This is a genomic window from Mesorhizobium sp. M0983, assembly GCF_040318975.1.
Classification (GTDB): domain Bacteria; phylum Pseudomonadota; class Alphaproteobacteria; order Rhizobiales; family Rhizobiaceae; genus Mesorhizobium.
The window spans coordinates 1-54,407 of the sequence record NZ_JAMYNH010000005.1 but is presented as its reverse complement, the minus strand read 5'-3'; the positions used below and the strand labels follow the sequence as shown (position 1 = coordinate 54,407).

The following is a 54,407-nucleotide window of genomic DNA, read 5'->3' as shown; positions in this document are numbered from 1 at the left end:
TGGCCAACGTCAATGGAAACGTCACCGATGAAAAGGTCGCGGCAATCCCGAGCCAGCCGAGCCATGGCTTCACCGGAAGCCCGATGATCATTCGCGGCGGTATCGTCGGCGATGCCTTTGCAACGCCCGCGCCCAGAGCCGCGCCGGCCACCGCCGCCGCGCCCGCCGCGAACAGCAAGGCCGATCCAAAGGTCGCCAGCAAAACCCCTGAGCCGGCAGCGCCGCAGCCTGCGCCGCTAGCAGCTCCCGACCAGCCCAAATAGCGCCACAAGCGATGATTTTTTCCCAGACGTCAGCCGGCTATCTTGGAGAAATCCGCGACCCGGTCGGTCGCCGCGCGGATGCGGGCGAGCAATGCCAGGCGATTGGCGCGCACCGCCTGGTCCTCGTCGTTTACCAGGACTTTCTCAAAGAATGAATCAACCGGCTCGCGCAACACGCTAAGCGCCAGCATGGCGGCGGAAAAGTCTTCGTTTTGAATTCCTTCGCCGGCTTGCCTCTCGGCCTGATTCACCGCCGCGAACAGGGTTTTTTCGGCGCCCTCCCGGAACAGAGCCGGCTCAACGCTGCTTGCGATCGCTGTCGCCTTCTTCTCTTCGGCAGCCACGATGTTGGCCGCGCGCTTGGTGCCGGCAAGCAGGTTCTTGCCGTCCTCGGTGTCGAGGAACGAGCCAAGGGCTTCGACCCGGCGGACGATTTGCAGAAGGTCGTCGTTTTGCGAAGCCCCCTCATCCGGCCGCTTCGCGGCCACCTTCTCCCCGAGGGGAGAAGAGGTCGCCAACGCCGGTGCCAGCCTCTTCTCCCCAGCGGGGAGAAGGTGGCCCGAAGGGCCGGATGAGGGGGCAGCGCCACTCGCCAGCACCGCGTCGATCAGGTCGTGCCGCGCACCCTGATCGCGGAGATAGACTTTGAGGCGATCGTGGAAGAAGGAGAGGAGATTGTTGATCTCTTGCTGCTGCCTTTCTCCGGAACGCTCAAAGGTGTTGTTTGAGATTGCGGAATCGCGTTCGATGACGAGATCGGTAAGCGAATCTCCTCCGAGTTGCTGCTCTAGCTCCGCAGCAATTTCGAACTGTCGGTCGAGTTTGGGATCGCGTATGTGACCTGCAATATCTTCGGACGCGATATTGGCCACAGATTTCAGGGACAACCTAATCCCGTTCTCAATCAGTATCCTCGTTACCCCCAGCGCCGCTCTCCGCAGCGCATAGGGGTCCTTCGATCCGGTCGGTTTTTCGTCGATCGCCCAGAACCCGACCAGCGTATCGAGCTTGTCGGCGAGCGCCACGGCGATCGATACCGGATCAGTCGGCACGCGATCTGACGGCCCCTGCGGCTTGTAGTGCTCCTCGATCGCAGCGGCGACCGACGGATGCTCGCGTTGCAGCAGGGCGTATTTGCGACCCATGGCGCCCTGCAGTTCCGGGAATTCGCCAACCACCTCGGTGGTGAGATCGGCCTTGGCGAGGACGGCAGCGCGACGCGCCAGCGCGGTAATCTCCCCCCTTGAGGGGGAGATGTCGCCGAAGGCGACAGAGGGGATCGGTGCGTCCTGACGCGACTCTCTCTTGTGGACCGAGGATGCCGGCGCTTCACGCGAAGCGACCCCCTCTGGCCTGCCGGCCATCTCCCCCTCAAGGGGGGAGATTGCGCGCACCACGATTGGTGCCAGTTCTTCGGCCAAGCGCGCAATCCGCTCCACCCGCTCGCCCTGCGTGCCGAGCTTGGCATGAAACGTCACATTGAGATGGTCGAGGCGGGCCATGCGCTGGTCGAGCGGCTTGTTGAGGTCAAGCCCGAACTTTTCCGCCGATGCCTGCAACTGGTCGAGATCCGGCAGGTCGCCCTGGTCGGTCTTCCAGAAATAGAGCGCGTCGGACAGGCGGGCGCGCACCACCTTGCCGTTGCCATGGGCGATCTCCTTGCCGCCATCCTTGGCCTCGACATTGGCGGTCAGGATGAAGCGGTTGGAGAGCTCTTCGCCCGCGCCATGCGGCCGCGTCACAAAACACTTCTGGTTGGCGCGGATGGTGAGCCGGATCACCTCGGCCGGAATGGCCAGAAAATCCTGCTCGAATTCGCCCATCAGCACGACGGGCCATTCGACCAGGCCCGACACTTCCTCCAGCAGCCCCTCGTCCTCGACGAGGTCGAGCCCGCTGGCGAAGGCGAGGTTCCTGGCATCGGCAAGAATGATCTCCTTGCGTCGGTCGGCATCGAGCACGACCTTGGCCGCTTCAAGCTTGGCGACGTAATCGTCAAAGCGGCGCACCGTGATGGCGCCCGGCGCATGAAAACGGTGGCCGTAGGTGACGTTGCCTGAGCGGATACCGTCGATCTCGAAATCGACCACCACCGGCTCCTCGGTTTCCGGGCCGAAGGTGCACAGGATCGATTGCAGCGGCCGCACCCAGCGCAGCGACCCGGGCTTGGCCGACGCCGGCCCCCAGCGCATCGATTTCGGCCAGGGGAAGTTGCGGATGATGCCCGGCACCAGCTCGGCGATGATCTGCTCCGCCGACCTGCCCGGCCTGGAAATATGGGCGACATAGAAGTCGCCCTTCTTCGGATCGGAATGGACATGCGCCTCGGCAATCGAGGCAAGGCCGGCCTTGCGCAGAAAACCTTGCACCGCCTGCTCGGGCGCCTTGGTCGAGGGGCCCTTGATCTCCTCGCTGATGTCCTTCGAGCGGGCGGTCAGGCCGCGGATGTCGAGCGCCAACCGACGCGGCGTCCAATATTCGCGCGCCGCCTCATAGGTCAGCCCGGCTTCAACCAGACCGTCGGTCAAAAGCTTCCTGAGATCGCCGGCCGCCTTGCGCTGCATGCGAGCGGGGATTTCTTCGGAACGAAGTTCTAGAAGCAGGTCAGGCATTGAAAGAGCTCACGCGACAAAAAACAGCCGCCGCTTCGCGGCGTCCTCCCCCATCGAGGCGGAGGTAAGCGGGGCATAGCAACTCGGTCGGCTGCTGTCACCCTTCCCAGCAAGATCGGGCCAGCACGATCAAGGCGTCCAGCGGCGATTTCCGAAAAAATTCAGCCTCCTGTCGGACACGCGCCGGTCCGCCCGTCCTTGGATCAAAGATTTCCATGAACCGAACGCAGCGCTGAAGCGACCAACGCTCAGGCAGAGAGCTATTGGCTGAACGACCATGAAAACGGCATCGACATTCCTGCAGATCCTCGCGCTCAGCGCCTGTTTTACAGCGCAGGTGCACGGTGCCTTCTCGATGCCCGGCGTCCGGCAGGCGCTGCGGACAATAGCCGGTGCAAGCGGCCAAGGCACGTTGCCAATCAGCGCCCCTGTCGAAATCGCCTGGAGCTAAGCCGCCATTCCACCCGCCTGCGTCAGCAGAAACGCCTCGCCGCAGGCTTTGGCCAGATTGCGCACCCGCAAGATGTAGCTCTGGCGCTCGGTGACGGAAATGACGCCGCGTGCGTCGAGCAGGTTGAAGACATGGCTGGCCTTGATGCACTGGTCGTAGGCGGGGAATACCATCCTGTGCATCGCCAGATTGTCGTTCGACGCCGGCGCGCCGGCTTGTAGCAGCGCCTTGCACTCGGCCTCGGCGTCTTCGAAATGCCTGAGCAGCATCACCGTGTTGGCGAATTCGAAATTGTGGCGCGAATATTCCTGCTCGGCCTGCAGGAAGACGTCGCCATAGGTCACCTTGTCGGCGCCTTCGCGGCCGTTGAAGTTGAGGTCGTAGACATTGTCGACGCCCTGCACATACATGGCCAGCCGTTCCAGCCCGTAAGTGAGCTCACCCGCCACCGGCGCGCATTCGATGCCGCAGACCTGCTGGAAATAGGTGAACTGCGACACCTCCATGCCGTCGCACCAGCACTCCCAGCCCAGTCCCCAGGCGCCCAGTGTCGGGCTTTCCCAGTCGTCCTCGACGAAGCGGATGTCGTGCAGCAGCGGATCGATGCCGATCGCGGCCAGCGAGCCGAGGTAAAGCTCCTGCAAATTGGGCGGATTGGGCTTCAGGATCACCTGGTATTGGTAATAATGCTGCAGCCGGTTCGGATTTTCGCCATAGCGGCCGTCCTTGGGGCGGCGCGAGGGCTGGACATAGGCCGCGTTCCAGCGTTTTGGGCCGAGCGCGCGCAATGTCGTTGCCGGATGAAAGGTACCGGCGCCGACTTCCATGTCGTAAGGCTGGAGGACGACGCAGCCATAGTCCGCCCAATAATTATGCAAGGTCAGGATCAGCCCCTGGAACGAGCGGCTGGGATGCGTGTGGGCAGGGATGTCAACGGTCACGGCGGCCTCCGGCGGGATGCGGCACCTCGTAGAGTGCCGCTCCGCGACCGTCAAGGCGATGGGGTCACCCCTTCGGGGCGGGCGCCGGCTCGGGCTTTACGTTCGGGGTTTCCTGCGCCGTGTTGGATTCGATCGGCGGCAGGCCCTTCATCAGCTTTTGCTGCAAGGCGGCAAGCACGTCCGGGTCCGGCTTCAGGTCGCGGGCCTGGTTCCACTGGAAGGTGGCTTCCAGCTTGCGGCCAACGCGCCAGTAGGCGTCGCCGAGGTGATCGTTGAGCACCGGATCCTCCGGCTTCAACGAAACGGCGCGTTCCATTTCGCGCACAGCGTCGTCGAACTGGCCAAGGCGATAATAGGCCCAGCCCAGCGAATCGACGATGTAGCCGTCGCTCGGCCTCAGGTCGACGGCCTTCTGGATCATCGCGAGGCCTTCCTTGAGGTTCATGTCCTTGTCGACCCAGGAATAGCCGAGATAGTTCAAAACCTGCGGCTGGTCGGGGTAGAGCTCCAGCGCCTTGCGGAAATTCGGCTCGGCCTTCGGCCATTCCTTCAGCCGCTCATAGGCGATGCCGCGCTGGTAGAAGATGTTCCAGTTGACGGCGGTCGGCGTCTTCAGCACCTCGACCGCCTTGTCATAAAGATTGGCGGCGGAGCGGAAATCCTCCTTCGAGGAATAGACCCCGCCGAGCGCCAGATAGGCGCGCATGTCGTCGGGATGCGCATCGACGATGGCCTTGAGGTGGGTGATCGCCTCGTCGTTGCGGTCGAGATCGGCAAGGTTGAGGCCGAGCTGCAGGTCCGAAAGCTCCTTCAGCGGCGAACCGGCGGGAATGCGGCGATAGAGCGCGATGGCGCCCTCGCCGTCCTTCAACTGCTCGGCAACGGCGGCAAGCTGAACGAGCGCCGCGTCATTGTCGGGCCGCAGCGCCAGCGCATATTGCAGATAAAGCCGCACGAACGGCTCGCCGCCGCCGCGGTTGAGCGCGGTGGCGAGATCGAGCAGGATTTCCGAGGCGCCGTCCGACGGGCCGGCAGCGAAGGGTTGGATCCTTTCGCCCTTGTTGATCTTGTCGCGAAGGGCTGCAATCTCGACCTTGCCGGGCGCAAATGTCTCGGCCTGGTCGAGCACCGACAGCGCCTTGGCCTTGTCGCCCTTACGGGCGAGGAAAGAGGCGTAGGCCTGCGCGTTGCGCATCCATGTTTCGGGGGCGGCACCGCCGGCGGCCGTGTCCTGCAGGGTGGCGGTGTAGAGCGCATCCGCCCTGTCGGGCAGGCCGGAGGCGTCGGCAATCAAGGCACGGTGGAAGGACTTGAACAGGCCGAACCAGTCGGGGCCCTGCAGCTTGTCGATGGAAGCCATGGCCTCGCCGGCGTCACCCGCACCCTGCTTGGCCCAGCCGGTCATGACGCCGGAAATCAGCCGGTCGAGATCGGATTCGAGCGACAGCTTGAGCCAGTATTCGGCCTTGGAGAAATCCTTCTTGTGGAAGGAATCGATGGCCAGCGCCAGGCGCGAGAAGCGCTCGACATCGGGAACCGCCTTGAGCTTGTCGGCGTAGACCAGGGACTCATCGAAGCGCCCCTGTGCGATCAGCGACAGCATCAGGCTCTGCTGCAGTCCCGTATCGTTCGGATCGAAGGCAAGCGCCTGCTTGTAGTAGGAGACGGCGCTGTCGAGGTCGTTGTCGCCTTCGGCAATCCGGGCGGCGAGATAGGCCCCCGAGAAGGATGTGATCCTGACCGGCTCTGCGGTCTGTTTGGCATGGACCGGCAGAGCCGAGATCGCCATGCCCGTCGCGATTGCCAGCCCCGTCAGCCAGCGCGCATATCCTTGCCGCATCATATCCCTTTCAGCCAAACGCCATCTCCGCGTCAGCGGGATCGCCGTAGACTCGATCTTTACAGGTAAAGCATGGCCTTTTTGGGGTCGTGCTTCAACCCGGCCCGAATTCACAATCGGGTCAAGCAATTAATAAACCATGCCGAAAGGGCCTGAACTGCGACCCTTGACCGCGTGGCGTCCGCTTTGGCGCTGCCTGCGCGTCGCTATTTGCCCGATGCCGTAAGCGATCCATAAGCGCCATCGGTTGAAAGCTTCCGCCATGCAACTTTGCGTGGCAGGATGAGATTTCAATTCTTGCTTCGCCAGCCATGGGGGCGCCGATGCTGGAAGTGCCGCGCGACGAAGAAGCCTTCGCCATCTCGATCGTATCTACGAAGCAGCGTTCGCCGCCGCCGACGCCGGAGGTCAATCCCAGAAGGGCCGCCGAACAAGCCGGTAAGTGAGGCGTCACGGCCCGGAACTCAGGACGTTTGCGAAAGCCTTGCGTCGAGCGCCTGCATGGCGACGGTGACAAGATCGTGCAGCCGTTTTTTCGGAATGCCGTCGCGTGCCTGCACCGAAAGGCCGTGCATCAGCGTGGCATAATAATCGCCCAACGCCGCGGCGTCGGTGGCCGGCTTCAATTCGCCATCGCGCACGGCCTTTTTCAATCGCTCGACGATCGATGCGGTACGTGCCAGCCGGTGCTCCGCCAGCCATTGCAGCACGGCGTCATTTTCGACGGCGCAATTGGTCGCGGCCGTCACCACCATGCAGCCCTGCGGCCGCCCCGGCCGCGTATAGATTTCGACGGCGTCGCGAAGCATGCGCTCGATGACGCGCCGGACGTTTGGTTCTTCCTGCAGCGCGCGCGTGGCGAAGCCGCCCTCATTGGCTTCGTAAAGCGCCACCGCTTCGCGAAACAGGTCCTCCTTCGAGCCGAAGGCGGCATAGATGCGCGCCGATGCGAGGCCAAGCGCCGATACGAGATCGGCCATCGAGGTGCCCTCGTAGCCGCGTCTCCAAAAGGCGTCGCGGGCTTTCTCAAGCGCCTGGTCGCGGTCGAATTCCCTTGGCCTGCCTGCCATGGCGGTCTCCAATTTTTGTCGATCAACAAATAATCCGCTTGACTTCGGATTGCAAATCTCAATTCTTTGTCGATCATTAAATAATTGTCGACAAGGAGACCGGCATGAGTTCACTCGATCAAGGCGCGCCGCTCGGGGCGATGGCAGCGCAAGGAACAACCAGCGCGAAGCGCGGCGCAACGCTGGCGCTGCTCGCCTTCGCGCAGCTCATCATCGCGCTCGACCTCAACATCGTCTTCGTGGCGTTGCCGGAGATCGGCGCCGGCCTCGGATTTTCAGGCCAGACCCTGCAATGGGTGGTCAGCGCCTATACCGTGTTCACCGGCGGCTTCCTACTGTTCGGCGGCCGGGCCGCCGACCTGATCGGCCAGCGCCGCGTCTTCATCTTCGCGCTCTGGCTCTACGCGCTCTCGTCCCTGGTCGGCGGCCTCGCATGGTCGCCGCAAATCATCATTGCGGCCCGCGCCGTGCAAGGCATCGGCGGCGCCTTCCTGTTTCCGGCGACGCTGTCGCTGATCAACCGTCTGTTCGCCGAAGGACCGGAACGCAACCGGGCGCTCGCCGTCTGGGGTGGCGCAGGCGCCAGCGGCCTGACGCTCGGTTCGCTTGCCGGCGGGTTTCTGACCAGCGCCTTCGGCTGGCCGTCGGTCTTCTACGTCAACGTGCTTTTGGCCGGGATCGCCATCATCGCGGCTTTCGCCATCATTCCGCGCGATCCGAAGCCGCACGAGCACCGCAGCTTCGATCTGCCGGGCGCGCTGACCGTCACCGCCGGCGCGACCTTGCTTGTCTTCACACTGGTTCAGGGGCCCGAATATGGCTGGGGATCGACCGCAATCATCGTCAGTGCAGCACTGGCGGCATTCTTCCTGATCGCTTTCACGATGATCGAGGCGAAGAGCGCCGATCCGCTGATGCCGCTGCGCCTGTTCCACAACCGCAGCCTCGTCGCCGGCATGACGATCACCTTCCTCTACATGGCCACTTTCGGAGCGCTGCCCTACTTCCTCACCGTGCTGTTGCAGAACGTGCACGGCTTCACCGCCTTGCAGACGGGCCTCGCCTTTCTCGTGCCGTCGGTCGCCATCGCCACCGGCACGCAAGCCGGCGAGCGTCTGGCGACGCGCTTTTCGACGCGCAGCACGCTGGTCGGCGGCATGATCGTCGGCGCGGTAGGCACAGCATTGATGGTATCAGGCGCGACCGCGGAGAGCAGCTATCTGTCCCTCGTACCCGGCCTGATCGTCTCCGGCGTCGGACAAGGCATCGTCTGGACAGCAATGTGGATTGCCGCCGCTTCCGGCGTTGCGCATGATCAGCAAGGCGTCGCCTCGGGGATGGCTTCGACGACACTCAATGTCGGCAATGCCGTCGGCATGGCCGTGCTGATTGCGATTGCGAACAGCCAAATCGGCGAATTGTCCGGCAATGCCTTGAAAATTGCCGTCGCCGACGGCATCCAGGTCGCCTTCTGGCTCGCGGCGGCGGGCATCGTCGTCAGCCTGCTCGCAGCAATGGTTCTTCCGGCAAAGGCGCGATGAGAACAGGCGCGGGCGCCGACGCCTCTCAGTTCACCCGGCTGATGCAGAAATCGATGACGTCGATCAGCGCCGATTTCTGCGGCGTCGCCTCGAGCGGCGCCAGTGCGTCGCGGGCGATCTCGCCGAAGTGGCGGGCGCGTCCGATGGTGTCGGCAATTGCGCCGTGGCGGAGCATCAGGCCGACGGCCTTCTCCAGTCCGGCATCGTCGGCGGCATTGTCCTCGATGGCGCGTTTCCAGAAGCTGCGCTCGGCCTTTGTGCCGCGCCGATAGGCGAGGATCACCGGCAGCGTCACCTTGCCCTCGCGGAAATCGTCGCCGACATTCTTGCCGAGGTCCTTGCTGGTGCCGCCGTAATCCAGCGCATCATCGATCAGTTGGAAGGCAAGGCCGAGATTCATGCCGTAGGAGCGGAGTGCTGCGCGATCATTGCGCGTCGCCTGGGCGATGACCGGGCCGACCTCGGCGGCGGCCGAAAACAGCGCCGCGGTCTTGGCCTTGATCACGGCGAAATGCTCATCCTCGGTGGTCTCGAGGTTTTTGGCGGCGGCGAGCTGCATCACCTCGCCTTCGGCGATGACCGAAGCCGCACTCGACAGGATGTCGAGCGCTTCCAGCGAGCCGACATCGACCATCATGCGAAAGGCCTGGCCGAGCAGGAAATCGCCGACCAAAACACTGGCCTGGTTACCCCAGATCATGCGCGCCGTCTTCTTGCCGCGCCGCATGCCGCTTTCGTCGACAACGTCGTCGTGGAGAAGTGTCGCGGTGTGCATGAATTCGACCGAGGTGGCGAGCTTGACGTGGCCGTCACCGGAATAGCCGAACATCTGGGCGGCGGCGAGCGTCAGCATCGGCCGCAGCCGTTTGCCGCCGGACGAGATCAAGTGGTTGGCAATCTCCGGGATCATCTCGACGTCGGAGCCGGCCTTCGACAGGATCAGTTCATTGACGCGCCCCATGTCGGCGGCGGTCAGGTCGATAAGGTCCTTGATCGAGGCGGCTTCCCGCTTCCCGTTTTCAATGTTGAGAACGACACCCACGGCAAAACTCCCAACCTCGATATGCACGACGGCAACATGGTCCCTGGACAGACTCTAGGGCGGCAGCCACCGGTGCGGCAAGAGGCGAATTGGCGCGGCGGCTCTGGTACATAATCACGTCCACGTTTACATCAACGCCGCAAACTGCGAGTTTCATTCGATGATAGAGCTCATCCGCACCAACGACGCCGTCATCATTTCCTTTGTCGAATCGCTGATGCGCGATGCCGGCATCGGCTTTTTCGTCGCCGACCAGAACATGAGCGTGCTCGACGGCTCGATCGGCATTCTGCCCCGCCGTGTCATGGTGGACGCCGACAAGGCCGATGCGGCGCGGCGCATCCTGACGGATGCCGGCATCGCCAACGAGATCCGCCAAAAATAATGTCCGCGTCGCCCGCTGCCCTTGTCCCGGACATGCCGGCTCATACGGTCGATGCCTTCCATCGCGGTCGCTTCTGGCTGGTGCAGCCGAGAAAGGCAGGCCACCGCGCCGGCATGGATGCGATGATGCTGGCGGCTGCCGTGCCGTCCTCGTTCGCCGGGCGGCTTGCAGACTTTGGCGCGGGTGCCGGTGCCGCCGGCCTGGCGGTACTGTCGCGCTGCCCCGGTGCCGAGGCAGTGCTCGTCGAGCGTTCTCCGGAAATGGCGGCCTTCGCCACAACCACGCTTGCCCATCCCGGCAACGCGCATCTCAGCGACCGCGCCTCGGTGCTCGTCGCCGATGTCGCGCTGTCGGGCCGGGCGCGAATGGCCGCCGGCCTCGAGGATAACAGCTTCGATTTCGTCATCATGAACCCGCCGTTCAATGCCGCCGAGGATCGCGCGACGCCCGATCCGCTGAGAAAGGCCGCGCATGTCGCGGAGGACGGGCTGTTCGACAGCTGGATCCGCAGCGCGGCGGCGGTGGTCAGGCCGGGCGGCGGGCTGGCCGTCATTGCCCGGCCGGAACAGCTCGGCGCCATCCTCGATGCCATTGCCGGCCGCTTCGGCGATGCCGAGATGCTGGCCGTCCATCCTCGCCCCGAAGCGGCAGCGATCCGCATCGTCGTCCGGGCAGCACTCGGCGCACGCGGCAAGCTGTCGATCCGGCCGCCGCTGATGCTGCATGCCTATTCAGGCAATGGCCCCTCGGAACGGGCAGAGCTGATCAATAACGGGTTGGCGTCGCTGTTCGGAGACTGATCCATTTTGATTGCCGGGGTGACGGCATTGCCGTTGGCCGGCGAATTCCTACATGCCTCAAGCAAATCGACCGGAGACAGCCCCCTCGTGAAACGTCTTTTCAATCGCCTGCTGCCGAAATCCTGGCGCTCGAACGTCGTCACCATTCCGGTCATCCGGCTGCACGGCACCATCATGCCCGGCGGCGGCCAGTTCCGGCCGAGCCTGTCGCTGGCGTCGACTGCCGGCCTTCTCGAAAAGCTGTTTTCCTTCGACGCGCCGGCGGTCGCCATCTCGATCAATTCGCCAGGCGGCTCGCCGGTGCAGTCGCGGCTGATTTTCAGGCGCATCCGCGACCTGGCAACGGAGAAAAACAAGAAGGTCCTGGTCTTCGTCGAGGACGTGGCGGCATCGGGCGGCTACATGATCGCGGTCGCCGGCGACGAGATCTTTGCCGACCCGTCCTCCATCGTCGGCTCGATCGGCGTGGTGTCGGCCTCGTTCGGCTTTCCGGAGCTGTTGAAGAAGATCGGCGTCGAGCGCCGCGTCCACACCGCCGGCCAGAACAAGGCGGTGCTCGACCCGTTCAAACCGGAAAAGAAGGAAGACGTCGAGCGCCTGAAGGCGCTGCAGCTCGAGGTCCACGAGACCTTCATCGATCTCGTCAAGGATAGGCGCGGCAGCAAGCTCAAGGACGATCCCGACCTGTTCACCGGCCTGTTCTGGACGGCCAAGAAGGGGCTCGAGCTCGGGCTGGTCGATGCCCTCGGCGACATGCGCAGCGTGCTGAAAAGCCGTTTCGGGCCGAAGACCCAGCTCAAGCTGATCACCGCGCCGCGCGGCCTGTTCGGCCGCTTCGGCCTGTTCGGCTCGAGTTTTTCGGCGCCCGATATTGCCGCCGCCGCGGCAAGCGGCGTCATCGATGCGGCGGAAGAGCGCGCGCTGTGGGCGCGCTTCGGGCTTTGAAAAGCCGGTGAAAGCGTCTAGCATAAATCATCAACCGACCCGACCGGCCGTCTTGCCGGCCTTGCGAGGGAGAGTTTGACATGCCGCAGATCATCTTCTTCGCCGTCGTCGGCATTGCCGCCTATTTCGGCTACCGCTCCTTCGTCAGGGAAGCCGAGCGGGTGACCGCCAAGGTGCGGCGTACCGAAAAGCAAGCCGCCAACGGTACGATGGGAACGCTGGTCAAGGATCCGAAGACCGGCGAATACCGTCTGGCCAAGGATTGACCGTCGTCTCCCTCGCGGCCGAGCCAGTGGATTCCGAGACCAGCATCCGGGCATCGCATGCGCACGCCAAGATAAATCTCGCGCTGCACGTCACCGGCCGGCGCGCCGACGGTTATCACACGATCGAAAGCCTGGCTGTGTTCACGCGCTTCGGCGACCGCATCGAGACGGAACTTGCCGACAGCGACGGGTTTTCCGTGTCCGGCAAATACGCCTCCGCGGTACCGGCCGACGACAATAATCTGGTGGCGAAAGCGCGCGACGCGCTGCGTCGCGAGGCCGGTCCCCAGCATGCGCCGGCTGTCGCCATCAGGCTCGAAAAGAACCTGCCGGTCGCGTCCGGCGTCGGCGGCGGGTCAAGCGACGCGGCGGCTGTGCTGCGTGCTCTGGTCCAGGCCTGGAGGCTCGACATCGGCGATGCCGAACTGGCGCGGATCGGCCTGTCGCTTGGCGCCGACGTGCCGATGTGCCTCGCAGCCAAGCCGCTGATAGCCCGCGGCATCGGCGACGAGCTGACGCTCGTGCGGAGTTTCCCGGCCCTGGGTCTGGTGCTCGTCAATCCAGGAACTGCCGTCTCGACGGCCGAAGTGTTCGAGGCGCTTGGCCGCCGCGACAATGCGGGGCTGCCGCCGCTGCCGCACAGCCTCGACTTCCACAGCATCCGCAACTGGCTGGAGATCACCCGCAACGATCTCGAGCCTGCGGCGCGTGCAATCCAGCCCGCCCTCGGCAAGGCGCTTTCTGTGCTCAACAAGGCTGGAGCCGGTTTTGCCAGAATGTCTGGTTCCGGCGCCACCTGTTTCGGGCTGTTCGAGACCGGCAATGTGGCCAAGCGCGCGGCCGTCGATATCCGCAGCCGCCATCCCGACTGGTTTGTCGCCGCGACGCGAAGCATGACATCGGAGGCTGAGGCGCATGGCCAGGATTGACGAGAGCCGCCCCTTCGTTCCCGTACGCATCGCGGTACTGACCGTTTCAGATACGCGCAGCCTCGCCGACGACAAATCCGGGCAGACCCTGGCCGACCGCATCACCGAGGCCGGCCACATCCTCGCCGCTCGTGACATCGTCACCGACGACCGCGACAAGATCCGCGACAAGGTTTTGGGCTGGTCGAAGGACGATGCGATCGATGTCGTCATCACCACCGGCGGCACCGGCTTCACCGGCCGCGACGTGACGCCGGAGGCGCTGGAGCCGATCTTCGAAAAGCGCATGGACGGCTTTTCCGAAGTGTTCCACCGCATCTCCTACGACAAGATCGGCACTTCGACGATCCAGAGCCGGGCAACCGGCGGCGTCGTCAACGCCACCTTCGTCTTCGTGTTGCCGGGCTCGCCCGGCGCCTGCAAGGACGCCTGGGACGGCATTTTGAAGCCGCAGCTCGACTATCGGCACATGCCCTGCAACTTCGTCGAGATCATGCCGCGCCTGGACGAGCATTTGCGGCGCGGCTGAGACGGAGCGAGGTATCAGCCGGGCGATCCCGCCTCAGCGAATGACCGGCTCGCCGTGAAACCGCCGGCGCGACGGCGGCGAGACGCCGAAGCCGACTTCCATCATCAGTCGTGGCGTGCGCGTCGGCACGGTACCCATATGGAAGCCGAACGGATCCTCGACAAAGCCGAGACCGGCCTGCCCCGTCAGCGTGACCGGGCTCTGCTCGCCATAGACGCCCAGCACCTCTTCCGCCGAATGGCCGACCAGAAGCGTCAGCTGATGCTTCAGGATGCGGCGGTTGTGGGAGCCGCGGACATAGACATGCGGCCCGGTGTCGTTGTCGACCGGCACCAGGTAGAAAAAGAACTTCAGCATGCGCCAGTCGTCGAGGTCGAAATGGTATTTGCCGAGCGAAGCCATGTTCTTGTCGGCGTCCGAGACGCCACCGGTCGGAAAGCTCCACCAGACGCGGGTGGTGATCAGCTTGGCCTGGCTGCCGAGATAGTGCGCTGCGATGTCGAGGAGTAGCGGATCGCGCTGCACGGCGACCGCAGCGTTGCAGTCGAGGACCCGCTCGAAATAGTGGCCGCTGAGCAGCGGGCGGCCGAAATGCTTTTCTGCATCGGCGTGTTTTTCGGGCAGGAATTCCAGCCGGCGGTCGAAATTGCCGAAGCATGGCGTGTGCTCGGCGAAGCGGGCGATCTCCTCATGGATGGCGGCTGGCAGCGTCAGGCCCGAATAGAGCCCCTCCGTCCGCAGCGCGCCGACGACGGCATCGCGATCGACGCCGGCGAACATCGTTTCACTGACATTGCGCGCCGGCCGAACCGGCTTCGCACCGCGCCAGTGCAGCCGCCGCGCCGGCATGGTGCGCGCCAGCATGAACATCGGCAGCCATGCCGGATTCTCGCGAAGGTCGGAAAGATAGGTCGGAATGCGGGCGGCGATGCGGCGCAGCGTACCGCCGTTGCGTGCGATCGCCTCGAGGCTTGCAGCGCCGGACTTGTCAGGGCTTGAAAGGGTCATCGGGGTCCTCAAATGTCGAGGGAACAGCATCGACGATAGTCGTCGTCGCCGCTCCGGCACACCCCAAACCCATTCGCCCGTATCGCTGGGAATGGTAACCCCCGGCCAGATTTTGTGCAATGCACAATAAACGACAACCCGCCAGAAAATTTGCTTGGGCGGCGTTTCCTAGGCCGGGATGGTAAGCCGTCACTTCCGCGGCGCCACCCAGATCTCGGCGTGGAGCCTTCTTGTCGCCAGGCCGCGGGCGATCGCTTCGGCGCTGCGGGCGCTCTTAGACAGCGCGGCGGCCTGACGCTTGCTGATCACCAAGCCTTCGGCGAGAGCGCGATTTCCGGCAAAGACCCGCGACAGGAACGGCGCGCGGCTGCCGCGTGCCCGTGAAAATCGCGCCGCCATGGTTTGCCTGGCCGTATGGGCGACGACCTCGTCGATCCAGCCCTCCCCCAGCCGCGCTCCCGGTTCCAGCAAAAGCAGCCAGTCGCCCTTGGCCTGCCTGATGCCGGCGGCGATGCCGCCGCTGACATAGTGGCAGCCGGCATGTTCGGCGACGCGGTGCGTCTGATCGGTCGAGCCGGTGTCGCAGACGAGAACGTCGCGCACCACGCCTTCGACCGCGCCGCCGATCAGCGAGGCGAGCGTGCGGGCGAGGCCCTCCTCGTCATTCAGGGTTTCGATCAGGACGCTGAGCATGTTTAGCCGAATAGCGGAAAGCGGTGGGCAGCGCCAGTTTTTGCGGCACGCCGCGAGAAAGTTCTTGCTTTGTTCCACTCGGTGCGATAGGAATACATTCATGAGCAGAGCGATTCGACAGCGGGCGGACAGTCCCTGGGAAAGGGCCAAAATGGAACAGATCGTGCGTGCCGACATTGCCGCCTTCGGCGCTGGCAGGGCCGAGATGGCGAATGCGATGATCGAGCAGAGCGGCATGCGCGTCCGCCCAGACCGCAATCGCGGCAGGTCGGCGGGCATCAATCCGTCCGGCCGTTTCGAGCCGGTCAGCCGGCATGTGTTCGACGACGGCTGGAATTCGCTGGAGGAGCTGCCGCCCTTCAAGACCGAGGTACAGGTCGAGAAGCCGCGCACCATCATCACCCGCAACGAATCGCCCGACATCTCCTTCGACCGCTCGATCAATCCCTATCGCGGCTGCGAACATGGCTGCGTCTATTGCTTCGCGCGGCCGACGCACAGCTTCATGGGCCTGTCGCCGGGGCTGGATTTCGAATCGAAGCTGTTTGCCAAGCCGGATGCGGCGCGGCTGCTCGACAAGGAATTGTCCAGGGATAATTACCAGCCGCGCACCATCGCCATCGGCACCAACACCGATCCCTACCAGCCGATCGAGAAGCAATACCGGATCATGCGCGAGATCCTCGAAGTGCTGGAGGCGCGCGGGCATCCGGTCGGCATCGTCACCAAGTCAGCGCTGGTGACACGCGACATCGACATTCTGTCACGCATGGCCGAACGCGGGCTGGCCAAGGTGGCACTGTCGGTGACGACATTGGACAGGATGCTGGCCAGAACGATGGAGCCGCGCGCGTCGACGCCGACCAAGCGGCTGGAGGCGATCAGGCAGCTTTCGGACGCCGGCATTCCGGCCTCGGTGATGGTCGCGCCGATCATCCCCGGACTGACCGACTCGGAAATGGAGCGCATTCTCGATTCGGCGCAGGCAGCGGGCGCGCGTGAAGCGGGCTATGTGCTGCTGCGCCTGCCGCTGGAGGTCGCGCCGATCTTCAAGGACTGGCTGCTGCGCCACTATCCCGACCGCTATCGCCACGTCATGTCGCTGATCCGTTCGATGCGCGACGGCAAGGACTACGATTCGGAATGGGGCAAGCGCATGAAAGGCTCCGGCCCTTATGCCTGGCAGATCGGCCGCCGTTTCGAGATCGCCGCCAAACGGCTCGGCCTCAATGCCGAGCGGCGCTCGCTGAGGACCGACCGGTTCGTCCCCGCCGCCAAGGCAACCGAGCAGCTGATGCTGCTGTGACAAAGCGTCTCGCGCCAGCCGCTTGAAGCGGCCGCAGCAGGCGAAAAATCCCGTCCGGCCTGTCCTGTCCCCGGGCTTGCAGACGGTAGCCCCTCCTGGTCCGGTGCCCCGCCCGACCCGGAGGGGACTTGCGGAGAATCGGAGCCGATGCGAACCTCGCCGCACCATGGCTCGCCCGCGTTCCGATTCTCCGCTTCTCTTCGAAATCGTCGAGAAACCCGACTTCTCGTTCGAGACGAAGGCGATGGCCGAAGGCCTGTGGCCGGTGGCGGGGATGGACGAGGCCGGCCGCGGCCCGCTCGCCGGGCCGGTGGTGGCTGCAGCGGTGGTGCTCGATCCCGCCAACATCCCCGACGGCCTCGATGATTCCAAGCGGCTGACGCATTTGCAGCGCGAGGCGCTGTTCCTGAAAATCCTCGGCTCCGCACTCGCCGTATCGATGGCCTCGGTCAGCGCCGAAGGCATCGATGCCTCCAACATCCTCAAGGCCAGCCTGGAGGCGATGCGCCGTGCAGTGGCCGGCCTGTCAATCCGGCCGAAGCTGGCGCTGGCCGACGGCCGCGACGTGCCGCCCGGCCTGCCCTGCGAGGGCAAAGCGCTGATCAAGGGCGACCAGCGCTCGCAGTCGATCGCTGCAGCCTCGATCGTCGCCAAGGTGTTGCGCGACCGCATGATGTGCGGCTGCGGCAGCCATCATGCGCGTTACGGCTTCGAGCTGCATATGGGCTACGCCACTGTGCGCCATCGCACGGCGATCGATCTGCACGGGCCAGTGGCACGGCTGCACCGCGCCTCCTTCGCGCCGTTCCGGTTCGGCGGCACCGAGGTGCTGGAGGAAGAGGGCCTTTCGGGCCTGGATTGAGCGAAAGCGGCTAGGCGTAATCTCCCCCTCGAGGGGGAGATGGCCAGGCCAGAGGGGGTCGCCTCGCGTGAAGCGCCAACCTTCTCTTTCGTCCCACATGGCGTCGCGCCAGGACGTACTGACCCCCTCTGTCGCCTTCGGCGACATCTCCCCCTCGAGGGGGGAGATTTGCGCTCAGCCGCTTTCGCTAACAAAAAAGCCGCCAGGTTTCCCAGGCGGCCTTGGATGAATTTCTCGACGACGTCGCTTAATTCAGCTTCGACTTCAAATCCTGCAGCGAGGCGTTGAAAAGGTCGGCGCCGGCCTTGGCGTCGATCTTGCCGGCCAGCAGCGCGCGCGCGGCTTCGACCGCGATGTCGACGGCGCTGGCGCGCACTTCGCCGATCGCCTCGCGCTCGGCCTGGCCGATCTTCTGCTCTGCCAAGGCGGTACGCCGGGCGACATAATCCTCGGTCTTCTTGTGCGCCTCGGCGGCGAGCATGTCGGCTTCGCGCTTGGCGGCGGCGACGATGGCCGCGGCCTCCTGCTCGGCTTCCTTGCGCTTGCGCTGATATTGGCCGAGCAACTGCTGGGCCTCTTCGCGCAACCGGCGCGCTTCCTCGAGTTCGCTGCTGATCTTGTCGGCACGGGCATCGAGCGCCTTGGCGATTATGCCCGGCACCTTGATGTAGATGGCAATGCCGAGGAAGATTATGAGGGCAACGGTTGCCCAAAGCGTCGCGAGAGATGTGGCGTCCATGATGCGCTCCTCACCCGGCCACGGATTTGACCGCGGCCGCGATCTCGGCCTTGCTGGCCTTGCCGCCGACCAGCGCCTCGACGATGGCCGAAGCGGTGTCCTCGGCGATCGTGCCGACTTCCTTCATGGCATTGGCCTTGATGGAAGATATGCGCGCCTCGGCCTCGCCAAGCTTCTGGTCAAGCGCTGCCTCGATCGTCTTGCGGGCAGCCTCGGCTTCCGCCTTGGCCGCATCGTTGGCCTGCTGGCCGATCGCATTGGCCTTGCCCTTGGCTTCCGCCAATTCCTGCTCATAGGCGGCAACGGCGGCATCGGCCTCGCCTTTCAGCCGGGCAGCATGATCGAGATCCTGCGTGATGCGGTCGTTGCGCACGTCGATGATGCCGCCGACGCGCGGCATCACTACCCGCTTCAAGAAGAGGTAGAACAGCCCGAAAGTGATTGCCAGCCACAGCAGCTGTGACGGGTACGTCGCCGGATTGAATGGCGGGAACGTGCCGTGCGCCTCGGCAGGCACGCCGGTGGCGGCGTGCGTTTCGCCTTCCGTTGCGGCGGGCGCGGACTCTTGCGCAAAGGCAGATGTCACGAACATGGACTATCCCCGAAATTCAGACCCGCCGCAGGATCGCGGCCGGCCTGTTCAATTCTTCCCAATGTTCAGCCGAACAAGTATTCAGCCGAACAGGGCGAGAAGCGCGATGAGAAGCGAGAAAATACCCAGCGCTTCGGTCACGGCGAAGCCGAAAATCAGGCGGCCGAACTGGCCGTCGGCGGCCGACGGGTTGCGCAGCGCGCCCGCCAGATAGCTGCCGAATATGTTGCCGAGGCCAATGCCCGCGCCGCCCATGCCGAGGCATGCGATGCCGGCGCCGATGTACTTTGCTGCTTCTGCGTCCATTTGTTCAACTCCTTTGGATCTAAAATTCCGTTGCAAATTCGATCCGGCGGCAATGCCGGAAACCTTGTTAGTGCCCGGGATGCAGGGCGTCGTTGAGATACATGCAAGTCAGCACGGCAAAGACGTAGGCCTGCAGGAACGCGACCAGCAGCTCCAGCGCCGTCAGCGCCACGGCCATCGCCAGCGGCAGAACCGAGCCCGCCACGCCGACCGCGCCGAGCGCGCTCAGGCTGACGACAAAGCCCGAGAACACTTTCAGCGTGATGTGACCGGCAAGCATGTTGGCGAACAGACGAACCGAGAGGCTGACCGGACGCGAGACGAAGGAAATCACCTCGATCAGCACCACCAGCGGCAGCAGGTAGACCGGCACGCCATGCGGGACGAACAGCTTCAGGAAGCCAAAGCCGTGCTTGGTGAAGCCGTAGACGACGACCGTTCCGATCACCAGCGCAGCGAGGCCGAAGGTGACGATGATGTGGCTGGTGATGGTGAAGAAATATGGGAACAGGCCAAGCAGGTTGGCGACAAGCACGAACATGAACAGCGAGAACACGAAGGGGAAGAACTTCATGCCTTGCGTGCCCGCGGCGTCCCTCAGCATATTGCCGACAAATTCATAGGCCATTTCCGAGACCGACTGAAGGCGGCCGGGAACGAGGCTGCGGCTCGACGTGCTGAGGTAGAGAAACGCCGATGCAACAGCAACCGTCGCAAGCATAAACAGAGCCGAATTGGTGAAAGACAGGTCGTAGCCGCCGATGTGAATCGGAATGATCGGCTGAATCTGGAACTGGTGGATCGGATCGACCTTGTCAGCAGCCACTTTAAATCCCCATCGAAGCCGCAGACGGCTTGAGTATCCTGTTCAATGCGCCGGCATGCGGCGCCTCAATTCATTCTTTCGGATCGCGCGGTTTGTCGCCCGTTCCGAATTCCGACACAAGCCCGGCTGAACGCAGGACATTGAGCACGCCGGCGCCAAAACCCAGCAACAGCCCGACTATCAGACCCCATGGCGATGTCCCCGCCACGCGATCGATAAACCAGCCGAGAGCCGCGCCGACCACTATCCCGGCGATGAACTCGCTGGACAGCTTGAGCGCCTGGCCGTACCCGGCCACACTGCCCGCTTTCGCGTCGTCTTTCCCCTCGAGCCGGTCCGGCCGCCTTGTCGCAAGCGATGCTTCAAGGTCGCGCCGACGGCGCTCAAGATCGTCGTCGCGGATGTCGGCTTCATGCTGCTTGCCGCGGCCGGTTTTTCCGGTTCCGTCTGGCCCATTCTTGTCGGCCACGCAACCCCCCTGCCCGGTCAGACCGTCACCGTCCGTCCGCTTCTTAAAGTCGCCGGCAACATAGTTAGAGGGTCCGCGCCCGTCAAGCCACGAGCGGACGTTCAAGCTCAAGTATTTTTTCGTTATAAATCAGCTACTTGCTTGGGTGCGACATCGTGCCCGACGCGGTCTCTGGCGGGCTGCGGCCGAATCCCCACGACGACGGGTCTTCGATCGGCCGCTCTCCCGCGAAAGATGCAAGGGCTGCCCGAGCACTCAGCTCCAGCCGCCGCCATAGGTGCGGTAGAAGATATGCAGGCCGATCCTGGTCATTTTCTTCATCGTCCTCGCCCAGCCCGGATGGACGTAGTTGGCGTAATAATGGGTCGACGAGCCGACTTCCGGAATGAATATCTTGCCGGCTGTGACGGCCATGGCGACATCCTGGGCGGTCTTGTAGGCGGCGGGATTGTCGATGCGCTTCTTCCTGCCGTCGCAGGCGAAGGAAAACTGGCAGCGGTTGAACCAGTTGTCGTTCTGGTAGACGACGCCGCAGATCGAGTTCGGATAGGCCGGGTTGCGGACGCGGTTGAGGATGACCTGGGCGACGGCGGCCTGGCCGCGCACGGATTCGCCGCGCGCCTCGAAATAGATGCCGTTGGCGAGACAGGCCTGCTCCGGTTTGGAAAAGACGCTCGCCGGCAGCGGCGTCTGCATCCAAGAATGATCGCCCTTGCTCAGCGGTGGAATGAAGCGGCCATCGTTCGGGTCCTCGTCCTGCAGCAAGGCCTCGAAAGGCGATGCCTTGGCATAGTCGGGAGCCGACGAGGCATAGGCGGTCGCCAGCACGTCGGGATGATCGTTGTTGACCAGCGCGGCAAGCATCGCCGGCACGCCGGGATCCGGCTTCTTGTCGACGCGCGTGTGGAAGGCGGCGGCGATCTGGATTTCCTTGCCTTTGATCTCGGGCTTGGCGAAAGCCATCCTCAGGCCGCTGTCCATGCTTGGGCGGAGCAGCGAAGAGGTGCGCTCGAAGATCGAGCCGGCGTTGAAGTTCTTCGGCGGCGAGACGGGCGAGACCTGGATGATGCGGCCCTTCTTGTCGGCACGCGTGATACGGTTCTCGTCCGGCGTCGTGCCGGCGATGCCGCCCTTGCCGCGAAACGAGACGGAGCCGATGCCGGGCAGTTGGACGCCGGAGCCGGAGAGCGAGCCGGTGCTGCTGGAATCGAGGAAGGGCATTTCGGCGGCGTGAACGGAGCCGGCGACGGACTTCTCGACATAGGCGTTCCAGCGGACGCTCGGCGCCTCAAGGCCGGAGACCAGGCTTGTCATGTCCTGATAGGCAGCGACCGTCGGAAAGCCGATCCAGATGCCAAGGCCAATAATAAACGGAGATAGGAAGGAACGTTTTTTGTCACCGGCGGCGGCGACAAGCCGCGTCAAAACACGTCGATGCACGGAACTCTCCAGAAACGCAACGGACCCCACTGGAGAGCTACAATGATGCATTAACCTTGATGGGGCGTTAACAGCTTAGAACGTTGTTTTCCCATCTCATGTCGAAGTCAGGCGCTTTTGCGGCCATCGCTTGACGGAAGAAAGATCGGCCAGGCGATCAGTGCGCAAATAGCCGCACCCAGCCAGACGCCTGCCCACGAGCAGAGCACGAGAAGTCCGGGGATGGCGATCGGCACCAGGAAGAAGGCAATGAAGACCAGGCTGTTGGCGAGGCCGAGCGCCGTTCCGGCCTGGCTCGCGCCGGCCAGCGTCGCAAGCTCGGTGTAGGCGACGCCATGCCAGGAGGAGACGCAAATGCCGGCCACGACCAGCATCGCGACGATCGCCGGCGACAGCATCGGCACTTGGCCTGACAAGAATTGGGCCGCCAACAAGACGAGCGCCGCAAGCACGGTGAAGGCGATCAGGCTCAACAGGCTGCACAGACGCAGGAACGACCGGCGGTTGCCGTGACGGTCGGTGTAGCGGCCGCTCCAGACGCGCATGACCATGGCGCCGACCTGCACGGCGGCGAGGCTGGCGCTGATCACGGCTGTTCCCATGCCGGCGAAATCATGCAGGAAGACGGAAGCAAAGGTGAGCACCGCCACCTGCGGAAAGCACAGCAGGCCGATGGCTGTTGCGATGCGCCAGACGGCCGGGTTGCGCAGCGGCGCCGGGCCGGCCGGCAATGCCGTGCTGCTCGAATTGGTATCGTCATGCACCGGTGGCTGATGCAGCCAGCGCCAGGCGAGAGAGGTCGAGACGGCGGATGCAGCCGCCAGAAGTCCGAAGACCGCCGTGAAGCCATGGGCCGAAGCGAGCGACGGCAGCACGAGCGCGCCAAGCCCGCCGCCAAGCGGCACCGCTGTCTGCCTGATGCTCATGGCAAAGCCGCGCTCGCCTTCGCCGAACCAGGCCATGATGGCACGGCCGCTGGAGCCGTTGACGCTGCCGCCGAGCAATCCGGTGACCAGCAGGGCAGCGGCGAGAAGCGCGATGCCAGGAATGTGGGCCGGTGACGGCACGATCAGCGCGGCCATGACAAGCAGCCAAACCGCGGTTGCGCCGAGCCCGGTCAGCAGCACGCGGCGGTCGCCCCAGCGATCGGTCAGCAGTCCCCACGGCAATTCGCTCAGCGCTACGCCCAGGCCGAGAAGACCAAGCGCCATGCCGAGTTCGCCATTGGAGAGATGATAGCCCGAGCGCAGGAACACCGCCGTCGCCGGAGTGCCGGAGAAGGTCGCGGAAAAGCAGGCATTGGCGGCGACGCCGATGCCCAGCACCTTCCAGCGATGATTGGCTCGAAGTGCCGCCGCTTCCGACGGGGCGGCAACGGCGCCTGGGCGAAACGGTTTGCAATCTGGTCCTGTGGCGACAGCAGACATGGTTCAGCTCCTGCATGGGCTGGTTGCGTTCGGTCTTGACGCGCTGTCTCTATCGCCATAGCTTCGTCCTGAATATCAGGAAGTTTTTGACGTAATGTCCCAAATACCAGGATTATTGCCATCCGACGCGTGACATTCGATCTCGACGTCCTGCGCAGCTTCGTCACCGGTATGGAGTTGGGCAGCTTCGCCAAGGCCGCCGACCGGCTCGGCCGCTCGACCTCGGCAATCAGCGCACAATTGAAGAAACTGGAGGAGCAGGCGGCGACGCCGATCTTCCGAAAGTCGGGGCGCAGCCTGGCGCTGACCGAGGCAGGCGAGACCATGCTGGGCTATGCGCGGCGGCTGATCGAGCTCAACGACGAGGCCGCGTCCGCCATCCACGACGTCGAGCTGGAGGGCTGGGTGCGGCTTGGATTGCAGGAGGATTTCGGCGAGGCGGTCCTGCCGGAGGTGCTCGGGCGCTTCGCCCGCGCCCATCCCAAGGTCAAGATCGAAGCCAGGATCGCACGCAGCCACGAGCTTGCCGAACGGATCATTTCGGGCAGCCTGGATATCGCGCTTGCCTGGCACAATGGCGCGACGCTGCCTTACAGCCGGCATGTCGCCGACGTCCAGATGCGCTGGATCGGCCCGACAAAACCGATCGAGATCAGCCTGCGCGATAGCGAGCCATTGCCGCTGGTGGCGCTTGAGGCGCCGTGCCTGCTGCGCAGCGTGGCGACCGAAACGCTCGACCGCGCCGGCCTGTCATGGCGGATGGCGTTCTCCAGCCCGAGCCTTGGCGGCATCTGGGCGGCCGTTGCCGCCGGGCTCGGACTGACGATCCGCACCGATATCGGCCTGCCGGCCACCGTCAGGGCGATGACGCCGGAGATCGCCGGACTGCCCGCCTTGCCCAAGATGGCGCTGTTCCTGCACCGCAAGGAGGCCGAGCCCGACCCGGTGGCGGCGCGGCTTGGCGACATCCTGCTGCAGGCGGCGCTGGAAGCGTTGCCGCAGACGCAAACAGCGCCTGTCCTGCGCAACGTGGCGTAGAGGAGAAGTGGCGCTCAGTGGCGCTTCTTTGCCTTGCTGGCGAACGGGTTGTCCGAGGTGCGCAAGGCGATGCGGATCGGCACGCCGGGCATGTCGAAAGCCTCGCGCAGGCTGTTCGAGAGATAGCGGACGTAGGATTGCGGCATCGCATCCGGCCGTGAGCAGGAGACGACGAAGCCCGGCGGCCGCGTCTTGGCCTGCGTGACATATTTGATCTTCAGCCGACGCCCGGCGACGGCGGGCGGCGGATGATGCGCCAGGATGCCTTCCAGCCAGCGGTTGAGCTTGCCGGTCGACACACGGCTGTTCCAAACTCGATGCGTCCTGATGACGGCATCCATCAGCTTGTCGAGGCCACGCCCGGTCTCGGCCGACACCGGCACCGCCTGCATGCCGCGCGCCTGCGGCAGCAGCCGCTCGGTTTTTTCGCGCAGCTCGGCCAGCAACTCCTGGGGATGGTCGATAAGGTCCCATTTGTTGAAGGCGATCACCGGGGCACGGCCCTCGCGGATGATCAGGTCGGCGATCTGCAGATCCTGCTTCTCGAAGGGAATAGTCGCGTCGAGCACGATGATGACGATCTCGGCAAAGCGGATGGCGCGCAAGCCGTCCTGCACCGACATCACTTCGAGCTTTTCGTGGATCCTGGCCTTGCGGCGCATGCCGGCGGTGTCGAACAGTTTTAAGCGGCGGCCATGCCAGTCCCAGTCGACCGAGATGGAATCGCGGGTGATGCCGGCCTCGGGGCCGGTCAACAGCCGTTCCTCGCCGATCAGCGCGTTGATCAGCGTCGACTTGCCGGCGTTGGGACGGCCGACGACGGCGATGCGCATCGGCTTGGTGTCGTCATAGCTCGGCTCTGCGTCCGGGTCGGTGATGTCTTCGCCGATCAGCACCTCGCTGGCGGCGACCTCCTCCTCACCGGCCTCTTCGTCCTCACCGAAGGCGCGCGCCTCGCCCAGTGCCGCGATCACCGCATCGCGCAGATCGGGCAGGCCCTGGCCGTGTTCGGCCGAGACCGGGATCGGCTCGCCAAGGCCGAGCTCCCAGGCCTCCAGCATGCCGCCCTGGGCGCCGCGCGCCTCGGCCTTGTTGGCGACGACGACAACCGGCTTGCCGGATTTGCGCACGATCTCGGCGAAGGTCTTGTCGTCGGGCATCAGCCCGGACTTGGCATCGATCGTGAAAAAGATCAGGTCGGCCTCGCGGATGGCGATCTCGGTCTGCGCGCGCATGCGGCCGGGCAGCGTCGAGGCGGCCGCATCCTCGAAGCCGGCGGTATCGATGACGTCGAAATGCAGATCGTAGAGTTTTGCGGCATGGACGCGTCGATCGCGGGTGACGCCCGGCGTATCGTCGACAAGCGCCAGCTTCCTTCCCACCAGCCGGTTGAAAAGGGTCGATTTGCCGACGTTAGGCCGGCCGATGATGGCGACTTTGAAAGTCATCCGTTGTTACGATACACCGCCCGAGCCGCGGATCAGCTCCGACATCAACGTCGCCCGCTCGCGCGTGTTGCGCGGGGCGCCGTCATCGGCGGCGATCTGGTCGAACAGCTTCAATGCATCCGCCGCCTTGCCTTCCTTCCAGGCGGCAAGGCCAAGTGCTTCGCGCGCCGTATGGCGCAGCGTGTTGGTGTCGGCGGTAAGCGCCTCGACGCGGCTGGAGACATCGGCGAAAGAGCCATGGTCGACCAGAAGCAGCGCTGCCCTGAGGCGCGCCATGTCGCGAATGCCGGAGGGAATCTTGGTGTCGGCGGCGACCTCGTCGAAATCCTTGACGGCGGCATCGACGTCGCCCTTGTCCGCCTTGACGGTTGCCGCACGCATGCGGGCGAGCAGCGGATAGGCGCCGTAGCCGTCCTTCTCCAGCCCCTCCAGCGCGGCAAGCGCCTCGTCGTTCTTGCCGTCATTGGCGAGCTTGAGCGCCTGCGAAAAAGCATCGCCCGAGCGGTTGGCGCGGGTCTCGTCCCAATAGCGGTAGCCGACGACGGCAGCAGTGCCGAGCACCACCAGCACGGCCAGCACGAGCAAGGCGGGACCGAAACGGTCCCACAGCGCATGCGCCTGATCGCGACGAATCTCTTCGTTGACTTCGCGGATAAAACTGTCGTCCGACATGATCAAAACCATTCATGCCCCGGGCGGGGCGGTTGATGAGCCCGCGTTTTAGCGAAATTTTGCCGGCATGGAAGGGGTTCGGCAGGAAAATCGCCTATTCACGAGGCAGTCGCCGCCAACGGCGGCCGACAGGTCGATCGTACCCGTGCCATATTTCACCGGTAGGCGTCGCTTCTACATTCCTTGACCCGGTCAGATGCCTTTGCCCCGTTTGTCCCGCGTTGTTGCGTTTTCCATTGCCGTGTTTGCTGCCGGCGCGGCTTGCGCCGACCCGCCGGCGCCGCCGGCAAAACCGAAGCAGATCGTCATCATCTCATTCGACAGCGCCCGCGACATTTCGCAGTGGCAGCGCAGCCGGGCGCTGGCCGCACGCACGGGTGCGCATTTCACCTATTTCGTCTCCTGCGTATTCCTGCTGTCGCCCGAGACGCGCAAGGAATACACCGCGCCCGGCAAGACAGAAGGCAAATCGAACATCGGCTTTGCCGCCTCCAAACAGGAAGTCGCCGAGCGGCTCGAGCAGATCAACCTCGCCGCCTCGGAAGGCCACGATATCGGCAGCCATGGCTGCGGCCATTTCGACGGCAAGGACTGGAGCAAAGCCGACTGGCTAAGCGAGTTCGGCTCGTTCAAGCATGTTCTCGAAAACGCCTATTCGATCAACGGCATTGCACCCGAACCAAAGGGCTGGCGCGATTTCGCAGGCAAGGCAGTGGTCGGCTTCCGCGCGCCTTATCTGTCGGCAAACAAGGCGCTCTACGAGGCGCTGCCTGCGGCCGGTTTCCTGCTCGACGCAAGCGGCGTCTCGCGTGGGCCGGTTGAGCCACCGACCGTCAGCGGCATCACGCGTTTTTCGCTGCCGCAGATCCCGGAAGGGCCGAGCTCAAGGCGGGTGATCGCCATGGACTACAATCTCTATGTCAGACATTCCGGCGGCTTCGAGCGGCCGAGCATGGCAGAAGAGTTCGCTGACCGGGCCTATCACGCGTTCCGCGCCGCCTTCGATGCGCAATACCGGGGCAAGCGCATTCCGCTGGAGCTCGGCTTCCACTTCACGCTGATGAACGACGGCGCCTACTGGAACGCGCTGGAACGCTTTGCCGGCGAGGTCTGCATCAAAGCGGACGTCGAGTGCATCAGTTTTCGCGATTATGTCGCGCGGCGCGGAGAAAGGCAGACGGCGGTGGGCGGCTGAGCCCAGTGCTCGCCGCCCGCCAGTCTTAGCTTGCCGGCTGGTCCTCAGGACGCAGCCCGGCTTGCTCACGTTCCAGATAGTGCTGGTCGATCGCCGGCAGCGGCTCGCCCTTGATCGTGGCTTCGAACGCTCGCAGCCGCTTGTGGACTGACAAGAGCTCAACGATCGTTGACCAGGAATTAACAAGATATTGGAACGAGCTGGTCACTTGGCTGAACGCGGAATTGACCTGGTTGACGAGACCCAACGTCAAGGTTCCGGCGACCAACGAAGGAGTCATCAAAAAAAGAGGGAATATGGTATTTAGTTGCAAGTAGAGATAGCGGACCACATTGAAATAGACGTAGTGGAAATAGAGCCGGAAGTAGTTCTGGCGCACATTTCCGAACAATTCGGAAACGGTCGGCGGCTGCGCTCGGGACTGATCGTCCTCACCATAAACAAGTTCCTTGCGGTAAGCGGCTTCGACGCGCTGGTTGCGAAACTGCAAGCCGGGCAGCTTTATGCCGGCGGTGGCAATGCATACCGTCCCAAACATCGCCCAGAAGATCGCAGCCAAAACCAACGGCTGCGGCACCTGACCGATGAAAGGCAATGCCGTAATGTGCTTTGAGTAGGCAAGCAAAATCGGCATGAAGGCGATCAAAGTCATTATCGAATCAATAAAGCTGGTCCCAAGATCTTCCATGATCTTTGAAAAGCGCATCGTGTCTTCCTGCACGCGCTGGGAAGCTCCCTCGATGCTCCGCACCCTAGGCCAATAGGACATGTAGTAGTCGTTCATCGCTGTCCGCCAGCGAAACACCCAATGGCTTACAAAGAAATTTGTCAGAACGTAAACAGTAACAGCCACCAGAGCGATGCCGAGGAAAGTTATTAACTGCGCATAAACATCATACTCTGTCGCCTTCACACTTTTGCTCACAATGCCCTGGATCAGATCCCAGAACGGCCCGTACCAGGCATTGATCGCTACACTTACCTGAACCTGAAAATAGGTCGTGAACAAGATCAGCGAGCTGCCAAGGATCGACCAGCGGTCCCACGGGTGCGGGGAATACCAATGCCAGAAGGCGTAAAAGAGCAGCACACCAAGTGTAAAATAGATGTAGAACCAAAGGAACGGAGGCGACCAGAAAACGGAAACGCCAATGATCGGCGCCGCGTCCACTGCAGGGAGGGGAAATCCGACCAAAGCGCCTAGCTGGTCGCCGCCGAGAAACCACACGGCCACCATGACCGCACTCCAGACGGCGGCCGAGGTGAAAAAGAGCTTCGGCTGCGGAAAAAACGATACGAACACTGTGGCGAAATCCTCGGTCGGCGCAAATCAGCGGCGTTGGTCAGCGGGCATAAAGTCACACATTAGTGGGAAAGAAAATGCCCGTGCCCGACGCCCGGCGCCGAGCAAGACCATAATCATGGCGATTTTGGCGCAGCCGACCAGGCGATCGCACCGGAAGCGAGCAGGACGGCGGCGGCAACGATCGAGGCGAGGAAAAAGTTACCCGAGGCCTGCGCAAGCAGCCCGGCGACGATCGGGCCGATGATCTGGCCGAGGCCGAAGGCGGCCGTCATCACCGCCAGCATCCGGCGTGGCGCTTGCGGAGCAAGCTGCCTGCCGGTCTGCAGGCCAAGCGCGGTGATCGCGATGAAGGTGCCGCCGACAAGAAGGCCGCCGAGCAGCGGCCCTGTGTGCCCGCCCATGATGACACTGGCGCTGACGCCGACCACCTCGACCAGGCACCCAAGCGCGTAGGTGGCATAGAGCCCGATTTTAGCCGCGAGCTTCTGCCACAGCCAGACCGAGGGAAAACCGGCAAGTCCGGTGACCATCCAGACCACAGCCTCGAAGACGCGGCCGCCGCCGCCCTGGCGGACGATGGCGACCAGGAACGTTGCCGTGACGATGTAGCCGAAGCCGAACAGGCCGTAGGCGACGATGATCTTCACCAGCGATCGGTTTTTCGGCAGTGCCGGCTCGCTCCCGGTGGTGCTGTTCGCGGCCGAGGTGCCGCCGGCCAGCAGGGCGACGGCGGCAAAGCCGCCGGCCGAAATCACCGCCGACCACAGCCAGCCCGCCGCCCAGCCGGCATGTTCGGTGACGAGGATTGCCAACAGCGCCGAGGACGCCGCGATGCCGACGCCGACGCCGCCGAAATACAGCGCCTGCAGGTCGCTTCGCCCGGCTGCGGCGAGATGACCGAAAACGATGCTGGTCATGAAGACCAGCACGAAAGCGCTGGCGAGGCCAGCAAGAAAGCGGATGAGGAGAAAGGCGGGCATGGTGCCGGTCAGGCCCATCAGCCCGGCGAGGATCGCAGTGGCGGCAAGGCCGGCCAGCATCAGGTGGCGCTCGCGGCCTTGCGCCCAGCCGTCGGTGGCGGCAAGCGCGCCGACGAGGTAGCCGAGATAATTGGCCGATGCGATCCAGCCGGCATCGGCCGGCGACAGGCCGAGCTCTTCCATCATTCCGGGCAGGATCGGCGTATAGACGAAGCGGCCGATGCCCATGGCGACGGCCAGGGCGATCATGCCGGCGATTGCCAGGCGCAAGGGCGAAGCGATGTTCATCGCGGTGCACCATAGGTGCGCCTGCCGGTGAGACAATCCGCCTTTTATTGGGCCAGAAGTGTTCGCGGCCGCGTCGGCGGCTGGCTCACCTGAGTGCTTCGTTCAGGAGACTCAGTCGCAGCAGGTCCTTGTCGAGGCCGTCTCATAATGAGTGCGACGCGCGGTCAGCCTGAACGGCATGTCGGCGAGTTCGCGCTCCGACATGGTATCGAGGAGCGGATGCGCCAACGGATCGGTCACCCGATTGATGGCCTGGCTGTCATGCCGGTGTGGCTGCATTCCAATCGGAGAAAAGGCGCCGAGCCATGATAAAATCTTCATCGGATTTGCCTCCTCACTCTGAGTAACCCACCTAGAATCCGGCATTCGGCAGCGCTTGGCAATTGAGATTTCAGCCGTACGAGTTTAGAGAAACTGTATGGCTATGCTGAACCGTGTCCATCTCAACGGCCTGCGCGCCGTCGAAGCCGTCGCCCGCCTGGGCTCGCTTGCAGCGGCGGCCGGCGAGCTCAACGTCTCGGTCAGCGCCGTCAGCCAGCAGATCAACCGGACCGAAAAGCAGCTCGGCCGGGCGCTGTTCGAACGAACGCCAGCTGGCCTCGTGGCGACCGAATTCGGTGCCATCTTCACAACGCGGCTCAGCGCAGGCTTTCGCGAACTTGCGCAGGCGATGGCGCTTGCCGATGAAAGCTCGGAGTGCACGCTGGTGGTTTCGGTAGCGCCGGCCTTCGCCTCGAAATGGCTGCTGCCGCGGCTGTCACGGCATTTTGCCCGGCATCCGAACGTGCTCCTGCGGATCGATGCCTCGGTGCGGCTTGCCGATCTCGATCGTTCGGACATCGACGTCGCCATCCGGCTCGGCGACGGCAAATGGCCGGGCGGGCGGGCCGAATTGCTGCTGGCGCAGGAGGTGTTTCCGGTCTGTGCACCGGCGATCGCCAGCAAGCTGAAATCGATCGAGGACCTTGCTTTGACCTGTGCGATCACCGACGAAAGGTCGATGATCAGCTGGGAGAGCTGGTTCGAAGCGGCCGGCGTGGAGCCGGTCACCTTCATGCAGGGCGCGCGCTTCACCGATCCGATGCTGTGCCTGGAATCGGCGATTGCCGGTCACGGTGTCATGCTCGGCTGGCAGTTGCTGGCCGCCGACGCGCTGGCCGATGGCCGGCTCGTCGCGCCGTTCGGCGCGAGGGCGCAGAGCGGGCTTGGCTATTGGCTGGTGACCTTGGCCAGCAAGAGCGAAAGCCGTAAGGTCAGGGATTTCAAGATCTGGGTGCGCGAAGAGATCGAGGCGACGATGGCGCAGTTCAGATCGCTCGAGAGGGCCAGCTAGGACGTAGACTCATTACCGCGTAGCCAGATGCGGATTGCGACGAGTTTGAGCGCGGTAAGATAGTTCTCAGCCAGCTTGTCGTAGCGGGTTGCGATGCGGCGGAATTGCTTCGCTTTGTTGAAGAAGCGCTCAACTAAGTTGCGGGCCTTATACAAGAAGGGGCTGAAGCAGATCGGGTCCTTGCGGTTGGCCTTGGGCGGGATGTTGGCCCATGCTTTTCGCTCGCTGACCGCATTGCGCAAGGCGTCGGCATCATAGCCCTTGTCGGCGAGTAGCATGGCACCCTCCGGCAAATCCGTGATCAGGTCCGCGGCCGAGGTAATGTCACTCATCTGACCTGCCGTGAGCATCAGTTTGATCGGCATGCCTTTGGCGTCGACAAGAGCATGGATTTTGGTTGTCAGCCCGCCTCGGGAACGACCGAGACAATGATCTCGATCCCCCTTTTTTGCCGTCGCGCCCTGCTGATGGACGCGAACAATAGAGGTGTCGATCATCTGCACCTTGCCGTCATGGACTTTGGTGATAGCACGCGCCGATCATCGACACGCGGCACACCTCGTGGCCTTTTGGGCAAAAGTGGCTTGATCACGTGCCATTCGAAGTCGGTCAGGTCATATCGGCTCATGCAGAGTCTGGAATCAGATTCCCCTGCAATAGGAAAGCCGCCAGTCGACAATCGACCTCTTAGCGGACGTATTTGATCAATTCACAGGTGGTCTTGGGAGTGCCGCAGCCACGAAGTCTTGACCTCGGAATTGCAGTGCCAATGGTGTTCAGCCACCAGCACGGCAAGTCCGGACGTTCCGCAGGGGTCGTTAGTTGCGGCCGTTGTCGTCGATGGCGAGGGAACTCGACAGCTCGCGATAGGTATCGATCTGCTGCTGCAGAATGGCAATCTTCTGCTCTGCCGTGGCAATGGCATCGGCACCGGCAAGGAAACGGTGGGGCAGCACGTCCCCAGCCGCGAGCGTGATCAGGGCGCGCGCAAGCTTGGCGGGGTCACCCCCTTGCTTGCCGTTTTGAGAACGCCAGAAAGCGATCTGCGCCGTCCGCCGCTCATGGTAGTCCTCGACGGAAGGCGCGGCATAGTTGGTCGACTCTTCCGTGAGAAGCTCGGTGCGGAAGAAGCCGGGGTTCACGATCATCGTCTCGATGCCGAACGGCACGACTTCGGTCTGCAGCGCCTCCATCCAGCCGTCGAGGCCGAACTTCGAGGCTGAATAGGCCGTGCAGAACTCGAAGCCCATCAGCCCGGCCGTCGAGGAGATCGAGATGACCCTGCCGGACCGCTGCTTGCGCATCGCTGGCAGAAAGGCCCGCGTCACGTTCATGGGACCGACGAGGCTGGTGCTGAGCTGCAGTTGCATCTGTTCGACGGTCAGCTCTTCGAAGTACCCGGCAAAGAAGCTCGCCGCATTGTTGACCAGCACGTCGATGCGGCCAAACCAGTCAAGCGTTGCCTGGGCAGCGGCTTCGGCGTCGGCCGCGCTCGTCACGTCCAGCTTGACGATAAGGAGGTTCTCGGCCTTTCCCACGGCCCTTGCGACCTTTTCCGTGTTGCGGCCGGTTGCCACCACCTTGTGGCCCGCCGCCAACGCGGCCTTGGCGATATCCAGACCGAGGCCCCGGCCTGCGCCAGTGATAAACCAAACACTCATATTGGGCTCCTGTTCTCTAGGCCGCAGCTCGGCCTCGAATTTGGACGGGATGGCCTGCAGGGTCTGATCCCCATGCTGGTATCATCCGCCAGCGGACTGCGTCACTGCGGAAGGCCGGCGCCTTCGGTTATGATGCGAAATCCTTCGGTCGACTTGGTAAAAAACTGCCGGGCCGCCGTGTATCCCGGCGAGTTGTAGTAGCGCTTGGCGTCAGCAAGGCTCGGGAACTCGGCGATGGCGATCACCGATCTCGAGCTTCCTTCGATGGCAGTGACATTAGGATTGTAGACGATCACGCGGCCGCCATACTGGGTGACGAGCGGCGAGGCGGCTTCGATGTACTGCTGAAACACCGCCTGATCCTTGATGTCATAGCTGCCGATCATGTAGGCGCGGGGGACGGCGCCCGTCGCTTCCTGAGCAAAGGCGGCCGGGCTCACGATCATGGTGAGAGCGGTGAGCGCGCCCACGATTACCTTCTTCATTTTGTTCTCCTTCAGTGGGCCAGTTGGACGGTAGGCATTGCGCGGAGAGTTGCTCCGGTTGACCGTCTGGCCTTGATGTCAGGAAGTTAGCTCCTTTAGCGGCATGCAATTAGATGGTATAATTTGCATGAGCTTAAGGGGGATTGATGAATGCGTCGCGACAGCCTGGATGACTTCCTGACCTTCATCGCCGTCGCCCGCGAGCGCAGCTTCACCAAGGCGGCCGCCATGCTCGGCGTGTCGCAGTCGGCTCTGAGCTATTCGATCCGGACGATGGAAGAGCGCCTCGGCGTTAGGCTGCTGACCCGCACGACCCGCAGCGTCTCGCTAACCGAAGCGGGGGATCGCCTGTTTCGAAGCATCGCTCCCAAGTTAGATGAGATCGCAAGCGAGATTGCCGCCCTCAGCGCCCTGCGCGACAAGCCGGCCGGCACAGTCCGGATCACCACGGTGGAGCATGCCGGCGAGACCATCATCTGGCCCGCCATGGTCGGGCTCATGCGCGACTATCCCGACATCAGGGTCGAGATTATCCACGACTACGGCTTGGCAGACATTGCGGCCGATCGCTTCGATGCGGGTGTACGGCTTGGCGAACAGGTGGACAAGGACATGATCTCGGCGCGCGTTGGGCCAGACTTCCGCATGGCGGTTGTGGTAGCGCCTTCATACTTCGCAAGCCGCTCCCGTCCGGTCACGCCTGAAGACCTTGCCGATCATGCGTGCATACCCCTGCGACTGCCCACAGGCGGCTGTGCACCGTGGGAGTTTCGCAAGGAGGGGCGGGAGTTGAAGGTGCGCGTTCAAGGACACGCCGCGTTCAACACCCTCGCGATGATCTGTCAGGCCAGCCTTGAAGGATTCGGGCTCGCCTATCTGCCCGAGGATCTGGTGACCTACCCACTCGAACAGGGTCGCCTGGTGCGTGTTCTTGAGGACTGGTGCCCCCTTCGGCCGGGATATCACCTGTATTATCCAAGCCGGCGCCAACACTCGCCGGCTTTCGCACTCGTGCTGGAAACGCTGCGCTACCGCGACTGAGTGCGGTTGAAATAAGGGTCGTCAGACCTCGACGACCATGGCACCTATCCAAGCCGCCCAGTACAGGAAGTCCGGAGCGTCCGTTTCCCACCGATCCCAGTCTTCCCCAATTTATGAGTTCACGGCCTAGGGCTGCCGGCGTCATCAGAGTGGAAAGGTCGGTAGCGCCGGTCTATGTAAGACACAGTCCCCAATCACGGCAGGCAGGATCATGACCACACATTCGCGCGGCGTTTCCGCAAGCATCGACCCGGTGAAGCTCGACAGGCTGGCGGAGGTCGCCGTCAAGGTCGGGCTGCAATTGCAGCCGGGGCAGGATCTGGTGCTGACCTCGTCTATCGCCGCGCTGCCTCTGACGCGGCGGATCGTCGAGCACGCCTACAAGGCAGGTGCGGGCCTGGTGACGCCGATCTTCAACGATGACGAGATCACGCTGGCGCGCTTCCGCTACGGCGCCGACGCCGGCTTCGACCGCGCCGCCGGCTGGCTCTTTGAAGGCATGGCAAAAGCCTTCGCCAATAATGCGGCGAGGCTTGCCGTGCGCGGCGAGGATCCGTCGCTGCTTTCTTCTCAGGACCCGGCAAAGGTGGCGCGTGCCAACAAGGCGAATTCGATGGCTTACCAGCCGGCGCTGGAGAAGATCACCGGCTTCGATATCAACTGGAACATCGTCGCCTATCCCGATCAGGCCTGGGCCAAGCAGGTTTTCCCGGACGACGCCGAAGACGTCGCCGTGGCCAAGCTAGCCGACGCCATCTTTGCGGCCTCGCGGGTGGACGTCGAAGACCCGATCGGCAACTGGACGGCGCACAATGCGGCGTTGAAGAGCCGCACCGAATGGCTGAACGGCCACAATTTCCACGCACTGCATTTCACCGGCCCCGGCACCGACCTGACCGTCGGACTGGCCGAAGGCCACGAGTGGATGGGTGGTGCCTCGACCGCCAAGAACGGCATCACCTGCAACCCCAACATCCCGACCGAAGAGGTTTTCACCACGCCGCATGCAAGGCGCGTCGAGGGTCATGTCACCAGCACCAAGCCGCTGTCCTACCAGGGCACGCTGATCGACGGCATTGCGGTGCGTTTCGAGGCGGGGCGCATTGTCGAGGCCAAGGCCACGAAGGGCGAGGATGTGCTGCAAAAGGTGCTGGACACCGACGAAGGCTCGCGCCGTCTCGGCGAGGTGGCGCTGGTGCCGCATTCCTCGCCGATCGCCAAGAGCGGGCTGCTGTTTTTCAACACGCTGTTCGACGAGAACGCCGCCTGCCACATTGCGCTCGGCCAGTGCTACTCGAAGTGCTTCGTCGACGGCGCCTCGCTCAGCCAGGACGAGATCGCGGCGCGCGGCGGCAACAAGAGTTTCATCCACATCGACTGGATGATCGGCTCCGACAAGATCGACATAGACGGCATCCACAAGGACGGCAGCCGCGTGCCGGTGATGCGCAAGGGCGAGTGGGTTTAGGCCCGGGATCGCTAAGCGAAGGCCAGCAAGCATCGGCGCCTGCTGGCCCATGCGGAGTTGGCAATGGAGCTCGCGGTCAAGCGCATCTATGAGCCGCCGGCGCCCGATGACGGGCAGCGGGTGCTCGTCGATCGCATATGGCCGCGCGGCATCGCCAAGCAGGACGCGGCGCTGACGGCCTGGCTAAAGGACATCGCGCCAAGCGACGCGTTGCGCAAATGGTTCGGCCATGAGCCGGCGCGCTGGGCGGAGTTCCAGCGGCGATACCGCGATGAGCTCGAACGGAACGGCGAGGCGGTGGCGGAACTGCGCGCCTTGCTCCGTGAAGGCAAGGTGACGCTGCTCTACGGCGCCCATGACGAGGCGCACAACAATGCGGTGGCACTGGCTAGCTATTTGCGTGAGAACAATTAGTCACGCCGGCGGGACAGCACCCCTCTCTGTCCTGCCGGACATCTCCCCCTCGTGGGCCCCCAAGGGGGGGAGATTGGCAGCTTCGCCGAAAGCGCCCTTCTTTGGAGACTAGCGAACGCCGAAGTGACATCCAATCACCCCACTAGAGTGGGAGATGTCCGGCAGGACAGAGGGGGCGCGACGGATCGCGGCGGGTCGGTCCTATTTCCCACTCACCGCCTGCTGATAAACATCAGGCTTGAAGCCAACGAGAACCCTGTCGCCAAGTTCCAGCACCGGTCGCTTTATCATCGTCGGTTTGGCCAGCATCAGCGCCTTGGCCTTGTTCTCGTCCAGACCCAGTCTGTCCTCCTCCGACAGTTCGCGAAACGTCGTGCTCGCCTTGTTGAGCAGGATTTCCCAGCCGACCTTGCCTGACCAGCCGTTCAGCCGATCCGCGTCAAGCCCGTCTGCCCTGTAATCGTGAAAGCGATAGGCAACATCATGGCTCGCCAGCCAGGAACGCGCCTTCTTGACCGTATCGCAATTGGTGATGCCGTACATGGTGATCGTCAAAACGCTTCCTCGGATCGGTCGAATCTGATGGCACCCTAAAACCGTGCCTCTCACTTTTCCAGCTGCCTTGCCAGGCATCCGTGATTTTTGCGCTTGCCAATAGTAAGGAATTTTCCTAACTATTGTCCCGAGCTAATTTTGGTCACGCGGAATGGCCGAGGCAAGGAAATGACCATGACGAGCCTGCAGACCGAAAGCCCCCCACCGATCGACGGCATTTTCCGTGCGCTCGCCGATCCGACCCGGCGGCGCGTGGTCGAGCGGCTGAACCGAAGCCCCGCCTCGGTCAGCGAGCTTGCCCAGCCGTTCGAGATGGCCCTGCCATCCTTCATCGAGCATCTCAGGGTTTTGGAAGGCTGCGGGCTGGTGCGTTCGGAGAAGGCCGGCCGCGTCAGGACCTACCGGCTTGCGCCGGAGCCGCTGAAGCTCGCGGAAAGCTGGCTGGCCGAGCAGCGTGAGCTGTGGGAGCGCCGTCTCGACCAGTTCGACGACTACGTGCTGAAACTCAAGGAGACAGACAGATGAATATGGTCGCGTTTTTTCAACCCGATCCGAAGCTCGACCTCGTGCTCGAACGGACGATCGAGGCGCCACGAGAACTGCTGTGGACGGCCTTGACGAAGCCCGAGCATGTCCGCCAATGGTTCACGCCGAAGCCGTGGATCATCACCGATTGCGAGATCGACCTGCGGCCCGGCGGTCTGTTCCGCACCCGCATGCAGTCGCCCGACGGCAAGGAGGTCAACGACAGGCGTTGCTGCTACCTCGAGATCGTCCAGAACGAGCGGCTGGTGTGGACCGATGCGCTGCTGCCCGGCTACCGGCCGTCAGGCGACCCATTCATCACAGCCGTCATATCGCTGCAATCGCAGGGCGAGGCGACGCGCTACACCGCGACCGCTATCCACCGCGACGAAGCCACGCGCAACAGCCACGAGGAGATGGGCTTTTACGACGGCTGGGGCACGGTGGCGGATCAGTTGGCGGGCTACGTCAAGACGATCTGAGGGGACCCTGGCTTGGCTCACATTGCGGCCACGGAATCGTCGTGGCCGTTCAACCGCCAGCGCCCGAGCTCTTCGTACCGGCCTTGCCGGATCAGACTGCGGATGAGCACAAAGTCACGTACGGTCCAGCTGATGGGTTCGATCGCCCGTTCTCGAACCCTTTGAACCCGCAATTTGTCACGAAGCAATGTAACATGAGGTTCAAAGGAGCTCCCCACAAAGGGCTTCAGCGGGCTGTCGGCGATCAGGGCGGTAAGATTGCGCCAGAACGCTTGCAGCGGCGGGACGCCGTCGCTGCCACGCAGCACCAACGCACCGCCGCCGAAAGCCGACAACCGATCGAACGACACCTCAAACGGTTTCGCCTGGACCATCGAGGCGACGTGGCGGGCGATTTCGACCAATTCCTCCGGCAGTCCATCATAATCGCCGAGCCCAACAAGCGAGATGTGCAGGCGTTCTGCCGGAAACGCTTGCCCTCGCAGTCCCGATTCTCGCCGCCAGACGGCTGCCCGGCGTGCAAGCGGCACGGCGATCGTGCTTTCAAGAAGAATGGCGAAGAACAGTCGGTCGTTCCAGCGCCGATCCAGTTCCTGCCAGTTGAAAACGGCTTGGCCGTTTTCGGTGATCCTGAATGCGGGCAGCTCATTCATGTCATTGCTCCTCTAAAAAGCCATTCCCGCCCAGCCAAGCAGAATAGAACAAAAAGAGAACAAATCAACGGAAATGATACGAGCGCTGGTGCTGGCAGCATCAATGCTCGCAACCACATTTCGGTCGGCCGTATGTTGATGGCTCAGGCGCCGTAGCCGATGATGCCCTTGATCTCGAGGAAATCGTGGATCGCCCGGTCGGCGTATTCGCGGCCGTTGCCTAGCTGGACAGCATAGGGCAGTTGGCGCCACGGCGCAGGCTGATATGCGCCACGTCGCCGACGCTGAATTGAAAACCCTCCGCCCGGCGCGGCGCGTCGATCACCACCTGTGTCCCCTGCCCCAGCTCTGCATGAAGGCGCAAGGTGCGGCCGTGAAAGACGATGCTGTTCACCCGCACCGGTGCAGTACCGGCCGCGGCCTCTGTCGTCGCCAAAAGGTCCTCCGGACGCACGCCGATGGTGCGCACCGTGCCCTCGCCAGGCAGTTCGCCCGTCTCCGAAACCGCTTCCAGCGGCAGGGCGCCGGCGGCGAACCGCAAGCGCTCGCCGTCACGGCCGACGAAGCGCGACTGCAGAAGGTTCATCGTGCCGATGAAGCTGGCAACGAATTTGGTGGCGGGCCGGTCGTAGAGGGTCGCCGGCGGCGCAATCTGCTCGATGCGGCCTTTGTTCATGACGACGATGCGATCAGAGATCGACAGCGCCTCGGTCTGGTCGTGCGTGACCATGACGAAAGTGGTGCCGAGGCGCGACTGCAGTCGCTTCAATTCGACCTGCATCTGTTCGCGCAGATGCGCATCGAGCGCCGACAACGGCTCGTCGAGCAGCAGCACGCGCGGTTCGCAGACGATGGCGCGGGCAAGCGCGACGCGCTGGCGCTGGCCACCCGACAATTCGGACACGCGGGCGCCGAGCTTTTCAGCAAGGCCGACCATGTCGAGCGCTGCGCCGACGCGCTTTGCCTGTTCGGCACCGGAGAGCTTGCGCAGCGACAAGCCGAAGCCGACATTTTCGGCGACGTTCATGTGCGGGAACAGCGCGTAGTCCTGGAATACGGTATTGACCGGACGGTCGAAGGGCCTGAGCGCACTGATGTCGCGGCCTTCGAGCAGAACCTTGCCGCTCGACGGGCTTTCGAAGCCGGCGATGACCCGCAGGCTGGTGGTCTTGCCGCAGCCGGATGGTCCGAGCAGGGTCAGGAACTCGCCGCGCGAAATATCGAGATCGACGGCATCGAGCCCGACGATGCTGCCGGGGAATATCTTGGAGACCTTGTCCAGCCGGACGAGCGGATCAGGCGCCATCGCGAACCTCGGACGGTTTGGTCGTGTTGACCCACAGGATCTGGCAGCGCTCGCTGCCCGGATTGCGGAAGGCATGCAGCAAGGTGCTCTTGAAGGCGAAGCTGTCGCCGGCCTTCAGGCCGTATCTGGTCGAATCGACCACCAGCTCGACCTCGCCCGAAAGGACGAACCCGAATTCATGGCCTGCATGGGCGTAGGCTTCGGCGGTGCCGCCACCGGCCTCCACCGTCACCAGCATGCCGGTCAGCGTAGCGGCCGGCGGCGACAGCAGTGCCTTGGCAATGCCTTCCGACTTGACCGGGATCTGCCGCCGGCTGTTGGCGCGCACACAATAAAGATCGTTGCCGGCGTCGTTGCCGTCGGCGATCAGCGCGGACGGCTCGATGTCGAGGGCGGCGGCGAGCGGCCAGATCACTCGGACCCGCAATGACGACATGCCGCGCTCGATCTGGCTCAGCGCTCCGATCGAGACGCCGGCTTTGGCTGCAAGTTCGGCCAGCGAGAGATTACGCTCCAGCCTTAGCGCCCGCACGCGCCGGCCGACCCTGACGTCGGCGTCGTCCTTCGGCTTCTCAGCCGCTTCGTCCAGCATGTCCATTCGTTCGTCCTTGTTTGGTAAGGTTTCCCCTTCTCCCCTTGTGGGAGGAGGTGGATAGGCGCGAAGCGCCGAAACGGATGAGGGGTGTTGGGCGGAGTGCCGTCGGTGCCATCTGGAACACCCCTCATCCGTCGCCTTCGGCGACACCTTCTCCCCAAGGGGAGAAGGAAGAAGCAGGCTCAGCCGCCCGCCTTGACCTTCTCGAACATCTTGGCGAGTTCATCATTCTGTTTCATCGGCCCGGTGAAGATGGTGGTCTTCAGCATCACTTCCGGATCGGACGGCAGCTGCAATTTCTCCAGCTCCTCCTTCGGCACGGCAGCGAAAGCCGACCTGGTCGAGCTGCCATAGCCGTAGGCCTGGATCAGGTATTTGCCTGAGTCCGTTTCCAGCCGGCTGTTGATGAAGTCATAGGCGAGGTCGACGTTCTTTGCATCCTTGAGCATGACGAAACCACAAGCCCAGGTAAGCATGCCTTCCTTCGGCTTCATGAACTCGACAGGCACGCCTTGCTTCTTCAGCGACGTGGCCGATGCGTTCCAGGTCATGGCGGCGACCAACTGCCCGCTCGCCAGCGCCTGTTCAACCGATGTCATGTCGGTGGTGTAGTTCGAGAGCAGCGGGCGCTGCTCGCGCAGTTTCTCCGCAACCTTGTCCATCTGTTCCGCCGTCATGTCGAATGGATTGACGCCGGCAAGAAGGGCCGCCACCACCGGAGTATCGTGGACGGCATCGATGGTCGCCATGCGCCCGGCATATTGCTTGTCCCAGAGCAGGTTCCAGCTCGCTTCCGGGTTCTTCACCAGATCGGTGCGGTAGAGAATCGAGGTGTTGCCCCAGTCCCACGGCACCATCCAGACCTTGCCGTCGCCGGCCTGCAGGTCGGGCAGGTTCTTGAAGACCGGGAAGATCGAATCCCAGTTCTTGATGCGCTTGGTGTCGATCGGCTGCAGCAGGCCTTCCTTGTTCCAGCGCGCCACCTTGTCATAGCATGGGTGCGCGACATCGGGGCGGAAGCCGGCCTTGACCTTGGTGAAGGCGTCATCGTCGTCGCCGAACATCGAGGCTTCGACACCATCGGGGTGCACGGCGAGGAAGCTCTTGTTGAAGTCGGGCAGCTCATAGCCCGACCAGGTGAAATATTGCAGCTTGTCGCCGGCAAAGGCGACAGTCGACGCAAGCGCCAGTGCGAAGGCGGCCAGTCCGGTTTTCGCTGCCTTTGTCGTTATCGATTTCAGGTCGAATGCCATTGCAGTTCTCCTCTTTCGGTTTCTTCTGGTTTTGACAGGCTGGCGGGCGCTGACCGCCGGGTGGCAGCGAGCCCGCGATGGCGCAGGATTTCGGCGAGTGCGGCGGTGACGAAGGACACGGCCAGGATCGCCGTGCCCAGCGCCATGACGGTCGGCAGCGATTTTGGGAAGCGCAGCTGGCTCCAGATATAAAGCGGCAGCGTCGGCTCGGTGCCGGCAAGGAAGAAGGCGACGATGAACTCGTCGAACGAGCTCAGGAAGGCCAGCATGAACGCCGAAATAATGGCGGGCAGGCTGAGTGGCAGCATCACCCGCCTGAAGGTCGTCCAGTCGGAGGCGCCCAGGTCGAGTGCTGCCTCACGGATGGTCTTCGGAATGACGGCGAAGCGGCTGCGCATGACCACCACCGTCGCCGGCAGCGCCACCAATATGTGGCCGAGCACAATGGCAATGCGCGACGGCCCAAAGCCGGCGAGGTTGACCAGGATGAGCAGCGATATGCCGACGATGACGCCTGGGATCAGGATCGGCAGCCGCGCTATGGCACTGATGGTGGCGGCCAGCGGCGAGCGTCCGTAGAGGTCCATATAGGACACCGTGATGCCACAGAGCGTGGCGCCGGTGGCGGCAATGGCGCCGATGACGAGGCTGTTGGCGAGCGCACCGGACAGCGCCGAATTGCCTAACAGCGTGCCGTACCATTCAAGCGTAAAGCCTTGCAGGGGAAATGCCGCCTGGACGGAATTGTTGAAGGAAAACAGCGGGATCAGCAATATCGGCAAATACAGGAACACCAGATAGGCAAGGACATAGGCACCGAGCCAGCCGCCGCCCTGCCTTGCATCGATACGCGTCCCGTTCATGTGCGGCTGCTGTATCGGCGGTCGGCGAAGCGCACCACCAGCACCACGGCGAGAATGACCAGCATGACGGCGACGGCGAGTGCGGCGCCGAACGGCCAGTCATTGGCCTTGCCGAACTCGGCCTGGATCAGTGTGCCGATCATCGTGCTGGCAGGGCCGCCGACCAGCGCCGGGGTGACGTAGTCGCCGACGGTCGGCACAAAAACGACGAGGGCCGCAGCCAGCACGCCAGGCATCGAATTGGGCAGCACGACGCGGCGGAAGCTGGTGAACGGTTTTGCGCCGAGATCGGAAGCGGCTTCGAGCAGCGATTTCGGGATCGTGTCTAGCGCCACGTAGATGGGCAGGATAGCGAATGGCGCATAAGCGTGGGCGAGCGTGACGACGACTGCTGCCGGCGTATTCAAGAACGCCAATGTCGGCTCCGACCAGATGCCGCTTTCAATCAGCGCCGAGTTCAGCACGCCATTATAGGCAAGCACTATCTTCCAGGCGAAGACGCGCAGGAGATAGCTGGTCCAGAACGGCAGGGTCAGCAGGAACAGCAGCAGCCCACGCCGCCGCCCGGCATGGAAAGCCAGATAATAGGCGACGGGATAGGCGGTGACGACGGTTGCGAGCGTGACCAGGCCGGCGATGCCCAGCGAGCGCAGCGTCACCGTCCAGTACAGTGGATCGGTGGCCACAGTGACGAAATTCGCAAGGGTAAAACCAGCCCCCAGCAGCGAGCCGTCATTGCCGCGGAAGGCAAGGAAGAACACCAAGCCAAGGGCGAAAAGGATCAGCAGAAAGGTGACCAGCCCGCCGGGCAGCAGCATAGCGAAACGGAAGCCTGGCGAAGACCGGGTTTCCGGCAGCGGCTGCGTTGCGGCAATGGTCGACATTGACTGTCCGTCGAAATTTGAAATCGACTAAGCTTTTTTCATATTGGTGAAACTGTCAAGCTGTTTCACGCTTGGGAATGAAAGTCAGCGTTCGAACGCGTCCAGCATCCGGTACCAGGCGATGGTCGCGGCAACGCCGACCTGCCGAAACGCGTGAAAAGGGATCGGCCGGATCGGCGATATCGGGAACGGCAATTGCCTGGTGTCGCCGCTCGACAGATAGGAGGCGATGCGCTCGCCAAGCGCGGTCATCAGGCCGATGCCGCGGCCCTGGCAGCCGACGACCGCCAGGAGACCCTTCTCTGGCTCGTGGATATGCGGGAGATGGTCCGGCGTCATTGCCACCCTGCCGAACCACCGCTTTTCAATGGCAATGTCTGACAGCGCCGGATAAAGCCGCAGCAGAGCGCGTTCAAGATGCGCCCAGTCGGCCGGGCCGTTCGGCAAAGCCATGCGGCCGCGCCCGCCGAGCACCAGCCGGCCGTCGGCACTCTTGCGGTAATAGACGAGGATGCGGCGCGAATCCGAAACCGCCTGCCCTTCCGGCAGGATCGCCGCAGCGAGATTGGACGATAGCGGCGCTGTCGCGATCTGGAAGGAATGCAGCGGAACGATCGTCTCGGCGAGGCCGGGGAGCAGGCCGCCGGTATAGGCGTTGGTCGCCAGAACGACCACCTTGGCCTTCAGTTCGGCGCCGCTTTCCGCCGAAACGTGCCAAATGCCAGCATCCTTGCTGATCTGCATCACGTTCTGGCGTTCGGCGATCTTCACGCCCGCCGCGGCAGCGACGCGCGCCAGTTCCGACGTGTAGGCGAGCGGATCGATGACACCGGCGCGGCGATCGAGCCAGCCGCCGAGATAGCCTTGCGCGCCGGTCATCGTCGCAATCTCCGTCGCGCTCAGCAGCCGGACATCGGCGCCGCGGGCGCGCCACTGCCGATCCCGGTTTGCCGCCGCTTTTAGCGCGGTCCCGGTATGCGCCGCCTGGATCCAGCCATTACGGACGAACGGCACCGCCAGTCCTTCGTCGCGGATCAATTCGAAGACGGTGTCAGCGGTCGAGGCGGCAAAGTTGACGAGCGCTTCGCCGCGCTCCAGACCAAAATGCTCCAGCAGCCAGTCCGGATCGTATTTCAGGCCGGGAATGACCTGACCGCCGTTCAGGCCGGATGCGCCATTGCCGATTTCGCCGGCGTCCAGCACCTGGACGGCAAGACCGAGCCGGGCGGCGTGCAAGGCCGTCGACAGCCCCATGATGCCGCCGCCGACGATGACGACATCGACGCGTCGGCCGGCTGGAAAAAGCGACTGGAACGCGGTTGCTGTCCGCGGCTTTTGCCAGATTGGATCGGAAAACCGTAAGCGCAAGCGTCACCTGGAGATTTCAGTAAGTGAAAACCCTAGCGACGATTTCATTATTTTGAAAGAGCGTTTTCCATGGCCATTGGCGCACGTCAGGCTCGATCAAGGTCCAGCGATGCGAAGACCGCTGGAAAGAATTGACAAAGCTCACCCTGGAAGCGGGATAGACGTTTGGCGGGAATTTGTTGAAAGTGCCGCGGCCCAAGGACAAGACAACAGGAAACGTAAGTCATGACGAACGCCACACATTTGCCCGCCGAGGGCCTCTTCGTAGGCCGCGCCCGGACGAGCGATGCTTCCCATCCGCTGGTGGTCACGGTGCGCGACGGCACGGTCTTCGACATCACGTCAAATGTGGCACCGACCGTACGCGACATTTGCGAATTGCCGGATCCGGCAGGACACGTCCGCTCGGCCAAGGGGCGGCCGATCGGCCCGCTCGAAGCCATTGCCGCCAACAGTTTCGAGACAGCGCGCGATCCGGGAACGCCGTACCTACTGTCCCCCGTCGACCTGCAGGCGATCAAGGCGTCTGGCGTTACCTTTGTCGTCAGCCTGCTCGAGCGCGTCATCGAGGAACAGGCGCGCGGCTCGGCGGAGAAGGCGGACGCCATTCGAGCCGACATCGCCGGGCTGATCGGCCACGATCTGTCGAAGCTCAAACCCGGCTCGCCGGAAGCGATGGAGATCAAGGCCAAGCTGATCGCGCGCGGCGCCTGGTCGCAATATCTGGAAGTCGGCATCGGGCCCGATGCCGAGATCTTCACCAAATGCCAGCCGATGGCCTCGGTCGGCTTCGGCGCCGATGTTGGCCTGCATCCGGTTTCGACATGGAACAATCCGGAGCCGGAGATCGCCATGATTGCCGCCAGCAGCGGCAGGATTGTCGGGGCGACGATCGGCAACGACGTCAATCTGCGCGACGTCGAGGGACGCTCGGCGCTCCTGCTCGGCAAAGCCAAGGACAACAACGCTTCGGCAGCACTTGGCCCCTTTATCCGGCTGTTCGACGAGACATTTTCCATCGGCGACGTGAAGAAGGCGGTCGTACGGCTGAAGGTCGAGGGCGAGGACGGGTTCTCGCTGGAGGGCGCCAGTTCGATGGCCGAGATCAGCCGTTCGCCGGAAGAGCTGGTCGCAGCCGCCATGGGGCCGCACCACCAGTACCCGGACGGGCTCGCGCTCTATCTCGGCACGATGTTCGTGCCGTCGAAGGATCGCGGCGAAAAAGGCAAGGGTTTTACCCACAAGGTCAGCGACATCGTCACCATCTCGTCGGACAAGTTCGGCGCCTTGGTCAACCGCGTGCGGCTGTCACCCGACTGCCCGCACTGGACCTATGGCGCCAGCCATCTGATGCGCGACCTCGCCAGAGCCGACCTGATCTGAATAGAGAACGATCCAATTCGGCAGTAACCAGGCCGTGAACCGCCTCTATTTCGGGACGGGCAAGCAGGAGCCGCCGAGGATCAGATGGGTCGGAAAGGCGATGCGTTGCGCCGGCCGCTCGCTCTGGCGGCCGAGCCGCTCCAGCAGAAGCTGTGCTGCGGTGCGGCCGATCTCCTCGACGGCCCGGTCGATGAGCGTGATCGGGCCGGGATAAAGCAGCGCGACGTCCGACCTGTCGCAGCCGATCAGCGAGATATCGCCCGGGACCGAAACGCCTTGCTGCTGGATGGCGCGCAGCACGCCGACCAGAATGCGGTTGCCGGCGGCGATGATGGCGGTTGGACGCTCCTTCATCTGGAACAGGGCGGTGGCCTCGCGGAAACCGAAGTCCACCGAGAGGCTTTGCGAGCGGATCAGGTCCTGCGGCACCGGCAGGCCGCTGCGCTGGAACGCCTCGACGAAGCCGCGCACCCCGTTCACGGCCCGGCCTGATGTCGCTGCCGGCCGTGATGATGGCAATGCGACGGTGCCCGAGTTCGATCAGATAGCTTGTCGCCTGCCGTAACCCGGCGGCGTGCTCGGTCAGCACCGCGTCGATCTCGAGCGGAACGTCGCGATCGAGCAGTACTGATGGAATCCGCAACTCCTTCAAGCGCTTGATGGTGCGCGCATCCTGTTCGTTGTTGATGGTCATGATCATGCCGTCGGCCCGCCCATGCTGCAGCATGCCGATCGCCGCCGCCTCCTCGGTGGCCCGGCCGTTGGTGCTCATCAGGTAAAGCGAATAGCCGCGCTGGCGCATTTCCGCGTCCACCGCCTTGAAGCAACTGGCATGCCAGGGATTGGCAATGTCGTCGATCACGAAACCAACCGTCATGGTGTTTCGACGGCGCATGTTCTGGGCGCGCGAATCGGGCTGGAAGCCGAGCGACTGGATTGCAGCGCGTACCTTCCCCAACGTCTCCGGCCTGACAGTCTCAGGCGCGTTCAAGCTCCGTGAAACGGTTCCGACGGACACGCCGGAAACGCGCGCCACGTCGCGTATTGTCGCCGCCAGAATCCGGGTTTTCCATGTCGCGAAACTGAAAATCGAACGCGACATGATGAATGCTGGCGACTTCCGCGTCTCGCCGCTGGAAGTCGAGGCAGCGCTTGCGCCCTGCCCCGGCGTCGCCGAGATCGCCGTTGCCGAACACCGGGTGCGCGACGATGTCTCGGTCATCGCGGCCTATGTCGTGCGCAAGGCAGGCGTCAGCGTCAGCGCCGAAGATATCGTCGCCCTGGCGGGGCAAAGGCTCGCCGCCTACAAACGGCCGAAACAGGTGTTCTTCATGCCGAGCCTGCCGCGCAGCGCCAACGGCAAATTGCTGCGCCGAAATCTCGCGCCGGACTGAAGTGGTTCAGGTCTTCTGCGTCGGCTTCTTTGCGGCTCCCCGACCCCCAGCGAAGCGGGCGAGCACCGCCTCGGTATCGGCGTCGAACGGACGGCCCTGATGACGCAGGCGGCCGGGTGTCTTCGACATGCCGGCAACGACATTCTGCATCACCACGCCGTCCACTTCGGCGATCATACCGCGGGCGCGGAAATGCTCGTCGTCAAAGATGTCCTTCATGTCAAGGACCTTGGCGATTGCCGCATCGACGCGGCGGAACTCGCGCAGCACCTCCTCGGATGGCCGGCCGGCGACCCAGGCGGCGACATAGGCCTCCAATGCCTCGCGGTTCTGGCTGCGGGCCTGGAAGCCGGCAAAGCGGGGATCGTCACCGTGACCGATCAAGGCCAGGACGCGGCGGGCGACTGAATCGGACGAGCTCGAAATCGCCACCCACACGCCATCGGCGCAGCGATAGGTGCCGCGCGGGACGGTGTAGGGGATGCCGGAGCCGAGCCGCGGCTGCAGATAGCCGAGATGGGCATAGGCGGACGGTAACGGCCCCATGATCTGGAACATCGAGTTGAGCAGATTGACGTCGACTGTCTGGCCTTCGCCTGTCCGCTCGGCATGACGCAGCGCCGCCAGTGCCGCAAAGGCGCCGACAAGGGCGGTGACTTCGTCGGTCATGGCGATCGGCGGCAGAAGCGGCGGGCCCCCGGCCTCGCCGAGGAGCCCGGAAAACCCACTCATCGCCTCGGCAATCGTGGCGAAGCCCGGATGCATGGCATAGGGACCATCCTGGCCGAAACCGGTGATGCGCAGGATCACCAGCCTGGGATTGCGGCGCAGCAGTTCGTCCGGCGCAAAACCCAGCGCCTCGAGCTTGCCCGGCCGCATGTTCTCGATCAGTACGTTGGCGTCGAGCAGCAGCGACCAGAGATTTTCCTTGCCGGTATCGGTCTTGAGGTCGAGCGCAATGACCTGCTTGTTGCGGTTGACCAGTTTCCAGAAATAGGAATCCGTTTCCCCCGGACCGGTCCACCCCATGCGGCGGGTCGGGTCGCCACCCGGCCCCTCGACCTTGATGACCTCCGCGCCGAAATCAGCAAGATAACGGCCGGCACCCGGCCCGGCTACGACGGTGGCCAGCTCGATGACGCGGACGCCGTCGAGCGGCCCCGACGCTTCGGCCTTCGGCACGGTCTTGGTCGCTGGCGGAGCCGGCTTGTCCATCACGCGTCCTTCCCGGGGCGCAGCGGCAGCAGGACCGAGCGCGTGAATGTGCAGACTTTGAGCCGGTCCTGGTTGAACCCATCCGTGCGAACGGTCAAAACCCCCTCGCCCTGCCTGGAGGCGGATGGACGCTGCGCCAGTATTTCGGTCTCGCCATAGAGCGTATCGCCATGGAACAACGGAGCGAGATGGCGCAGCTCGCTGAGGCCGAGATTGGCGACCGCGCGTCCGGAAATGTCGGGTACGCTCATGCCGAGAAGCAGCGAGTAGACATAGGTGCCGACGACGACATTGCGGCCTTGCGCCATTTCGGTCTCGGCGAAATGGCGGTCGATGTGGAGCGGGCTGGCCGCCATGGTCAGCAGGCAAAACAGGTGGTCATCGGCCTCGGTAACGGTCTTGCCCGGCCAGTGCTTGAACACGTCGCCGATCTCGTAGTCGTCGAGATACGAGCCAAACCTTTCGTCGCGGGCCGAATGAACCCTCGGCATGTCAGACCTCGAGCACCAGGGTCGGGGCGCCGGTCCTCACGTCATCGCCGACAGCGATCAATATCTCGATGACGGTTCCGGCGAAGGGTGCGGGAACCTCGACCTGGGTTTTGTCGGTCTCCACCGTGAACAGGGTTTGCCCCTCGGTGATCTTGGCACCGATGCTGGCCTGGATTTCGCTGATGACGACTTCATCGACGGCATCGCCGACTTTGGGCATCTTGAGTGTGGAACGCATCGTCAGTTCTCCGTCCGTAAGGCGAGGATTGAAGGAAGTCCGCCGGCTGCCAGCCAGGCCTCACAGCGGATGGGCGCTTGAAAACACCCACTTCTTCGTTGCCAGACGACAAGACCCCCGCCAAGATCGAGCGCAAAGACTTCGGTGAAATTCGAGGCGGCACGCGTTCTCATCACAGCGCCTTGCCCGTGGTGCCGTCGAAGAGATGCGCGCGGCTACCATCGATGACGAGTTCCAGCATCGTGTCGCGGCGCGGCACCTTGTCGGCGCTGACGCGAAGCACGATCAGGCGGGCATCCCGGCGCACCAGCTCGGCCGGATCGGCGGGAGTGCCGATCGAATAATCATCAGCGGTGCGGATGACGACCTGGGGATTGGCTGGAGCCACCGCGATGAAGGATTCAGGTTCGAGCTGTTCGACCAGCTCGACACGGGCGGCCAGACAGCTTGCTGCCCCCCCGCCGGCCGAAGCTTCGCCTGCAGGCCGCCATGACAGGTGCTCCGGCCGGAGGCCGACCAGCAATGTTCTGCCGGCCGGGAGGTCGTGGGCATCCGACTTCGGTGTCACAACCAGCCGACCGTCGCCGATGGACACGACCATCTTGCCGCGCCCGGCATCGACTACCGTTGCCTCCAGGAAATTCATCGCCGGGCTGCCGATGAAACCGGCAACGAAAATGTTGGACGGCGCGTGATAGAGCGCGTGCGGCGTGTCGTACTGCTGCAGCGCGCCGCGCGAAAAGACGGCGACGCGGCTGCCGAGCGTCATCGCTTCGACCTGATCGTGGGTGACATGGATTGTGGTGACGCCGAGCCGCGCATGCAGGCGGCTGAGCTCGGCGCGTAGCTGGACGCGCAATTTCGCGTCAAGATTGGAGAGCGGCTCGTCGAGCAAAAAAGCCTCCGGATCGCGCACAATGGCGCGGCCCATGGCGACACGCTGCCGCTGGCCGCCGGAGAGCTCGCGCGGCTTACGCTCAAGCAGATCGGTGAGGTCGAGAATGCGCGCCGCTTCGCTGACGCGGCGGTCGATCTCGGCCCTGGCAAATTTACGCAACTGCAGCGCGAAGGCGATGTTCTCGTGCACCGTCATTTGCGGGTAGAGCGCATAGTTCTGGAAGACCATGGCAATGTCGCGATCGCGCGGCGACACCTCGTTCATCACCTTGCCATTGATGCTGATCTTGCCGGTGGTGATGGATTCCAGCCCAGCGATCATGCGCAATAATGTCGACTTGCCGCAGCCGGACGGGCCGACGAAGACGACGAACTCGCCGTCCTCGACCTCAAGGTCGACGCCATGGACCGCCGAAACGGCGCCATAGAGCTTGCCGACCTTCTGCAGGCTGATCGATCCCATCAACACCCTTCCCTGCGCAACGGCCTGCAAGCAGCCAGGCGCGGGCGATGCAGGAGCGCATTTCGCACCGTTGGCGACTGCCGACAAAAGCGGTCCCGCACCAGAAATTGTGGCGCGAGACTAGGCAATTCGAGAATCTATGTCAATCGTTTGACCAGACCAGATCAATCGGTTGACCAAACCGCCTCGCGGGGCTATGGTTGCTCCGCTTTCCCGGGTCGGCCGGGGTCCTTGGGAGGGGATGGAATGCCTGGTCCTTCAACTATCGTCGATATCAGGGTCGCCGCCATACAGGGCCAATTGCCGGCGCCGGTGATCTTTGGCGACTGGGTGATGAAGCAAAGGGAATTCGTGGTCGTGCGGCTGCGCACGCAGTCCGGCCATGAGGGCTGGTCGTTCACGCTGACGCGGGATGGCGCCTGCGCCGAGCAGATCCGCAAGAGCATCGCCCCAGTTTATATCGGTACCGACGTTGGCGACCGCGTGAAGACCTTCAAGACAGCCAAGGGGCGCAGCTACGGTTCGCACAGCGCCGGTGTCGGCTTGCGCGCGCTGTCGCAGGTCGACCTCGCCGCATGGGACGCGGCAGCAAAGATAGCGGACAAGTCGATCGCCGAGTTCCTCGGCGGAACAACCGCGCCAATGCCGGCAACCGCGATCGTCGGCTACCCGCCGGCGCTGATGAACCCGCAGCAGATCGGCGAGCAGGTGAAAGGGCTCTATACCGCGGGCTGGCGCCGGTTCAAGGCGCCAATGGGCGTCACGCTGGATGAATCCGAAGCGCGGCTGCGCGCCGCGCGCAGGAACGCGCCGGACGCCTGGCTCGGCACCGATCTGGTCTGGATGTTCTCGGACGTCGACGCGGCTGCCGCCTATGCCAACCGCCTCGCCGATCTCAATATGGGCTGCATCGAAGACATCTTCCCGCCGGGAAACGCCAGGAAGCTCGCCGAACTGCGCAAACGCGTGCCGATGCCGATCTGGCAAGGCGACGAACAGGGCGGCTCCTACTATCCCGAAGCGCTAATCATGGCCGGCTCCGTCGACCGCGTGCGCGTCGACCTGACCTGCATGGGTGGGATTACCGGCGGCCGCGCCATCATCGACGAGTGCCTTGCCGCGGGCGTCGATTTCGGTCCGCACATGTTCGCGCATGTGCACAGCCAGGTGTTCAGCGCCTGGGGCTTTTCCGACAAGCCGGTCGAATGGGGCGTGCCGTGGAGCGGCGTCGACCCCTATGCGGACAGCCTGGTGCAACCCGAAATCATCAAGGGCGGGCTGATGAAGCCGCTTCCTGCCAAACCTGGCTTCGGCGACATGATCAACCGGGAATGGGCGCTGAGCCAACCGCACCAGGATCCCGACCACATTCTCGACTGACCAAAGCCGCCGTGGAGCGGCCTAGACACGGGCATAGCGATGACCGACGACCAGACCGTTCCCGCCAATTATGCAGCGGGCCTCTTCGACCTCTCCGGCCGCGTCGCCGTCGTCACCGGCGGCGGCAGCGGGCTGGGTGCCGCGATCGCGATCGGCTACGCGCAATTGGGCGTCACCGTCATCGTTGCCGACATCAACATGGCCGGCGCCGAAGCGACGCGCGCAACGATCGCCGAACAGGGTGGCAAAGCCGAGGTCGCCAGCCTCGATGTCACCAAGCGCGACCAGTGCTTCGCCTTGGCCGAGGCGGTCAAGCGCGGTCACGGGCATGTCGACATACTGGTCAACAGCGCCGGCTCGGCCTTCCGCAGCCCGGCCGAGGAGTTCCCCGAGGACAAATTCAACTTCATCCTCGACCTCAACCTGAAGGGCACGTATTTCTGCTGCCAGGCCTTTGGCGGAGTGATGCTCGGCCAGAACAAGGGCTCGATCATCAACATCGCCTCGATCGGCTCGTTCAAAGCCTATCCCTGGGCGAGCGCCTATCTCGCGTCGAAGGGCGGCGTCCTGCAGGTCACCCGCGCACTGGCGCTCGAGTGGCGCGACCGCGGCGTCAGGGTCAACGGCATCGGGCCGACACTGATGGAATCGCCGCTGACCAGGGCGGCGGGAGCGACAAGCTCGATCACCGCCGATTTCATCAAGGCGCGTATGCCGCGGCCGCGACTCGGCTTGCCGCGCGAACTGATCGGCACGGCGGTGTTCCTCGCCAGCGACGCCTCGGAACTGGTCACCGGCCATGTCGTCATGTGCGACGACGGCTATCTGAACGCCTGACCAAAGGAGCGCAGACGGAATGGCCAGGATCACGAAAGCCCATCACACCGGCTTCACCGTGCGCTCGCTCGACCGCTCGATCGCGTTCTATCGCGACGTGCTCGGATTCGAGCTGGCGTTCCAATGGAACCCGCGTGCGCCCTATATCGGCGAATTGGTCGGCTATCCAGAAGTCGACCTGCACAGCGCCATCCTGCGCCTGCCCGGTACCGACGTCTGCCTCGAGCTTCTGGAATACCGCAATGTCGAGCAGATTCCCGTCGACATGCATAACGGCAATGTCGGCAATGGCCACATCGCCTTCAACGTCGATGACCTCATGTCGTTCTACGAAAAACTGACGGCGATGGGCGTCAAATCCGTGTCGCCGCCGGTGACACCGACGATCGGGCCGAACAAGGGCGGCAAGGCGGTTTACCTGATCGACCCGGACGGCTTCCGCGTCGAGCTCATCGAAAGTGCCCAAGCCTTCGGCAGCTACAAACCGGAATGACGCCAGTGCCGATAAAAACGTTTCCAAATCTTTTCCGCTGCGATGATTTCGCCGACGCTATCGACGATCCGAGCAGTGCATTGGGAGGTCTGAACCTTGGCTAAAATCTGGATACGGCAAGCGGTTCTGCGGGCGCTTGACGATGCAATGACGGATGACCCCAGCGTCATCGTCATGGGTGAAGACATCGCCGCCGCCGGCGGTCCGTTCAAGGTGACCGAGGGGCTGCTTGCCACGCACGGCCCCGAACGGGTGATCGACACACCGATTTCGGAAATGGCGTTCATGGGTGCCGCGGTCGGTGCTGCCGTCTGCGGCCTGAAGCCGGTGGTCGAGATGATGTTCATCGAATTCATCGGCGTCGCGCTCGACCAGTTGACGACGCAGGCGGCAACGATGCGCTATCTGTCGCGCGGCCGGGGGGGCCCCCCCCCCGGGCGGGGGGCGGGCCCCCCGGGCCGGGCGCGGGGTGTGGGGGCGCCCGATCGCGAGGGGGGCCCCCGGGTGGCGCGGGCCCCCCG

Annotated in this window: 59 protein-coding genes and 3 pseudogenes (1 of these 62 running past the window's edge); 26 read left to right on the top strand and 36 right to left on the bottom strand. The window is 63.6% G+C overall.

From position 1 onward, the window contains the following. Nucleotides 1-263 carry the 3' portion of a hypothetical protein gene (locus NKH71_RS11585; RefSeq protein WP_352548670.1) on the top strand. 181 nt of this gene lie to the left of the window's left edge, so only the last 263 of its 444 coding nucleotides appear in the window; its start codon lies beyond the left edge, outside the window; the stop codon is at nt 261-263. A 29-nt stretch (nt 264-292) separates the two neighbouring features. On the opposite strand, the gene glyS is transcribed toward NKH71_RS11585, so the two are convergent. Further along, nucleotides 293-2,875 carry a glycine--tRNA ligase subunit beta gene (glyS, locus tag NKH71_RS11580; protein WP_352483731.1) on the bottom strand — a complete coding sequence of 861 codons (2,583 nt, stop codon included), beginning with the start codon at nt 2,873-2,875 and terminating at the stop codon, nt 293-295. A gap of 277 nt (nt 2,876-3,152) precedes the next feature. Here glyS and NKH71_RS11575 point away from each other — a divergent pair, with 277 nt between their 5' ends. Further along, nucleotides 3,153-3,326, top strand: a complete 174-nt coding sequence (locus NKH71_RS11575) for a hypothetical protein (protein ID WP_023716871.1) — start codon at nt 3,153-3,155, stop codon at nt 3,324-3,326. Here NKH71_RS11575 and NKH71_RS11570 read toward each other — a convergent pair. Together NKH71_RS11570 and NKH71_RS11565 are read right to left on the bottom strand one after the other, a co-directional pair. After that, nucleotides 3,323-4,267: a glycine--tRNA ligase subunit alpha gene (locus NKH71_RS11570; RefSeq protein WP_023716870.1), complete on the bottom strand. Its 945-nt coding sequence runs from the start codon at nt 4,265-4,267 to the stop codon at nt 3,323-3,325. The genes NKH71_RS11575 and NKH71_RS11570 overlap by 4 nt on opposite strands. Nucleotides 4,268-4,331: 64 nt before the next feature. Continuing rightward, complete coding sequence (locus NKH71_RS11565; protein ID WP_023716869.1) at nt 4,332-6,107, bottom strand: tetratricopeptide repeat protein; 1,776 nt, start codon at nt 6,105-6,107, stop codon at nt 4,332-4,334. A 323-nt stretch (nt 6,108-6,430) separates the two neighbouring features. Here NKH71_RS11565 and NKH71_RS11560 point away from each other — a divergent pair, with 323 nt between their 5' ends. Then, a complete protein-coding gene (locus NKH71_RS11560; RefSeq protein ID WP_352483732.1) occupies nt 6,431-6,553 on the top strand; it encodes a hypothetical protein in 123 nt (40 codons plus the stop codon). Nucleotides 6,554-6,571: 18 nt separating this feature from the next. On the opposite strand, the gene NKH71_RS11555 is transcribed toward NKH71_RS11560, so the two are convergent. Further along, the gene (locus NKH71_RS11555) at nt 6,572-7,177 is read right to left on the bottom strand and encodes a TetR/AcrR family transcriptional regulator (RefSeq protein ID WP_023716867.1); all 606 of its coding nucleotides are present in this window, start codon (nt 7,175-7,177) and stop codon (nt 6,572-6,574) included. A gap of 104 nt (nt 7,178-7,281) precedes the next feature. On the opposite strand from NKH71_RS11555, the gene NKH71_RS11550 reads away from it, so the two are divergent. Then, nucleotides 7,282-8,718 carry an MFS transporter gene (locus NKH71_RS11550; protein ID WP_198030447.1) on the top strand — a complete coding sequence of 479 codons (1,437 nt, stop codon included), beginning with the start codon at nt 7,282-7,284 and terminating at the stop codon, nt 8,716-8,718. Between the two features lie 25 nt (nt 8,719-8,743). On the opposite strand, the gene NKH71_RS11545 is transcribed toward NKH71_RS11550, so the two are convergent. Next, complete coding sequence (locus NKH71_RS11545) at nt 8,744-9,760, bottom strand: polyprenyl synthetase family protein (RefSeq protein WP_023716865.1); 1,017 nt, start codon at nt 9,758-9,760, stop codon at nt 8,744-8,746. A 160-nt stretch (nt 9,761-9,920) separates the two neighbouring features. Here NKH71_RS11545 and NKH71_RS11540 point away from each other — a divergent pair, with 160 nt between their 5' ends. From NKH71_RS11540 to moaB, 6 genes are all read left to right on the top strand, one after another. After that, on the top strand, nt 9,921-10,145 hold the full coding sequence (locus tag NKH71_RS11540; RefSeq protein WP_023716864.1) for a putative signal transducing protein: 225 nt from the start codon (nt 9,921-9,923) through the stop codon (nt 10,143-10,145). Then, complete coding sequence (locus NKH71_RS11535; protein ID WP_352483733.1) at nt 10,145-10,945, top strand: tRNA1(Val) (adenine(37)-N6)-methyltransferase; 801 nt, start codon at nt 10,145-10,147, stop codon at nt 10,943-10,945. The genes NKH71_RS11540 and NKH71_RS11535 overlap by 1 nt, the downstream gene beginning before the upstream one ends. A gap of 87 nt (nt 10,946-11,032) precedes the next feature. Then, nucleotides 11,033-11,890, top strand: coding sequence for a S49 family peptidase (locus NKH71_RS11530; RefSeq protein WP_023716862.1), 858 nt, complete (start codon nt 11,033-11,035; stop codon nt 11,888-11,890). An 80-nt stretch (nt 11,891-11,970) separates the two neighbouring features. After that, on the top strand, nt 11,971-12,156 hold the full coding sequence (locus NKH71_RS11525; RefSeq protein ID WP_023674078.1) for a membrane protein: 186 nt from the start codon (nt 11,971-11,973) through the stop codon (nt 12,154-12,156). A 26-nt stretch (nt 12,157-12,182) separates the two neighbouring features. Continuing rightward, nucleotides 12,183-13,085: a 4-(cytidine 5'-diphospho)-2-C-methyl-D-erythritol kinase gene (locus NKH71_RS11520; RefSeq protein WP_352895093.1), complete on the top strand. Its 903-nt coding sequence runs from the start codon at nt 12,183-12,185 to the stop codon at nt 13,083-13,085. Further along, nucleotides 13,072-13,614 carry a molybdenum cofactor biosynthesis protein B gene (moaB, locus tag NKH71_RS11515; RefSeq protein WP_023716860.1) on the top strand — a complete coding sequence of 181 codons (543 nt, stop codon included), beginning with the start codon at nt 13,072-13,074 and terminating at the stop codon, nt 13,612-13,614. The genes NKH71_RS11520 and moaB overlap by 14 nt, the downstream gene beginning before the upstream one ends. A gap of 33 nt (nt 13,615-13,647) precedes the next feature. On the opposite strand, the gene NKH71_RS11510 is transcribed toward moaB, so the two are convergent. Then, nucleotides 13,648-14,622, bottom strand: coding sequence for a phytanoyl-CoA dioxygenase family protein (locus NKH71_RS11510; protein ID WP_023716859.1), 975 nt, complete (start codon nt 14,620-14,622; stop codon nt 13,648-13,650). A 189-nt stretch (nt 14,623-14,811) separates the two neighbouring features. After that, nucleotides 14,812-15,315: a glycosyltransferase gene (locus NKH71_RS11505; RefSeq protein ID WP_023716858.1), complete on the bottom strand. Its 504-nt coding sequence runs from the start codon at nt 15,313-15,315 to the stop codon at nt 14,812-14,814. A gap of 151 nt (nt 15,316-15,466) precedes the next feature. On the opposite strand from NKH71_RS11505, the gene NKH71_RS11500 reads away from it, so the two are divergent. Both NKH71_RS11500 and rnhB read left to right on the top strand, forming a co-directional pair. Further along, nucleotides 15,467-16,621, top strand: coding sequence for a PA0069 family radical SAM protein (locus tag NKH71_RS11500; protein ID WP_352483734.1), 1,155 nt, complete (start codon nt 15,467-15,469; stop codon nt 16,619-16,621). 166 nt (nt 16,622-16,787) lie between these two features. Further along, nucleotides 16,788-17,483 (top strand): ribonuclease HII, encoded by a 696-nt coding sequence (rnhB, locus tag NKH71_RS11495; RefSeq protein ID WP_352483735.1) that lies wholly within the window; start codon nt 16,788-16,790, stop codon nt 17,481-17,483. 247 nt (nt 17,484-17,730) lie between these two features. On the opposite strand, the gene NKH71_RS11490 is transcribed toward rnhB, so the two are convergent. The 7 genes from NKH71_RS11490 to NKH71_RS11460 all read right to left on the bottom strand — a co-directional run bounded on the left by NKH71_RS11490 (nt 17,731) and on the right by NKH71_RS11460 (nt 23,282). Beyond that, nucleotides 17,731-18,222 carry a F0F1 ATP synthase subunit B gene (locus NKH71_RS11490; protein WP_352895011.1) on the bottom strand — a complete coding sequence of 164 codons (492 nt, stop codon included), beginning with the start codon at nt 18,220-18,222 and terminating at the stop codon, nt 17,731-17,733. A 10-nt stretch (nt 18,223-18,232) separates the two neighbouring features. Beyond that, nucleotides 18,233-18,814: a F0F1 ATP synthase subunit B gene (locus NKH71_RS11485; protein ID WP_023716854.1), complete on the bottom strand. Its 582-nt coding sequence runs from the start codon at nt 18,812-18,814 to the stop codon at nt 18,233-18,235. Between the two features lie 81 nt (nt 18,815-18,895). Next, nucleotides 18,896-19,120, bottom strand: coding sequence for a F0F1 ATP synthase subunit C (locus tag NKH71_RS11480; protein WP_006206606.1), 225 nt, complete (start codon nt 19,118-19,120; stop codon nt 18,896-18,898). Nucleotides 19,121-19,187: 67 nt separating this feature from the next. Further along, nucleotides 19,188-19,946, bottom strand: coding sequence for a F0F1 ATP synthase subunit A (locus NKH71_RS11475; RefSeq protein ID WP_023716853.1), 759 nt, complete (start codon nt 19,944-19,946; stop codon nt 19,188-19,190). A 70-nt stretch (nt 19,947-20,016) separates the two neighbouring features. Continuing rightward, a complete protein-coding gene (locus NKH71_RS11470) occupies nt 20,017-20,415 on the bottom strand; it encodes an AtpZ/AtpI family protein (protein ID WP_023716852.1) in 399 nt (132 codons plus the stop codon). Between the two features lie 255 nt (nt 20,416-20,670). Beyond that, on the bottom strand, nt 20,671-21,855 hold the full coding sequence (locus tag NKH71_RS11465) for a cell wall hydrolase (RefSeq protein WP_023716851.1): 1,185 nt from the start codon (nt 21,853-21,855) through the stop codon (nt 20,671-20,673). 107 nt (nt 21,856-21,962) lie between these two features. Further along, nucleotides 21,963-23,282 (bottom strand): MFS transporter, encoded by a 1,320-nt coding sequence (locus NKH71_RS11460; RefSeq protein WP_352895009.1) that lies wholly within the window; start codon nt 23,280-23,282, stop codon nt 21,963-21,965. 120 nt (nt 23,283-23,402) lie between these two features. On the opposite strand from NKH71_RS11460, the gene NKH71_RS11455 reads away from it, so the two are divergent. Then, nucleotides 23,403-24,320, top strand: a complete 918-nt coding sequence (locus NKH71_RS11455) for a LysR substrate-binding domain-containing protein (RefSeq protein WP_352484126.1) — start codon at nt 23,403-23,405, stop codon at nt 24,318-24,320. A gap of 14 nt (nt 24,321-24,334) precedes the next feature. On the opposite strand, the gene der is transcribed toward NKH71_RS11455, so the two are convergent. Beyond that, the gene (gene der / locus NKH71_RS11450; RefSeq protein ID WP_352484069.1) at nt 24,335-25,768 is read right to left on the bottom strand and encodes a ribosome biogenesis GTPase Der; all 1,434 of its coding nucleotides are present in this window, start codon (nt 25,766-25,768) and stop codon (nt 24,335-24,337) included. 6 nt (nt 25,769-25,774) lie between these two features. Beyond that, a complete protein-coding gene (locus NKH71_RS11445; RefSeq protein WP_352484127.1) occupies nt 25,775-26,440 on the bottom strand; it encodes a tetratricopeptide repeat protein in 666 nt (221 codons plus the stop codon). 202 nt (nt 26,441-26,642) lie between these two features. Between NKH71_RS11445 and NKH71_RS11440 the strand changes: the two genes are divergently transcribed. Next, the gene (locus tag NKH71_RS11440) at nt 26,643-27,635 is read left to right on the top strand and encodes a polysaccharide deacetylase family protein (protein WP_023716847.1); all 993 of its coding nucleotides are present in this window, start codon (nt 26,643-26,645) and stop codon (nt 27,633-27,635) included. Nucleotides 27,636-27,660: 25 nt separating this feature from the next. On the opposite strand, the gene sbmA is transcribed toward NKH71_RS11440, so the two are convergent. The 3 genes from sbmA to NKH71_RS11425 form a co-directional block, all read right to left on the bottom strand. Beyond that, the gene (sbmA, locus tag NKH71_RS11435) at nt 27,661-28,938 is read right to left on the bottom strand and encodes a peptide antibiotic transporter SbmA (RefSeq protein ID WP_352484070.1); all 1,278 of its coding nucleotides are present in this window, start codon (nt 28,936-28,938) and stop codon (nt 27,661-27,663) included. A 116-nt stretch (nt 28,939-29,054) separates the two neighbouring features. Further along, on the bottom strand, nt 29,055-30,209 hold the full coding sequence (locus NKH71_RS11430; protein WP_352484071.1) for a YbfB/YjiJ family MFS transporter: 1,155 nt from the start codon (nt 30,207-30,209) through the stop codon (nt 29,055-29,057). A gap of 111 nt (nt 30,210-30,320) precedes the next feature. After that, a complete protein-coding gene (locus tag NKH71_RS11425) occupies nt 30,321-30,530 on the bottom strand; it encodes a hypothetical protein (RefSeq protein WP_352484072.1) in 210 nt (69 codons plus the stop codon). 97 nt (nt 30,531-30,627) lie between these two features. Here NKH71_RS11425 and NKH71_RS11420 point away from each other — a divergent pair, with 97 nt between their 5' ends. Next, complete coding sequence (locus tag NKH71_RS11420; protein WP_352484073.1) at nt 30,628-31,542, top strand: LysR substrate-binding domain-containing protein; 915 nt, start codon at nt 30,628-30,630, stop codon at nt 31,540-31,542. Here the strand turns inward: NKH71_RS11420 and NKH71_RS11415 are convergent. The 3 genes and pseudogenes from NKH71_RS11415 to NKH71_RS11405 all read right to left on the bottom strand — a co-directional run bounded on the left by NKH71_RS11415 (nt 31,539) and on the right by NKH71_RS11405 (nt 33,688). Then, a pseudogene (locus NKH71_RS11415) lies at nt 31,539-32,170 on the bottom strand (IS5 family transposase). The gene NKH71_RS11420 and the pseudogene NKH71_RS11415 sit on opposite strands and share 4 nt — an antisense overlap. A gap of 190 nt (nt 32,171-32,360) precedes the next feature. Then, entirely contained in the window at nt 32,361-33,203 is an 843-nt protein-coding gene (locus NKH71_RS11410) for an SDR family oxidoreductase (RefSeq protein ID WP_352484074.1), read from the bottom strand. Nucleotides 33,204-33,304: 101 nt separating this feature from the next. Continuing rightward, complete coding sequence (locus NKH71_RS11405) at nt 33,305-33,688, bottom strand: DUF1330 domain-containing protein (protein ID WP_352484075.1); 384 nt, start codon at nt 33,686-33,688, stop codon at nt 33,305-33,307. 150 nt (nt 33,689-33,838) lie between these two features. Here NKH71_RS11405 and NKH71_RS11400 point away from each other — a divergent pair, with 150 nt between their 5' ends. The 3 genes from NKH71_RS11400 (at nt 33,839) to NKH71_RS11390 (ending at nt 36,611) form a co-directional block, all read left to right on the top strand. Beyond that, on the top strand, nt 33,839-34,729 hold the full coding sequence (locus tag NKH71_RS11400) for a LysR family transcriptional regulator (protein ID WP_352484076.1): 891 nt from the start codon (nt 33,839-33,841) through the stop codon (nt 34,727-34,729). 211 nt (nt 34,730-34,940) lie between these two features. Next, entirely contained in the window at nt 34,941-36,197 is a 1,257-nt protein-coding gene (locus NKH71_RS11395) for an aminopeptidase (protein ID WP_352484077.1), read from the top strand. A 57-nt stretch (nt 36,198-36,254) separates the two neighbouring features. Continuing rightward, a complete protein-coding gene (locus NKH71_RS11390) occupies nt 36,255-36,611 on the top strand; it encodes a DUF488 domain-containing protein (RefSeq protein ID WP_023716841.1) in 357 nt (118 codons plus the stop codon). A gap of 201 nt (nt 36,612-36,812) precedes the next feature. On the opposite strand, the gene NKH71_RS11385 is transcribed toward NKH71_RS11390, so the two are convergent. Then, entirely contained in the window at nt 36,813-37,166 is a 354-nt protein-coding gene (locus NKH71_RS11385; protein ID WP_023716840.1) for an ArsC family reductase, read from the bottom strand. Nucleotides 37,167-37,340: 174 nt separating this feature from the next. Here NKH71_RS11385 and NKH71_RS11380 point away from each other — a divergent pair, with 174 nt between their 5' ends. Together NKH71_RS11380 and NKH71_RS11375 are read left to right on the top strand one after the other, a co-directional pair. Continuing rightward, nucleotides 37,341-37,691: an ArsR/SmtB family transcription factor gene (locus NKH71_RS11380; RefSeq protein ID WP_031193345.1), complete on the top strand. Its 351-nt coding sequence runs from the start codon at nt 37,341-37,343 to the stop codon at nt 37,689-37,691. Between the two features lie 2 nt (nt 37,692-37,693). Then, complete coding sequence (locus tag NKH71_RS11375; RefSeq protein WP_023716838.1) at nt 37,694-38,173, top strand: SRPBCC family protein; 480 nt, start codon at nt 37,694-37,696, stop codon at nt 38,171-38,173. A 17-nt stretch (nt 38,174-38,190) separates the two neighbouring features. On the opposite strand, the gene NKH71_RS11370 is transcribed toward NKH71_RS11375, so the two are convergent. From NKH71_RS11370 to NKH71_RS11340, 7 genes are all read right to left on the bottom strand, one after another. Continuing rightward, entirely contained in the window at nt 38,191-38,826 is a 636-nt protein-coding gene (locus tag NKH71_RS11370) for a 2'-5' RNA ligase family protein (RefSeq protein WP_352895006.1), read from the bottom strand. A 220-nt stretch (nt 38,827-39,046) separates the two neighbouring features. Continuing rightward, nucleotides 39,047-40,132, bottom strand: coding sequence for an ABC transporter ATP-binding protein (locus NKH71_RS11365; RefSeq protein WP_352548690.1), 1,086 nt, complete (start codon nt 40,130-40,132; stop codon nt 39,047-39,049). After that, nucleotides 40,122-40,730 (bottom strand): cupin domain-containing protein, encoded by a 609-nt coding sequence (locus NKH71_RS11360; RefSeq protein WP_352548691.1) that lies wholly within the window; start codon nt 40,728-40,730, stop codon nt 40,122-40,124. Before NKH71_RS11360 ends, NKH71_RS11365 begins: the two co-directional genes overlap by 11 nt. A gap of 179 nt (nt 40,731-40,909) precedes the next feature. Then, the gene (locus tag NKH71_RS11355; protein WP_352588946.1) at nt 40,910-41,980 is read right to left on the bottom strand and encodes an ABC transporter substrate-binding protein; all 1,071 of its coding nucleotides are present in this window, start codon (nt 41,978-41,980) and stop codon (nt 40,910-40,912) included. Beyond that, nucleotides 41,965-42,843: an ABC transporter permease gene (locus NKH71_RS11350; RefSeq protein WP_352548695.1), complete on the bottom strand. Its 879-nt coding sequence runs from the start codon at nt 42,841-42,843 to the stop codon at nt 41,965-41,967. Before NKH71_RS11350 ends, NKH71_RS11355 begins: the two co-directional genes overlap by 16 nt. Next, nucleotides 42,840-43,727 carry an ABC transporter permease gene (locus NKH71_RS11345; RefSeq protein ID WP_352548697.1) on the bottom strand — a complete coding sequence of 296 codons (888 nt, stop codon included), beginning with the start codon at nt 43,725-43,727 and terminating at the stop codon, nt 42,840-42,842. The genes NKH71_RS11350 and NKH71_RS11345 overlap by 4 nt, the downstream gene beginning before the upstream one ends. 84 nt (nt 43,728-43,811) lie before the next feature. Next, nucleotides 43,812-45,095, bottom strand: a complete 1,284-nt coding sequence (locus NKH71_RS11340) for an NAD(P)/FAD-dependent oxidoreductase (RefSeq protein ID WP_352588943.1) — start codon at nt 45,093-45,095, stop codon at nt 43,812-43,814. Between the two features lie 225 nt (nt 45,096-45,320). Here NKH71_RS11340 and NKH71_RS11335 point away from each other — a divergent pair, with 225 nt between their 5' ends. Further along, nucleotides 45,321-46,478, top strand: a complete 1,158-nt coding sequence (locus tag NKH71_RS11335; RefSeq protein WP_352588941.1) for a fumarylacetoacetate hydrolase family protein — start codon at nt 45,321-45,323, stop codon at nt 46,476-46,478. A gap of 45 nt (nt 46,479-46,523) precedes the next feature. Here NKH71_RS11335 and NKH71_RS11330 read toward each other — a convergent pair whose 3' ends face one another. Then, nucleotides 46,524-46,958 (bottom strand): substrate-binding domain-containing protein, encoded by a 435-nt coding sequence (locus tag NKH71_RS11330; RefSeq protein WP_352494013.1) that lies wholly within the window; start codon nt 46,956-46,958, stop codon nt 46,524-46,526. Between the two features lie 85 nt (nt 46,959-47,043). Continuing rightward, nucleotides 47,044-47,580, bottom strand: a pseudogene (locus NKH71_RS11325) (LacI family DNA-binding transcriptional regulator); the annotation flags it as partial. Here NKH71_RS11325 and NKH71_RS11320 point away from each other — a divergent pair. Further along, nucleotides 47,579-47,872: an AMP-binding enzyme gene (locus NKH71_RS11320; RefSeq protein ID WP_084642413.1), complete on the top strand. Its 294-nt coding sequence runs from the start codon at nt 47,579-47,581 to the stop codon at nt 47,870-47,872. The pseudogene NKH71_RS11325 and the gene NKH71_RS11320 overlap by 2 nt on opposite strands. Nucleotides 47,873-47,878: 6 nt before the next feature. On the opposite strand, the gene NKH71_RS11315 is transcribed toward NKH71_RS11320, so the two are convergent. The 4 genes from NKH71_RS11315 to NKH71_RS11300 form a co-directional block, all read right to left on the bottom strand. Further along, nucleotides 47,879-49,087 carry a CaiB/BaiF CoA transferase family protein gene (locus NKH71_RS11315; protein WP_352588938.1) on the bottom strand — a complete coding sequence of 403 codons (1,209 nt, stop codon included), beginning with the start codon at nt 49,085-49,087 and terminating at the stop codon, nt 47,879-47,881. Further along, nucleotides 49,087-49,578, bottom strand: a complete 492-nt coding sequence (locus NKH71_RS11310) for a MaoC family dehydratase (RefSeq protein WP_023716825.1) — start codon at nt 49,576-49,578, stop codon at nt 49,087-49,089. Before NKH71_RS11310 ends, NKH71_RS11315 begins: the two co-directional genes overlap by 1 nt. 1 nt (nt 49,579) lies before the next feature. Beyond that, on the bottom strand, nt 49,580-49,816 hold the full coding sequence (locus NKH71_RS11305; protein WP_023716824.1) for a biotin/lipoyl-containing protein: 237 nt from the start codon (nt 49,814-49,816) through the stop codon (nt 49,580-49,582). Nucleotides 49,817-49,988: 172 nt separating this feature from the next. Next, a complete protein-coding gene (locus tag NKH71_RS11300; protein ID WP_352588935.1) occupies nt 49,989-51,176 on the bottom strand; it encodes an ABC transporter ATP-binding protein in 1,188 nt (395 codons plus the stop codon). Between the two features lie 246 nt (nt 51,177-51,422). Between NKH71_RS11300 and NKH71_RS11295 the strand changes: the two genes are divergently transcribed. From NKH71_RS11295 to NKH71_RS11280, 4 genes and pseudogenes are all read left to right on the top strand, one after another. Beyond that, nucleotides 51,423-52,556 carry an enolase C-terminal domain-like protein gene (locus NKH71_RS11295; RefSeq protein WP_352588932.1) on the top strand — a complete coding sequence of 378 codons (1,134 nt, stop codon included), beginning with the start codon at nt 51,423-51,425 and terminating at the stop codon, nt 52,554-52,556. 39 nt (nt 52,557-52,595) lie between these two features. Then, on the top strand, nt 52,596-53,393 hold the full coding sequence (locus tag NKH71_RS11290) for an SDR family NAD(P)-dependent oxidoreductase (RefSeq protein WP_352494009.1): 798 nt from the start codon (nt 52,596-52,598) through the stop codon (nt 53,391-53,393). A gap of 19 nt (nt 53,394-53,412) precedes the next feature. Beyond that, a complete protein-coding gene (locus tag NKH71_RS11285; protein WP_352588929.1) occupies nt 53,413-53,886 on the top strand; it encodes a VOC family protein in 474 nt (157 codons plus the stop codon). A 96-nt stretch (nt 53,887-53,982) separates the two neighbouring features. Further along, a pseudogene (locus NKH71_RS11280) lies at nt 53,983-54,407 on the top strand (hypothetical protein); the annotation flags it as partial.

Excerpts from the sequence above, each read along its gene's own strand:
- glyS (WP_352483731.1), bottom strand. The coding sequence starts at position 2,875 with ATGCCTGACCTGCTTCTAGAACTTCGTTCCGAAGAAATCCCCGCTCGC.
- NKH71_RS11575 (WP_023716871.1), top strand. The coding sequence starts at position 3,153 with ATGAAAACGGCATCGACATTCCTGCAGATCCTCGCGCTCAGCGCCTGT.
- NKH71_RS11565 (WP_023716869.1), bottom strand. The coding sequence starts at position 6,107 with ATGCGGCAAGGATATGCGCGCTGGCTGACGGGGCTGGCAATCGCGACG.
- NKH71_RS11560 (WP_352483732.1), top strand. The coding sequence starts at position 6,431 with ATGCTGGAAGTGCCGCGCGACGAAGAAGCCTTCGCCATCTCGATCGTA.
- NKH71_RS11555 (WP_023716867.1), bottom strand. The coding sequence starts at position 7,177 with ATGGCAGGCAGGCCAAGGGAATTCGACCGCGACCAGGCGCTTGAGAAA.
- NKH71_RS11550 (WP_198030447.1), top strand. The coding sequence starts at position 7,282 with ATGAGTTCACTCGATCAAGGCGCGCCGCTCGGGGCGATGGCAGCGCAA.
- NKH71_RS11540 (WP_023716864.1), top strand. The coding sequence starts at position 9,921 with ATGATAGAGCTCATCCGCACCAACGACGCCGTCATCATTTCCTTTGTC.
- NKH71_RS11535 (WP_352483733.1), top strand. The coding sequence starts at position 10,145 with ATGTCCGCGTCGCCCGCTGCCCTTGTCCCGGACATGCCGGCTCATACG.
- NKH71_RS11525 (WP_023674078.1), top strand. The coding sequence starts at position 11,971 with ATGCCGCAGATCATCTTCTTCGCCGTCGTCGGCATTGCCGCCTATTTC.
- moaB (WP_023716860.1), top strand. The coding sequence starts at position 13,072 with ATGGCCAGGATTGACGAGAGCCGCCCCTTCGTTCCCGTACGCATCGCG.
- NKH71_RS11510 (WP_023716859.1), bottom strand. The coding sequence starts at position 14,622 with ATGACCCTTTCAAGCCCTGACAAGTCCGGCGCTGCAAGCCTCGAGGCG.
- NKH71_RS11505 (WP_023716858.1), bottom strand. The coding sequence starts at position 15,315 with ATGCTCAGCGTCCTGATCGAAACCCTGAATGACGAGGAGGGCCTCGCC.
- NKH71_RS11500 (WP_352483734.1), top strand. The coding sequence starts at position 15,467 with ATGGAACAGATCGTGCGTGCCGACATTGCCGCCTTCGGCGCTGGCAGG.
- rnhB (WP_352483735.1), top strand. The coding sequence starts at position 16,788 with ATGGCTCGCCCGCGTTCCGATTCTCCGCTTCTCTTCGAAATCGTCGAG.
- NKH71_RS11490 (WP_352895011.1), bottom strand. The coding sequence starts at position 18,222 with ATGGACGCCACATCTCTCGCGACGCTTTGGGCAACCGTTGCCCTCATA.
- NKH71_RS11485 (WP_023716854.1), bottom strand. The coding sequence starts at position 18,814 with ATGTTCGTGACATCTGCCTTTGCGCAAGAGTCCGCGCCCGCCGCAACG.
- NKH71_RS11480 (WP_006206606.1), bottom strand. The coding sequence starts at position 19,120 with ATGGACGCAGAAGCAGCAAAGTACATCGGCGCCGGCATCGCATGCCTC.
- NKH71_RS11460 (WP_352895009.1), bottom strand. The coding sequence starts at position 23,282 with ATGTCTGCTGTCGCCACAGGACCAGATTGCAAACCGTTTCGCCCAGGC.
- der (WP_352484069.1), bottom strand. The coding sequence starts at position 25,768 with ATGACTTTCAAAGTCGCCATCATCGGCCGGCCTAACGTCGGCAAATCG.
- NKH71_RS11445 (WP_352484127.1), bottom strand. The coding sequence starts at position 26,440 with ATGTCGGACGACAGTTTTATCCGCGAAGTCAACGAAGAGATTCGTCGC.
- NKH71_RS11430 (WP_352484071.1), bottom strand. The coding sequence starts at position 30,209 with ATGAACATCGCTTCGCCCTTGCGCCTGGCAATCGCCGGCATGATCGCC.
- NKH71_RS11425 (WP_352484072.1), bottom strand. The coding sequence starts at position 30,530 with ATGAAGATTTTATCATGGCTCGGCGCCTTTTCTCCGATTGGAATGCAG.
- NKH71_RS11420 (WP_352484073.1), top strand. The coding sequence starts at position 30,628 with ATGGCTATGCTGAACCGTGTCCATCTCAACGGCCTGCGCGCCGTCGAA.
- NKH71_RS11410 (WP_352484074.1), bottom strand. The coding sequence starts at position 33,203 with ATGAGTGTTTGGTTTATCACTGGCGCAGGCCGGGGCCTCGGTCTGGAT.
- NKH71_RS11405 (WP_352484075.1), bottom strand. The coding sequence starts at position 33,688 with ATGAAGAAGGTAATCGTGGGCGCGCTCACCGCTCTCACCATGATCGTG.
- NKH71_RS11400 (WP_352484076.1), top strand. The coding sequence starts at position 33,839 with ATGCGTCGCGACAGCCTGGATGACTTCCTGACCTTCATCGCCGTCGCC.
- NKH71_RS11395 (WP_352484077.1), top strand. The coding sequence starts at position 34,941 with ATGACCACACATTCGCGCGGCGTTTCCGCAAGCATCGACCCGGTGAAG.
- NKH71_RS11380 (WP_031193345.1), top strand. The coding sequence starts at position 37,341 with ATGACGAGCCTGCAGACCGAAAGCCCCCCACCGATCGACGGCATTTTC.
- NKH71_RS11375 (WP_023716838.1), top strand. The coding sequence starts at position 37,694 with ATGGTCGCGTTTTTTCAACCCGATCCGAAGCTCGACCTCGTGCTCGAA.
- NKH71_RS11370 (WP_352895006.1), bottom strand. The coding sequence starts at position 38,826 with ATGAATGAGCTGCCCGCATTCAGGATCACCGAAAACGGCCAAGCCGTT.
- NKH71_RS11365 (WP_352548690.1), bottom strand. The coding sequence starts at position 40,132 with ATGGCGCCTGATCCGCTCGTCCGGCTGGACAAGGTCTCCAAGATATTC.
- NKH71_RS11360 (WP_352548691.1), bottom strand. The coding sequence starts at position 40,730 with ATGGACATGCTGGACGAAGCGGCTGAGAAGCCGAAGGACGACGCCGAC.
- NKH71_RS11355 (WP_352588946.1), bottom strand. The coding sequence starts at position 41,980 with ATGGCATTCGACCTGAAATCGATAACGACAAAGGCAGCGAAAACCGGA.
- NKH71_RS11350 (WP_352548695.1), bottom strand. The coding sequence starts at position 42,843 with ATGAACGGGACGCGTATCGATGCAAGGCAGGGCGGCGGCTGGCTCGGT.
- NKH71_RS11345 (WP_352548697.1), bottom strand. The coding sequence starts at position 43,727 with ATGTCGACCATTGCCGCAACGCAGCCGCTGCCGGAAACCCGGTCTTCG.
- NKH71_RS11335 (WP_352588941.1), top strand. The coding sequence starts at position 45,321 with ATGACGAACGCCACACATTTGCCCGCCGAGGGCCTCTTCGTAGGCCGC.
- NKH71_RS11320 (WP_084642413.1), top strand. The coding sequence starts at position 47,579 with ATGATGAATGCTGGCGACTTCCGCGTCTCGCCGCTGGAAGTCGAGGCA.
- NKH71_RS11315 (WP_352588938.1), bottom strand. The coding sequence starts at position 49,087 with ATGGACAAGCCGGCTCCGCCAGCGACCAAGACCGTGCCGAAGGCCGAA.
- NKH71_RS11310 (WP_023716825.1), bottom strand. The coding sequence starts at position 49,578 with ATGCCGAGGGTTCATTCGGCCCGCGACGAAAGGTTTGGCTCGTATCTC.
- NKH71_RS11305 (WP_023716824.1), bottom strand. The coding sequence starts at position 49,816 with ATGCGTTCCACACTCAAGATGCCCAAAGTCGGCGATGCCGTCGATGAA.
- NKH71_RS11300 (WP_352588935.1), bottom strand. The coding sequence starts at position 51,176 with ATGGGATCGATCAGCCTGCAGAAGGTCGGCAAGCTCTATGGCGCCGTT.
- NKH71_RS11295 (WP_352588932.1), top strand. The coding sequence starts at position 51,423 with ATGCCTGGTCCTTCAACTATCGTCGATATCAGGGTCGCCGCCATACAG.
- NKH71_RS11290 (WP_352494009.1), top strand. The coding sequence starts at position 52,596 with ATGACCGACGACCAGACCGTTCCCGCCAATTATGCAGCGGGCCTCTTC.
- NKH71_RS11285 (WP_352588929.1), top strand. The coding sequence starts at position 53,413 with ATGGCCAGGATCACGAAAGCCCATCACACCGGCTTCACCGTGCGCTCG.